This is a genomic window from Roseateles sp. (genome assembly GCF_031397715.1).
Taxonomy (GTDB): domain Bacteria; phylum Pseudomonadota; class Gammaproteobacteria; order Burkholderiales; family Burkholderiaceae_C; genus Paucibacter_A.
In genome coordinates, this window is the sequence record NZ_JANNMI010000199.1 from 1 (window position 1) to 55,268 (window position 55,268).

Here is a 55,268-nt window from a genome sequence, read left to right on the forward strand (position 1 = left end):
GCAGGGCGTGCAGTTCGAGACCTTCGCCACCCAGCGCATCCGCGGCGCCATGCTCGACGAGCTGCGCGGCAGCGACTGGATGAGCCGCGGTGACCGGCGCCAGCAGCGCGCGATCGAGACCGCGGTGCACAAGCTGGAACAGCGCTTCGGCCGCGCCCCCAGCGAAGGCGAAATCGCGCGCGAGATGGGCTTGTCCCTGGTCGACTACCAGGAGCTGCTGGGCAAGGTGCGCGGCACCCAGCTGATCTACCTGGAAGACATGAGCGGCGACGAAGGTGACGAGGACTTCCTCGACCGCCATGTCGCCGACAACAGCAATAACCCCTTACTCAAGCTGCAAGACCACCGCATGCGCGAAGCGCTGGTGGCCGCGATCAAGAACCTGCCGGAACGCGAGCAGTTCATGATGAGCATGTACTACGAGCACGATATGAATTTGAAGGAAATCGCGGTGGTGCTGAAGGTCACCGAGTCCCGCGTTTGCCAATTGCATAGCCAGGCGATCGCTCGTTTACGCGTCAAGCTGCGCGACTGGTAACTGATAAATTCAGCGGCTTATGAAGTTCAGGGACCGGGAGAATCAATGTCATTGATATGGTGGAAGCGCCGATCCGAACCTGCCGATCGACTTGAGCACGCGACGCCAGGTGCTTTGAATGCCTCGGCCAAGCCTGAGGCCGAGACCTTGATGGCGCTGATCCGCAAGGTCGCCCGTTCGGTCTCCAGTGTCGGCAAAGATGCCGCTGAAGTGCGCGGCGTGCTGGAAGACACCCAAAAAATCGTGGTCGCCCAATGCGAGGCGATGGGTGCGCTGTCAGGTGACTTGGCGCAGGTGCGCAGCGCACAGAAAGCCATCAGCCATTCGACCGAACAGTCGCGCAGCGCGGTCAGCCGGGCGGCCCATGCCTTGGAGGGGGTCGGCAACGAGGTCGGTGGCATTGTGCAGACGCTCAGGCAGGTGTCGGATGCCGCCTCAGAAATTACCAAGATCGCCCTGCAAACCCGCTTGGTTGCCTTCAACGCCTCGGTGGAGGCGGGCCGCGCCGGTGAGGCGGGCAAAGGCTTTGGCGTGGTGGCAGATGCCGTCAAGGCCTTGGCCGGCCAAGTCGAGAACTCGTCCAAGTCCATCATGGGCACGGTGGCGAATTTGGATGCCCGCATCGAGATCTTCAGCCGCGAATTGCGCAATGATCCAACGCAGGCCAAGAAAAGTCTGATCCACCAAGCCTTCGCCGATGTGCAGGCCGATGTGGGTCGGATCGCCGACTCGGCCAGCCAAAGCGCGCTGACGATTGACTCACTGTCCGGGCGCGCGGCCGAGCTGGAGCAGGAGGTCCAGCAGGCGATGATCAGCCTGGATGCGGCCTTTGCTTGCAGCGACCGCTTCCTGAAAATGTCCGAGCAGTTGATCGAGCAGATCGCCGGCTCGGGTGTCGAGGTCGATGACGCGCCGTTTATCCGTGCCGCGCAGGCCGCCGCACTTGAGATTTCGGCGCTGTTGGAGCAGGCCTTGAAGAGTGGGGCGATCAAGCCGGCGCAACTGTTTGACGACAACTACCGGCCGCTTGCCGGCACCAATCCGGCCCAGCATTTGACCGGCTTTGTCGACTTGGCCGACCGGCATTTCCCGGCGGTGCAGGAAAAGCTGCTCAGCTTCAGTGACAAGGTGGTCTATTGCATTGCCGTGGACCGCAACGGTTATGTGGCGGCCCACAACAAGAAATACTGCCAACCGCAACGCAGTGGCGATGTGGTCTGGAACACCGCCAACAGCCGCTACCGGCGCATCTTCAACGACCGCACCGGCCTCGCCTCGGCGCGCAACCAGCGGCCGTTTCTGTTGCAAACCTATCGGCGCGACATGGGTGGCGGGCGCTTTGTGTTGCTGAAGGAAGTGGCGGCGCCCATCGTCGTCAACGGCAAGCACTGGGGTGGGTTGCGGCTGGCCTTCAATTTCTAGTGCAGCCGCTCGGTCTGGGCGTTACTCAAGGCGCCACACAAGCCCGGTTTTTCCCCGTGTGCTTGGCCTCGTACAAAGCCAGATCGGCCCGGTCTAGCGCGGCTTCTAATGTTTCACCCAGCCGGTAATGGGTGACACCGGCCGAGAAGGTGACGAAGACGTCCTTGCCTTCGTGCATGAACAGGCTGGCCGACAAGGCCCGCTGTAGGCGCTGCAGCACCGCCTGCGCTTCGTCCAGCGGCGTCGCCGGCAGCATCAGCACAAACTCTTCGCCGCCGTAGCGGGCGACCAGATCACCGGGACGCAATTCCCTGGCGACGCGCTCCGCCAATGACTTCAAAGCAATGTCGCCGGCACCATGGCCCAGCGTGTCGTTCAAGCGTTTGAAGTTGTCGATATCCAGCAGGGCCAGCGCAATCTTGGCATTCTCATTGCCAGCGCCGGCCTCGTCGCCAACGCCGCGTTCCAGCTTGGCCTGTTCGGTCGCAAACGCCGCCAGCAGACCGCGCCGGTTGGCGATCTGCGTCAGCTGATCGGTCTGCACCTCGCTGGACATGCGGCGCAGCTCACCCTCCAACTCCTCGACCCTCTGCCCCATGCTGCTGGCCCGCTCATGCTCCAGACGCAATCGGTCTTGAGTCTGGCGAACCAGCGACTGCACGCTGCGGCTTTCTTCCACCATCTCGCGCACCACGCCGGCCAGGCTTTCCAGTGAGTCGGCTTTCTCTATCACTTCGGCATAGCGGCCGATGCTGTTTTGGAATCGATCGGTGTGTTGGCCCAGTTCACCCAGCTCGGCCAGCATTTGATGGATCAGTGACTTCAGCGAATCGCGCGCCCGGCTGCGTTCGTCGCGCAGCGCGCGCTGGCGCTCGCGGGTGGCGCCCAACATTTCGGTTACCGAGCGCACGCCGCGGCCGCTCAGGCCTTGCTCCAGCGTGTCATTCATCGCCTCGCATTGGCCGCGCGCCCAGGAGTCATCCTCGGCCAGATCGACCAGGCTGGCGCTGAGTTCGCGGCAGAGCTGGCCGAGTTCACCGAACATATGTTGGCGGTGGTCCAGCATGTGGCGGGCGCGCTGGCACAGCGCTTCGATCTGCTCGGCAGCCGCGGGCGTGGCGCCGCTGCGCCGCAGGTCGCGGTGAGCGGCGGCTAGCTCAGCCATCAAAGCGTCGGCATAGCCTTCCGGGCTCTTCAGCGCATGCTGCACCGTGTCATGCAACGATGCCCCGAGCGGCAGCCAAGAGTTCGGCGCGGCCATGACAGCTTGTTGCGGCGGCGTTGCCGCCGCGGCCGGGCCCGGCGCTCCGGCCTGATCCAGCTGGCTGGGCGCAAAGTCATCGGCCAAAAAGAACTGAGTGGGCGAGCCACCGTCGTCATCATTGGTGTCGACGCTGGCGTCGCTGGTGTCGGAATCCCAGCTGCTGACCAAAGCCCGCATGCGCTTGAGCAGGCGCTGTGTGTCGCTGCGGTTGCCCTCCAGCACACGCTGCAGGCCATCTTTCTTCTTGGCCATGGTCCACTGGCGGCCACCGCGTTCCAGCCCGCGTACCAGGCGTTCGATCACCTGCGCCGTCGCTTCCGCTTGCGCGGCCGGCCCCTCGGTCTGCTGCAAACTTTCAACCTGCCGGATCGCATCCGCCCAGCGCGCTTCGCGGATGCAAACCTGCAAATCCAGCCGGGTCTGGCTGTTGCTGACGCCCAAGGCCAAGAGCTTGGTCAGCAGGGTCTGAGTGGCTTCGGGCAGGGCGGCAGGGGCGGCCTCGGTGCCGGACTCGACCGCATAGGCGCGGGCGTAGTTTTCGGGGGTGGGCTCCAGCTGCGCCTGGCCCAACCGAACCAGCGCGGCTTTGGCGGTCTGCGCAGCGGGCACGCGAGCCGAGGCGGGTCGACGCTCATCCATCGCTAACTCCTATCGAATGCTTATCGAATACCGCCGGTCGGGCGGTGGGCGTCGGACGGGTTGAACTCCAGGCCGGCGCCGATGTCGGCATTGGCCCGAGCGATCCAGGGTGCCTTGCGCGGCAGCACGGTCTGCGCCAACCACAGCTCGACCTCTTCAGGTGGCAGCGGCTTGCTGAACAAAAAACCCTGCATCAGGCTGCAACCCAGGCGGTGCAAGACGTCCATCTGCCGCATGGTCTCGACGCCCTCGGCAATCACGCGCAGGCCCATCGCGCGGGCCAAGGCGATGATGGCGGTGACGACGGCCGAGCTTTGCGGCGTGATGCCGAGATCGCGCACAAAGCTACGGTCGATCTTGACTTCGGAGATCGGCAGCGTGGTCAGATAGGCCAGCGAGGAATAGCCGGTGCCGAAGTCGTCAATCGAAATCTCCACACCGACCTCGTTCAAACGATGCAGCGCGGGGATGACATTTTGCAAATCCTTCATCAAGCTGTTCTCGGTGATCTCCAGCTGGATCGCCCGGTGCGGCACGCCGTAAGCGCTGACGCATTGATGAATATGCTCGACCAGGTCGGAGCGCTCGAACATGCGGCTGGGCAGGTTGACGGCGATCGAGTCGGAGAAGCCGAAGTTCAGCTGCCAGACCTTGGCCTGCCTGGCGGCCTCTTTGAGCGCCCATTCGGACAGCGGCACGATCAAGCCGGTTTCTTCGGCCAGCGGAATGAAGTCGCCCGGCGGAATCAGCTTGCCATCGCGCTTCCAACGCATCAGCGCCTCGGCGCCCACCATGCGAGCGCCGCGCACATCGACCTTGGGCTGGTAATGCAGGACGATTTCGCCGCGCTCCAGCGCCTTGTGTAGCGCGCTCTCTAGCTCCAGCTTCGCGCGCCCGCGCCCGGCCAGCTGCGGGGTGTAGAGCGCCGAAGCATTGCGCCCTTGCGACTTCACCGCATACATGGCGACGTCGGAATTGCGCAGCAGGTCGGCCATGGTCTGGCCGTCGCGCGGATAGAGCGCGATGCCGATGCTGGCGGTCACAAAGCATTCCTGGCCGGACAGAAAAATCGGCTCCCGCAAGGCCTCCAGCACCCGATCGGCGACGCGTTCGGCATCGCTTTCATCGGCCACCTCGGGCAGCAGCGCCACAAACTCATCGCCGCCGAGCCGACCGACCGCCTCCAGCGTGCGGTGCGAGCGTCCGCCTATGGTCTCCAGCATGCCCTCCATCACTTGGTCGGAGTGCCTGACGCAAGCGCGCAGACGCCGCCCCACTTCCACCAGCAACTCATCGCCGGCGGCATGTCCGAGGGTGTCGTTGATGATCTTGAAACGATCGAGGTCGATCAGCAGCAAGCCCACCTCGTGGCCGCCGCGCCGTGCTTGCTCGATCGCCCGTTCAACCCGCCAGATCAGCTGGCGCCGATTGGGCAGGCCGGTCAAAGCATCAAAATGCGCGAGCTGGCGAATTCTGTCTTCGGCTTGCCGCCGGTCGGTGACGTCTTGCATCACCCCGGTATAGCCATTGGCATTGCCGAGCTCGTTGAATTCAGGCTCGGCCTCGATATGAACCACCCGCTGGCGGCCGTCCAGCAAAGTGACGGTCAGGTCGGTCACCAGCACCGAGTTGTGGGCCATCACGTCACGCAGCAGGCGCAGGAACAGGGCGCGTTCCTCATGCGGCACCATGCGCATCACGCCGATGAAGTCCAGGCCTTCGTGGGGGCCGCGGCTGAACACGCGCAAGGCTTCGGCGGCGAGCGTGAAGCCGCCACCGGCATGCCATTCGAAACTGCCCATCCGGGCCAAGTCCTGCGCACGCGCAAGCTTAGCCTTGCTGCGCTCCAACTCAATGCGGGTGCGCGAGGAGCGCAGCAGATAGCGCAGCCGTCCGGCCAGCAAGCTCCACTGCGTCGATTTGACGAAAAAATCGGTGGCGCCGACCTGGTAGGCATGGTTGATCGAGGCGTCGTCGTCGAGCCCGGTCAGCATCAGCACGGGGGTTGATTCGAAACCGGGCTTTTCGCGCAGCAGCTTGCAGGTTTCGAAGCCATCGAGCTCGGGCATCATCGCGTCCAGCACGATCATGTCGGGCGACATGGCCGCCATCAGGTTCAGCGCGTCCTTGCCGCTGCGCGCTTCGGTGATCTCAAAGCCGCGGCCGCGCAAGGCAGCCGCGGTCAGTAGCAGATTAACCTCGTCGTCATCGACAAGGAGCACTTTTGGCTGCTCTGGCAAATCGTCTTCTAGTTGAGGCGGGGCGGCGTTCATGGAATATGGGGGAGCATGCTCAGCAAAGCTTGCCTGACTTGGATCACTTGCGCCAGCATACCGTCTAGCAGGGGCTCCAGACCGTCAGTTTGCCCACTGCGAGCCATTGTTTCTATCTCGGCGCAGCGCTCGGCTAAAGCAAGCGCGCCCAGGCTGGCCGACGATGACTTCAAGGTGTGGGTGACATGGCGCACCAAGTTCAGATCCAGGTTGGCGCCGCGCGCATTCGCAAGCTCGGGCAGCAGCCGCTCCAGCGACTTCACATAGGCCGCGATGACTCGCTCCAGCAGCTTGTTGGCACCATTTGGGTCGAGTTCTTGCAGGCGTGCCAGCGCTTGCGCGTCGAGGCATTGGGCCAGTGGCGGGAGGGGGTCAGGTGTCGGTGTGGACGGCATGGGCTTCCATCTGGGCGGGGGCAATGGCTGGTGCGTCAAAACTGCTTATCTCCGCGGCATTGTCGTTGTTTGGCGCAGGCGGCGAATGGCCTTTGGCTTGGGGCTTGTTGCATTAGTTCTCAGCCTCTCAGTCCTGGTTCGGGTATCGGCCGCACCCGCTTGAACTTGAGCGCCGGTGGTTGAGGGGATTGTTGACGCCATCGGCAGGGCGCCAAAAAGGGGCCGGCGCGCGTCCCTACAATGGCTGGCTATGAATAGTCTCAGCGATGCACGCAATGGTCACCGCAGCCTGCCCGGCCGGGGCGTCGCGCTTTTGCTGGGGCTGAGTTTGCTGGCGGGGATTTTGTGCCTGCTGGCCTTGTTGCTGCTGTTGCAGCGAAGCGCCGACGGCGGCGGGTTGGCGCTGCTGCTGGCGGGGCTTTGCGCGGCCTTGGTCTTGTTGGTGGCCGCCGCGCTGGCTTGGCATGTCGGCGTGCGCCTGACGCGCCAACAGCTTTTTGGCGCGCTGCGTGAGTCGCGCCTGCAGGCGCAGATGCTGGCCCAATTGCAGCCGCATTCCCAGTGGGCGAGTGACGTCAACCATCGCTTGGTGCGCTGGCAGTCGCCGCAGGCATTGCTGGCCTCGCACTGGGTGGGTGCGGCCGCGTCGCAACTGCTGTGGGAACGATTTGAGATGCTGGACGGTGGCGGCGAGGCGCTGCGCCGCCAACTGGACAGCGGCGCCGCCAACTTTGATGTGCTGGTCGCACCGCGTGATGGGGGCAGCGCTCGCTGGCGTTTGCGCGGCATTGCCTGCGCGGACGAGCAGGGTTGTTTCAGTGGGTATCACGGCACCGCGGAAGCGCTTGCTGGCGCTTGCGCGCCGGCGCCGGTGGCTGCCGACTGGCGCTGGCTTGAGGCGTTGCCAGGGCCGGCCTGGATTTTGGCCGGTGACGAAGTCAATGATGACGCAAGGATCTTGGCACTGAACAGTCAAGCCAGTGCCTTGAGCTGCGCCGAAGCGTCGCTGGGCGGCAGTTGGGCCGACTGCCGGGGCCGGTTGCCGGAACCGGTGGCGGCGGCCTTGGCGGCCCAAAACGCGCGCAGCTTCGCGCATGATTGCAGCAGGTTTCAGCTGATGACCTTGTGGCCGCAACCCCCACTGAGCGGCGGGGTGCGGCGCGCCGAGGTCGCGGCGACTTTGCCGCAGACGCAGCAAATGGCGTACGAGCATGAGTCCTTCAGCTACACCGTCTCGCATGATTTGCGCGCGCCTTTGCGAGTGGTCGAGGGCTTCACCCGGATCTTGAAGGAAGACTACGGGCGCTTGCTGGACCGCATCGGCAACGATCACCTGGACCGAGTGATGGGGGCGGCGGCGCGCATGAACAGCATGATTGACTCACTGCTGTCGCTGGCGCAGTTGTCGGCCCAGCCCTTGGCACGCCAGCCGGTCAATTTGTCGCAGTTGGCCGGTTTTGTGGTGGAGGAGTTGGCGCGCGCCGCGCCCGAGCGCAATGTCAATGTGCATATCCAAGCCCATATGCTGGTGCAGGGCGACCCCACGCTCTTGCGCATGGTGCTGGAGAACCTGCTCGGCAATGCTTGGAAGTACAGCAGCAAATGCATGCAGCCGTTGATTCGTTTCGAAGCCCAGCAAGAGGGCGGTCAATGGATTTACCGCGTCAGCGACAACGGTGCCGGGTTTGATATGCGTTTTGCCGACCGCCTGTTCGGCGTTTTCCAGCGCCTGCACAGCGCCAGCGAGTTCCAAGGCACCGGCGTTGGGTTGGCCTCGGTGCGGCGCATCGTGCGCCGGCATGGCGGTGAAATTTGGGCCGAGGCCGTGGTCGGCGAGGGCGCGCAGTTTTACTTTACGTTGGCCGGCTGAGAGGCCCCGTCCTCAAAGCTTGGGCGCCAGAGCCAGCATCTCAACCGCTTCCACCAGCATCCTGGCCTGCAATTCCAGCTCCCGACCCTCGGCCGCGGCGAGCTTTTGCAGCCGCGCCAGCGCATCTTCGCGGGACAGCGAATAGCGGTGCATCAGCACCCCCACGGCGACCGGTGCCAACTCGTCCAGCACCGTTTTGGCCGGCTCCGGCAGCACCGGCGCGGCGACCTGAGTTTGCTTGCGGTTGGCAAAAGCGGCCTCCACCGCTGGCACGATCTGGTGAATGTCCAAGGGCTTGACCAGATAAGCCACCGCACCCAGTTCTTTGACCTTGGCGACGGTTGCTTCGTCGGCAAAGGCGGACAAAAACATAAAGGGGATGTGTAGGTACTCGCGCAAGTAGGCGGCGACATCAAAGCCGCTCAAGCCTTCCATGCGGATGTCCAGCAGGGCCAACTCGGGCCGGTGTTCGCGCGCCAGCAAAATAGCGTCGTCGCCGTTGTCGGCGTCGATGACCTCGAAACCGGCTTGTGCCAAACCATAGGTCAACGTCGCCAGCACCAGCCGGTCGTCGTCGACGACGAGAATCTTGCCTTTGTCCTTGCTCACCGTTGGAGTGCCCCCGCTGTGCTGCGTCTTGGCAGGCTGTGCGCCCACCTCGTTGGCAGCATTGTCACCCAAACCCTTGCAAGCCCAGACGTGCGCAAATTTTGCAAGCTCAGGGCTCACTCAAAAGGCTGACACTGGGTGCCAGCAACTCGACACGGCAGACGACAAAAGCGTCGCGCTGCTCCAAGGTCAGGATGGCGCTGCGGCGCGGCAGCAAGGCGCGCACCAAGCCGAGGCCCGACACCCCGCCGGGCACCTGGCTCAGGTTGAAGTCGGGCGGCAGCTGGCCCGGATTGATGATCTCCACCGCGACACTATCGGCCGCGCAAATCAAGCTGCAGGACACCACGCCGTCTTGGCTGTGCTTGATTGCATTGCTCAGCAACTCGTTCAAAGTCAATGCCACCGGGATCGATTCCGCCTCGGGCAACGCCCATTGATTGACCCGGTCTGCCGTCACGCCCTCGATATGCGTGGCGACCGTGCGCCCGGTCATCCTTTGTACCGAGCCAATGATGGCGTCCATCACTCTGCGGATGCGCAGTGGCCCGGAGCCGCCCACTTGCAGGCCGTAGACCTGTGCGATCGCATGCACCTGGCCGACCGCCTCGTTGATGACCGCGGCCACTTCCGGCCGGCGCGCGGCGATCTGTTGCAGCAGGCCGGCCACGCCCTGCAAATTATTCTTGATCCGGTGATGCACCTCGCGCACCAGCAATTCGCGCTGCGAGATGGCGGCTTGCAGCCGCGCTTCTTCGGCGGCGCGCTGTTCGGTGACGTCGCTGGCGACCAGCAAGAGCTGCTCGGGCGCGCCCACTTCGGACGATTCCGACCCCTCGCTGGTGCCGGCCAAGTGCAAGAAGCGCGCATCCCAGACGCGCATTTTTTCGCCACTGCCCAGCCTGTATTCGTGCTGCGTCACCGCACTCGCGTGCAGCGCGGCCAACATATCGCGGCGAATCAGCTCACCCTGCTCTTGGCCGAACAAATCTTCCGGGGTGGCGCCCATCAGCTCCGCCTCGGTGCGCCCGGCCAGTGCAGCCGCCGCTTGGTTGATCTGCTCGACTCGCAGCGTCTTGGCGTCATGCAAACTGATGGCCAAGGGTGCTGCTTCGATGATGCGGCTCAAGCTGGCCTGCGCTTGCTGGGTTTGCGCCTCGGCTTGGCGGCGCCGGTCGATGTCCAGCAAGGCGTAGGTCAGCTGCCGGCCGGTTTCGCGCACGCCGGTCACGACGGCATTGCCGACGACCCAGAACTCGCGCCCGTCGCGGGCCTTCAGTCGACACTCAAACGCTTCGGTCTGGCCCTCGGTCAACTCGTCCAGATATTGGCTTTGCCTGAAGGGGTGATCGGAGGCGGGCGTGGCGACGATGCTCATCGGCTGACCGGCGAACTCGCTCAGATCGCCGCCGAACATGCGCCGCGCCGAGCGGTTCATCCATTCGATGCCGCCGCGCCCGACCGTCACGATGCCCACCAGCACCGAGTCCAGCACCGCGCGCTCACGTTCGGTCTGCAGCATCAATGATTGCTGGGCACGCCAGCGGTCATCGACATTGACATAGGTGGCGATCAGCCCTTCGTCGGGTGCGCCCGGGCGCATCACGCGTTTGCTGACCTGTACCCACAGGAAGCTGCCGTCTTGGCGGCGCACGCGCCGCTCGCCGCGCCACAGCCCGTGCGTGCGCAAGGCGCTGGCTACCGACTCGCTTTGATTGTCAAAGTCCATCGAGTTGTCAAACAACGCTTGAGGGTCCAAGCCGCTCAGCTCGTGAATGCGGTAGCCGGTCAAGTGGGCCAGCGCCTCGTTGGCGCGGGTGACGCGGCCATTGCGCAAGATCGCAATGCCCACATCGGAGAGGCTGAACATCATTTCACGGTCCTGCACCAAGGCCTCCAGTTCGGCCTGCTGCGCCTTCAGGCGGCTGATGTCGCTGATGACGGCGATGCTTTCCTTGCTCGCGTTCGGTGCTTCGCTGGCGCCCGGCGGGGTGACTCGGCGTAGGCTCAAGGACAGCCAGCGGGGTTGCTTTTCCTCGCTGCCGACCTGCAAAAATTCCGCCTCAAAGGTCTGCTGAACTGCCAAGTTAGGCAGCGCGGCCAGTATCTGGCTTCCTAGCTCGGGCAAGGCCGCAAACAAGCTGCCGACCGACGCACCGGCCGCCTGCGGCTGGCTCAAGCCCAGCATATGTTCGAAGCCGCGGTTGCAACGCAGCAACTGGTCGCCGCGCAAATAGGCCAGGCCTAAGCTGGCGCTGTCCATGATGGTGGTCAGCTCGTGCAGCAATTGCTCGCTGCGGTCCTCGGCCTGCGCTTGCGCCGTCACGTCAAGCGTGACCACCGAAGTGGTGCGCTGGCCCGATTTCAGCTGACCCGGCTCAACCCGGGTCAGCAGCCAGCGCCGGCCCAGTTCGGGGTGGCGGACCGCATACCTGACCTCGATCCGGTCGCCTTTCTTGAGCGCCTTTTGCAGGCGCTCGAACTCGGGCAAGGAGGCCGGCTCGACGATGTCGCGGCCGACGCCTTGCAGGCTGGCCAGCGGATTGCGGGCGGCGCCGCCCGGACTGCTTGCGCCGACGGTGCTGCGGGGCGCGCGCGGGCGCAGCCAGCCGGCGTCTTGTTGGAAGGTGGCCAGGCCGACGCCGGCCGTGTCCATCAATGCATCCAGTTGCTGATGGGCCAGGTCGCGCTCTTGCTCAAAGGTGCGATCCTCCAGCAAGGCCAGAAAGCGCCGCGGCAGGCCACTGCTTTGACCACCACTTTGCATGCCGCTGAAGGCTTGCAGGCGGCCGAGCAACCAGAGCGTGCGCCCATTCGGCCCCAGCAGGCTGGCCTGTGTCAGCAGCGAGGCCTCGGGCTCGGTCAGCGCCAGCAAGGCCTCGGTCAAGGCGCCGCTGTGCCAGCCCAGCAGTTGCTGAATGGCCGGGTCGGCTTCATGCAAGGTGCTCGGCAACTGCAGGCACAGGGCCGCAAAGGCCGCGTTGTTCTTCAGCAGCAAGCCTTGGGTGTCAAACAAGACCATCGGCAGCGGGCAGAGCTTGAACCACTGCGTCAGCTCGGCATGCTCGCGCGCGCTCACTTCCAAGCTGCATTCTTGCTGCAGCGCCTCGGCTGACGACTCCGCGGCCGGCGCCTTGTTGCGGAGCTTGTCGTCGGGGCGTGCATGCAGCAGCCAGCGAGCGAGATCGCCGCCGTCCTTGGGGGTCAGGGCGAGCAAGCTGAGCCCGGCACGCTGGCCGCCGCCGAGCTTGATGCTGGGCGCGGGCGGGCCGCGCCGGCCTTCGCTGATGGCCCGGCTGGCCAGCCGCAGCCAGTCACCCAAACGCCCGCCATGACTGGTTTGCAGGCCATGCAGGCCCTTGGCTATGCTGGGCTGTGGCGCCTGTTCCAGCAGCGCCAAGGCGCTTGGATTCGCCTCCAAGAGCTCCAGTGACTCCCCGAGCAACATCAGTGGGTCGCTGATCAAAGCGAACAGGCCGCGCAGGGCGGCCGAGTCTTGGGGCAGGAGGGAGAGCTGTTCTGACATTGGGCTTGAGTTTACGGGCCAGCCGAGGCTGGGCGTACTCACTCCAATTGCGCGGCCTTGCTCAAGGCGCGCAGTACACACATATTGACTTCCTCCGCACCCAACATCAGCTGCTCGGTCGCACTGCGAAAGTCGTACAGCGAAGCGTCTTCAACCGCCCGCACCAACTCCAAATAGGGCTGCAAGGGACCCGCCTCGTCGACCAAGGCTTGGCGCACCCGTTCCGGCATCGGTATCGACTGCAAGAGCTTGCTGAACGGTTGTTTCAGCATATGGTCCAGCAAGGAGAACAGGCCGCAGATGAACATCTCGTCGCGCAACTCCGCGTCGCCGCTGTCGCGGGCCAGCTCTTCCATCAGCAGGCCGCGGCGCAGCGCTGCGAACATGATGGGGCGCATCGCGTGGTCTTTGCTCGCCGTCGTCAGCAGCAGGGCCAGCCAGCGCTTCATGCGGGCATAACCCAACAACATGATGGCGTGGCGGAACGAGGCCACCTCGACCGGCAAGCCAAACGCGGCCGAATTCAGATAGCGCAGCAGTTTGAAAGCCAGGCTGGGGTCGCGCTTGAGGGTTTGCTCCAGGCGCTCGACGTCTTCGCCCTGGTCGATGCGTGACATCAACTCGACGATGACCTGCAAATCGGCCTGATTTTCTGCCTTCGCCGGAGCCGCCGCTGCTGCTTCAAAAGCGCCTTGCATGGGCCAGCCAATCACGCCGCTGACGCCGCGCGCAAAGCTGGCGTCGATGGCAGCCGCGCTGCGCAGGCCGGACTGCAGCTTGGGCAGGCCGGGGTCGGTGTGGTTGGCGGTGCTGGCGCGGCTCTCGTCGTCCAGGTCCAGCACCACATACTTGAAGCAGGGCTTGATTTCGGCCGGCAAGGCCTGGCTGGGCAGGCCCTTCAGCAGCAAAGGCGTGGCACGTTTTTTGAGCGCCAGCAGCAGCTCGGAATGGGCGCTGTCGGTCGCCATAAAGGCCGGCACTTCAATCATCAAGTTGGCCGAGGGCTCGGTGCGCAGCAAGCTCTCCAGCAGGTCCTCGCTCAAGACATTGAGGATCACCTGAGCCCCGCCGGCGGGCCACACTTCGGCCACGGCGGCCAGCAATTCGGTGGCATCCAGCTTGGCGTCGGGGCGCAGCGGCATCACCGTCAGACGCGTGGCCGTGACCATGCGCTGGCGGTCGATCAAGGGGGTATAGCCCAGCGCAACAGCGCCCAGAATTTGATGGTTCATGGAGTCAGGTCAGGTGTTGATGTACTGGAACAGCGACATGCGCTGCACCATCGCGTAGGTCTTCAAAGCGGTGTCGTAACCGGTTTGCTGGTTTTGAAAATCGGAAATTCCCTGCACCATGTCCAGGTCCTCGGCGGCCGAGCGTTCGGCTTGGTTGTACTGCTTCAAGGCGGCCATGCGGCCTTCGGTGCCGTCCAGATTATTCAGCCGCTCACCCAGCTGGCTGCGGACATTTTGCAGATTGACCATCACCGCATCAATGTCACGCACCCGGCTGGAATTCGACTGGGTGATTTCGGGGCCTTTTCGGTCCGTGCTTTTGAGTTGAAGCACGGTTTGGTCGAGCACATCAAAGAGCTTGAGCGAATTGGTCGAAGGTGCGATGTCGTACTGGTCGCCATCGGCTCCCGGCCCCGATATCGTGACCGCCATACCTTCAAAGGTGATCGCCTTGCCGGCGACGTAAGCACCGGATTGAACCGACGCGCCGGTCTGTGTATCCAAAATGTCGTAGCTGGTGCCAGGGCTGCCGGTGATGTTGATCTGGTAGCCGTGGCCGGTGAGCAGCGCCGGATCGGTGACGCGACCCGCGTCGATCCACCCGGTGTTCGGGATGGGCTTGCCACTGACGTCCGGGCTGAATCGGTTGTCCAGCGCCTGGGTGATAAAGGTGCCATTGCCGCTGCGCGCTTGCTCAAAGGCCATGCGCCCGTCAACGGTCAACGGAAAGCTGTCGATATTGCCGGTTTGGATGCTGCCTGAAACGCCGTTGAAGCGCACGCCGCCGGCTTGGTCAAGAAACGGTGGGTCGCTGGAGCCTTGCCCAGAGAACAGAAAGCCGCCGGCACCGTCGCCGCGATTGGCAATCGCCAGCAACTGATCCCGCAAGCCAGCGATCTTGTTGCCCAGGCCTGCCCGTTCGGACGCGCTGTAACTGGCGTTGCCGGCGGACACCATGGTTTCGCGTATTTGTTGAAGCAACTCATTGGCGTCGCCCAAAGCAGCCTCGCCCAGCGTGGTGCTGTTGCGGCTGGCTTCCAGCGCACGTTGATTGGCATCCACCCGGCTGATGGTCGCCATTGCTCGCTCGGCGCGTGCCGCGCCGGTGGGATCGTCGCTGGCGTTGGCAATCTTCTTGCCCGAGGTCAGCTGAGTCTGCGCGTTCTGCATGTCTTGCTGCCGACGTTGCAAGGTGGCGATGCTGGCATCAAAAATATTGGCGGTGGACAAGCGCATGATCAATAACTCCTTGAATGACCTGATTCAGCGGGCTGCGATTCGCATCAGCTCATCAAAAATGGACTGGGCCGCCTGCAGCACCTTGGCGGCCGCTTGATAGCCCTGTTGGTACTGCATCAGGCGCGACGCTTCTTCGTCGATATTGACGCCGGCCTGGCCGGCCCGACTGGCTTCGGCATCGGCCGCCACGCTGACCGAGACGCCGGACAAATAAGTGGCACCCTGCACACGCGAACCAATCTCGCTCATCGAGGACGCATAGGCCTCATTGACCGTCGATCCCACCGCCAAGCTGCCGTCGGGTTGCAGGCGCTGCCCGATGAACTTCTCGGTCTGGATATTGAGGAAGGCCTTGGCGTTGCCGTTGTTGGTCGCCGTGTACTTGGTGACTTCGATCGAAACCATGTCGTTTTCGCGCGGCACGCCGTTCAGGGTCAATTCAAAACCGAGGTCAATGGCTGGCGTTGCGTTGGGCTGGTTGCCGATGCGTTGCCCGGCCGACCAGGTGCCGTTCAGCACCGAGCCATCGGCCAGCGTCAGCGCATAGGGTACGGAGCCGTCCTCCTTCAATGTGCCGTCGGGCTGCATGACCTTGCTGGGCGCGCCAAAGCTGATTGTCATCGGCGCCCCCGTCACTTCCACCTTGGAGCCGTCCGAGACCACCTTCAGCTGGTCGTTGACGGCGTACAACGAGTTGACGGTGATGGTTCCCGTGTTGTCAATATGGGTGGTGGCGCTGAGCGGCGAAGCGGCCGCAATGCCCGAGGTTTGATCCAGCACGCGGCGCATTTCGAGGGCTGCTTGTCCCACCGGCTCCAGCACGAAGGTATCACTGGCGCCCAGCGGAGCCCCGTTGAACTTGAATTCAAAGCCGTCAACGGTTTCCCCTTCGGCCACGCTTCGTGCGAGGTTGTCGCTCAAGCGGGTCAGCAAGTACTTGCCGGCACCCCCGTTGGGATCGGCCTGCAGTTTGTAGGCACTGGCCTGCAGCTGATTGGCATTGCTGATGGTCACTGCCGCGTCGGTCAGAAACTTGCCGCCGGCCTTGCCATTGGTGCTGGCCGGCAAGGCGCGCGGCGCACCGACAGCGAACAGATCCGCACCTTGCCCGGCCGGGTCTGACAGATCCAGGCCTAGTTTTTGCTGGCTGTTGACCCGGTAGGAGATGGCCGCAGACATTTGCCCCAACATATTGCGCGCATCTTGCAAATCCTTGTTCTGAAATCTCAGCAAGGCGGTCAATGATCCACCGGTCAGCACACTTTCATCCAACTGGCGGCTGTTGCCGGGCGTGCCAATGCTCAAGGCACCGCGTTTGTTGTCGTAGGAGTCAGGAGTGACCGACAAGGACTCTGCCTTGGCGCCCAGCACCAGACTCTGGCCGCCGCCGATAAAGACCCCGACCGAACCGTCAGAGGCAGTCAGGGTGGAGACCTGGACATACTCGCTCAAGTTGGAGATCAGCCGGTCGCGTTTGTCGAGCAAGTCATTGGGCATGTGGCCGGTGCCGACCGCCCCCGAAATTTCTCGATTGGCAAACGCAATTTGTTGCGCCAACTGGTTCACCACATCGACGTTGGTGCGCATATCGCTGATGACGCCGGCCTGCATTTCGCCCAGTTGCTGGCCGGCACTGGCGAAGCGCGAAGCCAACTCGGTGGCGCGGCCCATCACGACCTGCCGTGCCGACGGATCCGAAGGGCGGCTGGTGACATCGACCATGGCACTGAGAAACTGCCCGGCGGCGGCGCCCAGGCCGGTCTCCCCGGGCGGGAAGACCTTTTCCAGCTGCGACATTTTGTCCATGCTGGTGGAGTCCATATGGGCCGTCGCCTTGGAGTTCACGGCCCGGCTGGTCAGAAACTCGTTGTGAGCGCGTTCCACCGTTTGTACGTTGACGCCGCGGCCGAAGAAGCCGCCGCCGGTGAACTGACCGTTTGGCGTCGTCAAGATGACGGACTGGCGTGAATAGCCCGCTGTATTGGCATTCGCAATGTTTTGCCCGACCGCCTGGATCGCGGCCTGGTTGGCCATCATGGCCTGGATGCCAATCGACAGTAAAGATCCCATGCTCTGCGCTCCCTACCTCAGCCCGTCAGGCCAGGGCACGCTGTACGCGCACCGTGGTGTTGATGACGCGAGCCAGCTTGGCGGCGTACTCGGGGTCGGTGGCGTAGCCGGCTTTTTGCAGGCCGCGGGCGAAGCCCTCGGCGCTGCCGCTCTGGGCTTGGGCCATCACCTTGCTGTAGCGCTCGTTGCTGCCGATCAGCTTGGCGTAGTCCTTGAAGCCTTCTTCATAGCTGGCGTAGGCACGGAACTTGGCCATGACTTTTTGCGGCTTGCCGTCAATGAACTCGGTGGTCTGCACCTCGGCCACGCGGCCGGTCCAGCTGGACGTGGCCTTGATGCCGAAGACGTTGAAGGACGGTGTGCCGCCGGCGCCGGTGATTTCTCGTTTGCCCCAGCCCGACTCATGCGCGGCTTGCGCCAGCATGAAGCTGGCCGGGATGCCGGTTTGCGCCTCGGCTGCCTTGGCCGCACCGTCGTGCTTTTGAATGAAGCTCTGCACATGCGGCGCGATGCCTTTTTGGGCCATCGCCGGCAAGGGCTGCAGGGTTTTGTCGCCGGGCTTTTCACCGTCTTTCCCACTGATGCCCAGCTGGCGTTGCAAATGGCGCTCGATCGCGCCCGACAAGCCGCCGGGCAGGCCGGTCATCTTGCCGGCGAATTGGGTGTCCAGCATTTCGGTGCCGAGCTTGGTGGCCGAGTTCTCCATCATCTCGGAGGACATGGTGGCGGCGCGCATGCTTTTCATCACCTCTTGCATGAAGAGGGACTCGAACTGCTTGGCGGTTTCGCGGATGCTGGACTTGGGGTCGCGCACCGCCGAGCCGCGCAGGGATTCGATCGAGCGGAAATCGGTGCCACCCGAGTTCAGGGTGTTGAGAGACACGGCCATTTCAAATTACCTCCAGCTCGGCGTTCAAAGCGCCCGAACTCTTCATCGCTTGCAGGATGGCCAGCAGGTCTTGCGGTGTGGCGCCCAAGGAATTGAGCGCCTTCACCACATCGGCCAACTTGGCGCCGGCCGGCAGTTGGATCAAGTTGCCGGGTTCTTGTTTGATGGCGATGTCGGTCTTCTCGCTGACCACGGTTTGGCCGCCGGACAAGGCATTGGGCTGGCTGATCACCGGCGTTGAGCTGATCGTCACCGACAAGCTGCCATGCGCCACCGCGCAGGCCGCCAAGGTCACCGCCTGGTTGATCACCACCGAGCCGGTGCGCGCATTGATGATGATGCGGGCGGCCGGTTCGGACAGCTCCAGCGTCAGGTTTTCCATATCGGCCATGAAGTTGACGCGCTCGTCGGCGTCCATTGGGGCGCGCACGCGCACCACTCGGCCGTCCACCGCCTGAGCCACGCCGGCCCCCTTGGCCTTGTTGATGGCACGCGCCACGGCGCGGGCGGTGGTGAAGTCAATCGAATTCAAATCGAGCTGGATGAAGTCACTGATTTGCAGCGGCGTGGCGACACTGCGCTCGACCAAGGCCCCCGACGGGATGCGGCCGGCGCTGAGGTGATTGACCTGCACCTTGGAGCCGCCCGCCGCGGCGCCGGCGCCGGCGATGATCAAATTGCCCTGGGCCATCGCATAGACCTGACCATCGGCGCCGCGCAGGGGTGTCGAGATCAAGGTGCCGCCGCGCAAGCTTTTGGAGTTGCCGATCGAGGCGACGGTGATGTCGATTTGTTGGCCCGGCTGTGCGAAGGCCGGCAGCTGCGCCGTCACCATCACGGCGGCCACGTTCTTGGGCTGAATCGTCACGCCGGGCGGCAAGGTCACGCCGAACTGTTGCAGCATGGCCGCCAGGCTTTGGCCGGTGTACGGCGCCTGAGTGGTTTGGTCGCCGGTGCCGTCCAGGCCCACCACCAGCCCGTAGCCGGTCAGGGCATTGTTGCGCACCCCCTGGACGGAGGCGACCTCCTTGATGCGGGCCGCCTCGGCCGCATTGGGCCACCCGAGCAGGGCGCTGAGCAGGGCGCCGAGCAACAGCAGGGCCGAAAAGAGCGGGCCGTTGGCGCTGAAAATGGTGGTTTTTGAGGAGGTTTGCATGATGGTCGTGAAGGGGGACTTCTACGACCGATTTTGCGCAAACTTAAATCGGCGAAAGGTTCAAAAAGAAGCGGGAGAACCAGCCTATTCCGTGTATGTCGGAGGTGGCGCCGCGGCCCTTTTGCTCGATCCGCACATTGGCCACCGAGGCCGAGGCAATGATATTGCCCTGGGTGATCATGTGGGGGTCAACCTGGCCCGAGAAGCGCAGCACATCGACGTTGTGGTTGACACCGATCTGCTTCTCGCCGCTGATCAAGAGGTGGCCATTGGGCAGCACGGCGGTCACCACCGCGGTGATGCTGCCGGAGAAGTTGTTGGAGTTCTCGTTGCTGCCCTTGCCGGCGGCCGTGGTGGCCGAATTGCCGGCGGCCGAGGCGCGCGCAAAGGCATTCGGGCTGACGAAGGGGATGGCCGAAACCGCGGCGCTGAGGGTGCCGCTCTTGTTCAGGGCGCTGGTCGAGCTTTGGCTGGCGCTGATCTTCTCGACGATCTGCACGATCAAGGTGTCGCCGGCGATGCGTGCGCGGTGATCCTCGAACAGCGGCCGGTAGCTGGCCGCCTGGTAGATGGACCCGTTGCTGGGGCTGTGTTGCGGCAAGGACGGCAGCGTCACGACCGGGCCCGGCTGCAGCTCGACTTGCGGTTCGCGGTAGAGCGTGCCGCAGCCGGCAAGCGCCAAGGTCCAGGCCAGCGCGCAGGGCAGCGCGAGCCGCCGCATGAAAGAAAGCTTGTGGGTCATGGAAAGCCTCAAATCTGGGCGAGTTTTTGCAGCATCTGGTCCGAGGTCTGAATCGCCTTGGAGTTCATTTCATAGGCGCGCTGGGTCTGAATCATCGCCACCAGTTCTTCCACCACATTGACGTTGGAGGTTTCCACATAGCCTTGCTGCAGCATGCCCAGGCCATCGGAGGCCGGTGTGCCGTTCGTCGGGGTGCCGGAGGAGGCGGTTTCGGTGAAGAGGTTTTGGCCCTTGGGGTCCAGGCCGGCCGGATTGATGAAGTTGGCCAGCTGGACTTGACCCACGGTTTGCGGCGCCGGGTTGCCCGGCAGCGTGACGCTGACCGTGCCGTCATTGCCGACCGTCACGCTTTGGGCATTGTTCGGGATGGTGATGCCGGGCAGCAGCGTGAGGCCGTTGTTGTTGACGATCTGGCCGGCCGCGCTGAGTTGGAAGGAGCCGTCGCGGGTGTAGGCGGTGGTGCCGTCCGGCTGCTGAATCTGGAAGAAGCCATTGCCCTTGATGGCGATGTCCAGATTGTTGCTGGTCTGCTGCAGATTGCCCTGGGTGTAGATGCGCGCGGTGGCCACCGGGCGCACGCCCAGGCCGACCTGCAGGCCGGTCGGCAACTGGGTTTGCTCGGTGGTGTTGGCCCCGCTTTGGCGCAGGTTTTGATACATCAGGTCTTCGAAGATGGCGTGCGAGCGCTTGTAGCCATTGGTCGACACATTGGCCAGGTTCTGCGAGATGGTGTCCAGCTGGGTTTGCTGGGCTTCCATGCCGGTCTTGGCGATATAGAGGGAGCGAATCATGGTGGCTGTCCTTGAAGAACTGCGTTAGGTGGAGCCGAGCAATTTGGCCGACTGCTGGCCCTGCGTCTGGGCAATTTGCAGCAGCTTCATCTGCTGCTCGAACTGGCGGGCGGCGGCAATCATGCCGACCATGGTCTCGACCGGGCTGACATTGGAGCCCTCCAGCGCACCGTCTTGCACGCGTGCGTCCGCATTGGCGGCTAAGTCGCCTTCGGCGGCTCTGAACAGTCCATCCGGCCCGCGGGTCAGCGGCGCTTCGGGCGTGACGAGCTTGAGCTTGGCGACCGTGCTGGTTTTGCCTTTGCTGTCTTTGGCGCTGATGGTGCCGTCGCCGCCGATGGCCAGCTCGGTGTTCTGCGGCACCGTGATCGGGCCGCCGTCACCAATCACCTGCAGGCCATTGCGTGTCACCAGCAGGCCCTCCACATTGACGTCGAGCGAGCCGGCGCGGGTGTAGGCCTCGGTGCCGTCCAGCCCCTGCACGGCCAGCCAGGCGCTGTCCTTCATGGCCACGTCCAGATTGCGTCCGGTGGCTTGCACCGGCCCGCCGTTGGGGTTGTAGCCGGTGGTGGTTTCGAGCGCATAGGCACGCGTGCTGGCGCCGTCGCCATTCACCGGCACCGCCCGAAACGCCTGCAACTCGGCCCGAAAGCCGTTGGTCGAGACATTGGCCAGATTGTTGGCGAGCACGTCTTGGCGCTGCATCGCGGCCTTGGCGCCGGCCATCGAGAGGTAAATCATGCGGTCCATGGTGGGCCTCCTTCAGTCCGGCATTGATCTTGCAAATTCATCAACGCAGGTTGACGATGGTTTGCAGAACCTGGTCTTGCGTCTTGATGGTTTGCGCGCTGGCCTGGTAGGCGCGCTGCGCTGTCACCATATTGACCAGCTCAGCGGTCAGGTCGATATTGGATTCCTCCAGCGCGCCGGACTGGATGCGGCCCAAGTTGCCGTCCCCTGCGACGCCGACCACCGCCTCACCCGAGGTGAGGGTGCGCGCCCAGCGGTTGCCACCCAAGGGCTGCAAGCCCTGCGGGTTGATGAAGTTGGCCAGTTCGACCTGTCCGGCGGGCTTGGATTGGCCGTTCGAGTAGCGCGCCGTCACGACGCCGGTTCCCTCGACCACGATGCCGGTCAGCTGCGCCGGGGCGTAGCCGTTTTGGGTCAGATTCGTGACACCAAAGCTGGAGCCGTTTTCGCTCGCCCCCAATACATTCAGTGAGACTCCGAGGATCTCCAGGCTTGAGCCTGTCAGTGTAGAAGTGGCTGGAATTTGCATCGCCAGTTCCGCCGTGGGTGAGATGGGCTTGCCGCCCTTGGGGTCAAACTCAAGCGTGGTGTACGGCGAAATCATCCGGGCCACGGCCGGCGGAATGGCGGCCGGATCGGCCGGCGTCGTGAGGGTGGGATTGCCGGCTGAATCTTTGGTGAAGAACTCCCCGTTGGCGGTCGCGAAGACATTCCATTTGGTGGTTTCCAAGGGGTCTACGGTGGCGGTCGGTGGGTCGGCCAAGGGGCCGCTCTCAGGCTGAACTTTTTGGAAGTAAAAGGTCACCGCGACGTTTTGTCCCTTGGCGTCAAAGGCGGTCAGCGAGGTGGCGTTGTTATAGGTCTTGGCGTCTTTCAGGTTGATGCCGGGATCCACCGTCTTGCCGGTATAGATGGCGCGCGAGTCAAGATTGAACTCCATCTTCACTTCGGAGGTTGGCTTTGGCGCAATGCCGGCGGTTGGCAGGCGCAAGGTTTGCGCCAAACCGGGTTGAATCACGCCGGTGGCGTCGGCCGGGTAGCCCAGCAATTTGAAGCCTTCGCCGTTGACAATGAAGCCCTCTTGGCTGACCTTGAATTGCCCATTGCGTGAGTAAGACACGGGACTCTTGCCGTCGCCCACCTGGAAGAAACCACCGCCATTGATGGCCAGATCCATCGGGTTGTCGGTGGCGGTGATGTTGCCCTGCGTGAACTGTTGGGAGACCGTGCCCAGCGCCACGCCGATGCCGATGGGGCTGCCCCCGGCGCCGCTGAGCGCACCGGCATAGACCTCCTTGAATTCCGCCCGCGAGGACTTGGCGCCATAGGTGCCCGCGTTGGCGATATTGTTGCCAATCACATCAAGATTCTTGGCGGCGGCATTGAGGCCGGATAGACCTTGTTGAAAGCTCATGATGGTGCCTTGTTCTGGGGTGCGTTGGGAGTGAGATCAGTCGATCGTCTTGATGCTGGCGTAGTCGACCAGGCCGGCGTTTTGCAACTGCAGTTGCAGCTTTGATCCGCTGGTGTTGACGGCCAGCACCTTGTCCAGGCTGTAGGGCACGTTCGCGACTGCGGCGGCGCCGTTGCTGGCGGTGATGCGGAAGTTGTAGCTGGCAGCCGGGTCGTTCTTGTCGGCCGCCCACTCGAAGTTGTGTCGGCCAGAGCCCTGTGCGCCAAGCTGAACCGTGTCGACCACAGTGCCGGCCGGGCTGAGCACTTCGAGCTTGACGGCATCGGCCGGTGCGCCGAGCTCGAACACCCCTTTGCCGTTGCCTTGGTCCATCTGCAGGCGATTGCCCTCCACCGTGACATCCCGTCCAACCAGAGAAACGCTTTGCAGCGCCTGCATCTGGACAAATTGCGAGGACAAGGCCTTGATGCTGGTGTCCAGGGTGCTGACACCGGTGACCGTCTGAATCTGCGCCATCTGGCTGGTGACCTGCGCGTTGTCCATCGGGTTCATCGGGTCTTGATTCTTCATTTGAGCGATCAGCAGCTTCATGAACCGATCCTGCGTGTCGGCGGCATTTTTGCTGCCTTGGGATGCCAGCGTAGCGGTCGCTGAAGTGCCTGAGGTGTTGGTGACTGCGGCTGTGGCCATGATGAGCTTTCTGTGTCAGTCCTCAGGACTGACCAAGTTGCAGGGTTTTGAGCAGCAGGCTTTTTGCCGTGCTCATCACTTCGATATTGTTTTGATAGGAGCGTGAGGCCGAAATCATGTTGACCATTTCCTCGACCGTGTTGACATTGCTATAGGTCACATAGCCCTCGGCATCGGCTTTTGGGTGCTTGGGGTCATGGACACGGCGCCCCGGTGTCTGGTCTTCGCTGATGGTGCTGACGCGCACACCGGCACTGGCGGGGTCGTTGCCGGCACCGACCAAGGCGGTCTGAAACACCACCTGGCGCGCTTTGTAGGCCTGGCCGTCGGGCCCGGCCACGGTCTCGGCATTGGCCAGATTGCTGGCCACCACATTGAGGCGCTGGCTTTGCGCGCTGACCGCGCTGCCGGCGACATTGAAGATCTGGAACATTGACATGAGGGACTCCTGTTCTCAAGCTGATTCGCTGGCGTCAGGCTGAGTTATGCGACTTCATCGCATCCAGCGTCGTGCGCACCGAACCGCTGATGAAGCGCAGCGTCGCCTCGTACTTGACCGAGTTGTCGGCGAAGCTGGCGCGCTCGCGGTCCATGTCCACGGTGTTGCTATCAAGATTGGTTTGCGCCGCCATGGAAAATTGCTTCTGGCTTTCGCTGCGTGCGCCGGCCGGCGGCGCGATGTGGCCACTTTGGGTGGTTCTGAGGGCGCCGGCCTGTGCGTTGTCGGAGCTGGCCTCACGCAGGGCGCGGGCGAAGTCCATATCCTTGGCTTGGAAACCCGGCGTGTCGGCATTGGCAATATTGCTGGCCAGCAGGCGCTGCCGCTCCGACCGCAGCGTCAGGGCCTGGGTCTGGAAATTCAAAGCATCGGTCAGTCGGTTCAGCATGATGGGTACCTCGGGGTCGCGGCCGACTCAAACATCAAGAGCGGCGGTCAATTCCTTGCTGGCTGACGAAGGTCGGGCGAGAGGCGAGGGAATCGGCGATGTGAGCCAATTGTGTTGGTGGCTTGCAGAAAACATTAGCGGGATAAGCAATGGCTTTGCTGCGCATTTCGCAGCAAGGCAAATCGGAGCCTGGGACTAAAGTTCAGCCATGTTCCAGATTCGCCCACCCTCCCTGAAAAGCGCGCGCCGACTGGCCAGCCTTATGGGGCTGGGTGTGGCTTGCTTGAGTGGCATTGCGCTGGCTCAGGACGAGAGCATGCTGAATGCCGAGTTGACTTTGCAGGTGCAACAAGTAGCCCAAGCAGGCGCCCGGGTCGGCACGCCGGCGCAGGCCCGCGTTGAAGTGCAAATTGGCCGCCTTGATCCCAGGCTCAAGCTCGCTCCCTGCAAGCAGGTGCAACCTTACCTGCCGCCCGGCTTGCAAATGTGGGGTCGCAGCCGGATTGGACTGCGTTGTCTTGACGGCCTGGTGCGCTGGAACGTCAGCTTGCCGGTGACGGTCAAGGTCTATGCCCGCGCCTTGGTCGCTGCGGACGCTTTGCCCGCCGGGACGGTGCTGACTCAAGCTCTGCTCAGCACAGCCGAAATAGATATAGCGGCGCAAGCGGGTGCGGTATTCTCGGACGCCGGAGGGTTGGTCGGACGCACGCTCAGCCGCCCCTTGGCGGCCGGGGAAGCCGTGCGAAGCCAGAATTTGAAGGTGCGGCAATGGTTCGCCGCTGGTGAAACCGTGATGGTCCGGGCCGTAGGCTCGGGCTATTCGGTGGCCAGGGAAGGCCAAGCATTGACGGCGGGACTGGAGGGGCAAAGCGTCAAGGTCCGGTTTGAGAATGGCCGGGTGATTTCTGGCCGGGCGGTGGGTGACAGGCATGTGGAGATGCTGCTATGAATGCAACCAAGCTCTCGTTGTCGCCCGCGCACAAGCAGTCTCGTCGGCGCGGCTCGGTCGCCACGACGCCGGGGAGATTTTTTGTCAAATGTTCTAAAGTTTTCTCGTTGCCTGTCGATACACCGAAAAAGCCGCTCTGTTTTGAGAGAACGTCGAGCGGGTTTGAGCAAAACCTGGAAAGATTTGGGCTAGCCTCAAGTCTATGGAGAACAGCATGAAGATCGGTAACAGTCCTGAAGTCGCGTCGGCCCCAGTGGGGCTAGACAAACCCGCAGCGGCCCAAACGGGACGCGCGCCAGCCAATGGCACGAGCACGCCGGTCGGGGGCAAGAAGCCGCCAGAAGCCAGTGCCAAGCTGGAGTTGTCGACCAACGCCACCCAGCTGCTGCAAGGCGTGCCCGACGACGGCAGCTTTGACGCCGCCAAGGTCAGCCGTATTTCCCAGGCCATTACGGACGGCAAGTTCACCGTCAATGCCAATGTGATCGCGGAAAAGCTGATTGCCAACGCGCAGGAAATGCTCGGTCGAATGACGCCGCACTGAGTTGCGGATGTGGTCAGCGCTTGGCCAAAGCTTAGCCAAAACGAAGGCCTATTTTCTCCTGTACCTGAACGCTTAAACCGCGTTCTCAACGCCTTATGGCGGGGACTGTCATGCAAGCTTTGCCCACCTCAGATCCAAATGCCGCGGCGGTCAGCCAGCAGCTTGAACAGCCCTTGCTGGAGGTGGAGAGCTGCCTGAATTTGCTGGGCGACGCCCTGCTGCGCCGCGACACCGGCGCGATCGAGCAATATGCCGGCAAGCTGCACCAAGCCCTGGCGCAGGCCATCTCGCGTTTCAGTGACGCAGCCCGCAGCGGCGCCGTGCCCCCCAATTTACGGCACCGCCTGGCGCTGGCCGGTGGCCGTGTGGCGGCCCAGCGCGAGTCCCTCGCCAGGGCTACCGCCGCCCTAGACCGGGCCATTGATGTGTTGATGCCGGGGGAAAATACGGGTCTGTATTCGGCCTCCGGCAAGAATGAGCGCAAGGCCTTGGGCGGGTCGATTCAAGCCTGAGCCCGCGACATGCCCCTTGCTCAAAAAGCCACGCTAGCGATGCGTGGCTTTTTTGCTGACGCAGTCGAGATAGCGGTGACCATCGGGCGGCAAGCCGCTGCGCTGTGACGCCCAGATCATTTCACCCAGGCAATCCATGGCGACATGCTGGGCCTCATGCAGCGAATTGCGTTTGGCCGCCAGCAAGTCGATGGCTTGGCGAATGCCGTGAGGTTGATCGATCGATTGCTGTTCGCTGATGGTGAGGTGCATGGACAGATGTAAAAACGGATTGGCGCGGCCGTCTTCCACGCTGTAGACGGCGGCCAGCGCGGCGGCCTCGTCCGTCAGCTCGGCGTGATACTCCGGATGCTGTTCAATCCAATCGGCAGCAATCACCTCCATTGGGATCAGCGGCTGCTTGTCGCGCAGCTTGCGATAGGTGGCGCAAAAAAAGCGCCGTACGTCGAGTTGTGAGGGTGCAAACATGGCTTGATTGTCGCAGTGCCGGCCGCCTAGCGTGGCCGGCCTGGCCGTTGGGCCGCTACCATTGGCGGCCGTAGTGAAAATATCCAAGTGAGGAGCTGTCATGCCTGTGATCCTGATCGCCAATCCCAAGGGCGGGGTGGGCAAAAGCACGCTCGCGACCAATACCGCCGGCTATCTGGCCCGGCGCGGCCATGCGGTGATGTTGGGCGATGTGGATAAGCAGCAGTCGGCGCGCCGCTGGCTGAGCTTGCGTACGGCCGAGCTGCCCTTGATCCGGGGCTGGGAGCTGGACGCCGAGCAACAAACCGTCAAGCCGCCCAAGGGCGTCAGCCATGTGGTGATGGACAGCCCGGCCGGCCTCAGCGGCAAGAAATTGCGTGCGCTTTACAAATTGGCGGACAAGATTCTGATCCCGCTGCAGCCAAGTTTGTTTGACATCCAGGCGACCTTTGACTTTGTGCAGAAGCTGCAGGAGTTGCGCGCCGAAAATGAGGGTCGCGGCGCCGGCAAGGCCCCGCAGCTGGCCATCGTCGGCATGCGGGCCAAGGAGGGCACCCTGTCGGTGCAGCAGCTGCAGGACTTTCTGCCCGAGTTGGCAGTGCCGGTTTTGGGCCTGCTGCGTGACACGCAAAACTATGTGCAGCTGGCGGCGCGCGGCATGACGCTGTGGGATGTGGCGCCGAGTCGGGTCGAGCGCGATCTGGCTCAATGGCTGCCCGTCACCGCTTGGCTAGAGGCTGCCAATGCGTGAGTTTGAGCGACTGCTGGAGTTGACCGATCTGGTGGGTCAAGAGATCGGCTGCAGTGAGTGGATTCTGGTGGACCAGGCTCGCATTCAGCGCTTTGCCGATGCCAGTGATGACCAGCAATGGATACACACCGATCCGCAGCGAGCGGCCGCCGGCCCGTTTGGCACCTGCATCGCCCATGGGTTTTTGACGCTCAGCCTGATCCCGCGCTTCTTTGAAACCGCCTTCATGGTGCGCGAGAGCCGTCTGGGCCTGAACTACGGCCTCAACCGCGTGCGTTTTCCGGCGCCGGTGCCGGTGGACAGCCGGCTGCGCGGTCGCTTCAAGCTGCTTAAATGCGAGCCCGTCGACGGCGGCGTGCAGCTGTGCATCGAGGTCAGCGTCGAGCGTGAGGGCGCGGCCAAACCGGTCTGCGTCGCGGAATCGCTGACTCGGCAGTTTCGCTAGCCCTATCATTTGCGCCATATGAAGTTAAAAGTACATCGCCAAAGGGGGCGCCCATGAAAGTCTTGCTCATCGATGATCATCCGCTGATCTTGTCGGCATTGAAGACCGTCATTGAAGGCTTGGACGACAGCGTCGAGGTGATCGGCGTTGACAGCGCCGCGGCCGCGCGCCTGGAACTGGGCAAGCATGCCGACTTTGATCTGGTGCTGCTTGATTTGCAGCTCGGCGACGCCAGTGGTTTTGATGTGCTGGATGAGTTCCGCGGCGCCTATCCAGCTTTGCCGGTGGTGGTGATCTCGGCCTCCGACCGCGCCAGCGATGTGATTCGCGCGATCGACCAGGGCGCGATGGGGTTTGTGCCCAAACGTGCCGGCACCGAATTGCTGTCGCAGGCGCTGAAGCTGGTGATGGCCGGAGGCATCTACGTGCCGCCGATGAATTTGGGCGCGCCGGAAAGCCCAAGTTTGAGCGGCAAGGCCTCGACCAAGCAGGCCAAGCTGGTGCAGATCCAGCAGCAGGCGATGGCGTCCAATTACCAGGTGTCCACGGGGCTGGAAAGTCTGGCCTTGACGCCGCGCCAAACCGATGTGTTGGCCCTGCTCTTGCAAGGCAAGCCGAACAAGATCATTGCGCGTGAACTGGGCATCACGGTGGAGACGGTCAAGGACCATGTGGCCGCCGTGCTGAAGGCGCTCGGCGTGGGCTCTCGAACCCAGGCGGTCTTGGCGGTCGGCCAGATGGTGCAGCACCAGCCGGAAACGATGTTCTCAACCTGGCGCGGCGCCCCTACCAGCTGAATTGGGACTTACGCAAAACCGCCCCAGCGTCGTTATGACGCCTTGCCGTACAAGGCGTACTGTCTGCGGCGTCATGCCTAGCTGGAACAATTTTGCGTAAGTCCTATGAATGAAGTTCAGCTCGGCTTGTAGGCCAGCCTGACATAGATGGGCGCGAAGGCCTCGGCCTGGGTAATTTCCAGCAGCCGCTCGCGCGCCAGCTCCAGCATCGCGATGAAGGTCACCACCAGCACCGGCTGGCCGCGGCTGACATCGAACAGCTGCTGGAACTCCAAAAATCGCTCACCTTGCAGGCGCCGCAGCACGATGCTCATATGCTCGCGCACCGACAGCTGTTCGCGCGTGATCTTGTGGTGCTGATTGAGCTTGGCCCGGCGCAGGATGTCGGCCCAGGCGTCGCGCAAGTCGTTCGCATCCACGTCCGGAAAACGCGGCAGCAGCGATGGCTCGGTATGCACTTGGGCGAGCTGAAAATCGCGCCCCGCGACCGGCAAGGCGCCCAGCCGCGCGGCGGCCAACTTGATCTGCTCATATTCCAGCAGCCGGCGCACCAGCTCGGCGCGGGGATCCTCGGGTTCGGAGCCGTCGTCGGTCTTCTTGGGCGGCAGCAGCATGCGGGATTTGATCTCGATCAGCATCGCCGCCATCAGCAAATACTCGCTCGCCAACTCCAGATTGTGTTTGCGCAGCTGGTCCACGTAGCTCAAGTACTGGCGCGTCACATCGGCCAGCGGGATGTCCAGAATATTGAAATTCTGGCGCCGGATCAGGTAAATCAGCAGGTCCAGCGGGCCTTGAAAGGCTTCGAGAAAAAGCTCCAGCGCGTCCGGCGGGATGTACAGATCCAGCGGCATCTGGAACAGCGGTTCACCGTAGAGCCGCGCCACGGCGACCGCGTCCACGGTCTCGGGCAGACCCGGAACGGCCGGCGCCAAGGGGTCGAGCGCGGGCAGGCTGACGCTGGCGGGAGCGACACTCATGCACGCATTCAATCAAACAGTCAGTTGGTCGGGCGGCCTGAAAAACCAGCTACTTGGCGCTGGTCTGGTAGACGTAGGGCTGCTGGGGCACGCGAGCGGCACTGAACTCGGCTTGTTCGGCACGGTCCACCGGCTTTTCCCACAGCAGTGCTCGGCCGGCGCGTTGTTCCTGCTCCAGCGTCGGCTTCTTGGCCTTCAATTCATCGATGAAATTGCTGACTTCGGACTTGTAAGGCTTCCAGAACAATGGCATGGCGTTGGGTGTCAAAAGCAAGAAAGGCCTGAGTTTACAGGCGGGTCGGTACGCATCAAGTTTCAGCGCACCCGCATGCCGGGTTGCGCACCAGGGAAGGGTTCCAGCACAAAGATGCCGGGCTTGGCCTTCTCGTCGGCATGTGAGGCCGCCAGCACCATGCCTTCGCTGATGCCGAACTTCATCTTGCGCGGCGCCAGATTCGCCACCAGCACGGTCAACTTGCCTTCCAGCTGCTCGGGTTTGTAGGCACTCTTGATGCCGCTGAAGACATTCCTCAAGCGGCCTTCGCCGGCGTCCAGGGTCAGGCGCAAGAGCTTGTCTGAACCCTCGACGACCTCGGCCTTGACGATTTTGGCGATGCGCAGATCGACCTTGGAGAAGTCATCGATCTTGATTTCTGGCGCCAGTTCCTCGCCGCCGGGGACCACTTTGGGGGCTTCCGGCGCCTCGAACAAAGCGTCCAGCAACTTGGCATCGACGCGCTGCATCAGGTGTTGATAGGCGCCGATTTGGTGTGGGCCCATCGCACGCGCGGCGTCGGCGAACTGCAAAGGCTCGATGCGCAAGAAGGCCTCGACCTTGGCCGCCAGTTCGGGCAGTACCGGCTTCAAGTAAATCGTCAGCAGACGGAAGGCCTCGATGCAGACGCTGCAGACGTCGTGCAGCACGGCGTCCATGCCTTCCTGCTTGGCCAAATCCCAAGGCTTGTGCTGGTCCACATACTCGTTGACCCGGTCGGCCAGCAACATGATTTCGCGCAGCGCCTTGCCGAACTCGCGCTCCTCGTACAGCTCGGCAATTTTGTCGGCATGCGCGCGCAGCCCGTCCAGCAGCGTGCGGCCCTCGACGCCCAAGTCGCCGGACAAATGACCGTCAAAACGTTTGGTCAGGAAGCCGGCCGCGCGGCTGGCGATATTGATGTATTTGCCGACCAGATCGCTGTTGATGCGGGCGCAGAAGTCTTCCGGGTTGAAGTCGATGTCCTCGACCTTGGCGTTCAGCTTGGCCGCAATGTAGTAGCGCAGCCATTCGGCGTTCAGACCCAGGCCCAGATACTTCAAGGGGTCGAGGCCGGTGCCACGGCTCTTGCTCATCTTCTCGCCGTTGTTGACGGTCATGAAGCCGTGCACATAGACATGATTGGGCGTTTTGCGGCCGCTGAAGTGCAGCATCGCCGGCCAGAACAAGGTGTGGAAATAGGTGATGTCCTTACCGATGAAGTGGATCTGCTCCACCGTTTCGTCGGCCATATAGGCATCAAAGGCGTCGGAGTCGGCGCCGGTCTTGGCGAAGTAGTTCTTCAGCGAGGCCAGATAGCCGATCGGCGCGTCCAGCCAAACGTAGAAATACTTGCCCGGCGCGTCCGGGATCTCGATGCCGAAATAGGGCGCGTCGCGGCTGATGTCCCAGTCACCCAGGCCGCCCTTGCCGTCGGCATCTTTGGCAAACCATTCCTTGATCTTGTTAAAGACCTCGGGCTGCAGGCGCCCCGGCGTCTGCGTCCATTCTTCAAGGAAAGCGACGCAGCGTGGGTCGCTGAGCTTGAAGAAATAATGCTCGGAGCTCTTCATCACCGGCGTGGCACCGGACAGCACCGAGAACGGGTTCTTCACCTCGGTCGGCGTGTAGACCGCACCGCAGACCTCGCAGGAGTCGCCGTACTGGTCCTTGGCGCCGCATTTCGGGCATTCGCCCTTGATGAAGCGGTCGGGCAGGAACATCTGCTTTTCGGGGTCGAAGAACTGCTCGATGGTCTTCACATCGATCAGCTCATTGCGGCGCAGCGCAAGGTAGACGTCGCGGCTCAGTTCGTGGTTCTCGGGCCCATCGGTCGAGTGCCAGTTGTCGAAGCTGATGTGAAAGCCGTCGATATAGGCCTTGCGGCCGGCGGCGATATTGGCGACGAAGGCTTGCGATGTGATGCCGGCCTTTTCGGCCGCGATCATGATGGGTGCGCCATGCGCGTCGTCGGCGCAGACGAAATTCACCTGCTGGCCGCGCATGCGCTGGAAGCGCACCCAGATATCGGCCTGCGTCCATTCCATGATGTGGCCAATATGGCAGTTGCCATTGGCGTAGGGCAGGGCGGTCGTGACGAAGAGCTTACGGGTCATGGTGTCTTTGCGGGCCTGGCAGCAGATGCCGGCAGCAGTGCCGGGCAGGCCCGCATTTTAGGGCCAGCGCAAGCGGTGCCCTTCGGTCGCTGCGCTAAAACACCGGACCAAGCCTTTGCGGCCGGGCGTTCAAGGCCTGGCCAAGTCTCGCCGCGGCTTGCCGTTCAGGTGGCAGCGGGCGGTGTGTCCGGGCTGGCAGCGGGTTTGTCGGCGGCGTCGCCTTCAGGACTGTCACCGCCATCGACAGGCTGGCCGTCGCCGTCCACCTTGCCGCCGATCTTGCGCTGGCGCTTTTCTTCGACCTTGCGCTTCTTGGCCAATTCACGTTGGCGTTTTTCGTATGAGTAGTTGGGTGTGGCCAATGCCGTGCTCCTGCAAGAGTCCGCGAGACGCGGATTTGCCGTCACTGTAACCGCTACGGGCACCCGTGCCCTCACAGGGCGCTGCTCGTCAACGCCTTTTGCGGGACTGCGAGTTAGCGGCGAATACTCCATTTAAGTTGAGGCATGGTCCTTAAGTCTATGATTTTTAAAGCCTTCAAAGGCTATCCACCTTTGCTGTGGATAACTTTGTGGACAAGGGCGGTGGGGCGGCACCAAGCCCTTGAAACGCGGCGCTTGGGCTTAGCCTGCCTCATTTCGGAGCACCGGCCTGAGTTGTATATAAATCAATGACTTAGCTTGGTGCGGCGGGGGCGGCGTGCCTGCCTGCAAAATTCAAGCCACGGCCCTTGACCGCGGCTCAAAATGGGGATAAGTCAAGCTTGCACTGGCAGATGTCACGAAAATGGGTGACAAACCTCGCACAGGGGCGGCCGATTTTTCCACAGACGCTGTGGATATCCATGTGGGTTGGGCTGGCAAAGCGCGCATAAGTGCTTGATTGCTTTGGTGCTTTGTTGGCTTGCTTAAATTTGTTGCAAGCGGTTTTTCGGCTCTGGGGCCAACGCCTAGAGGCAGCTTCGTGCACCGCGGCTAAAATCGCGCCCTTTGCACAACAGCAGCACTCGATGTCTCAGGCACAACAAGATACACAGCAAGGTCGGACGGCATCAAAGATCGCCGATGTATTCGAGTTGAAGAGCGCCTCTTTGAGCCTGCTCTCCTTGGTTCTGAAGTCGGCGGATTTGCCGGCTTTGGCGGCGGCCCTGCACGAGCGGCTGGGCGATACGCCGCATGTGTTCAACCACGAGCCCCTGCTGATCGATTTGACGCAGCTTGCCCGTGCGAGCGCCGCACAGCACCACGGCGACGGCGACGGCGCCGAGCCCGCGCAATTGCGCCTAGACGACGAGGCTGAGGGCGAGCAGGCGCTTGACCTCGCCGTTTTGCTGTCGATGTTGCGGCAGTACAACATGCAGCCGGTGGCCGTGCTGGGCGCCAATGCGCTTGAGTTGGCGCAAGCATTGGCCTTGGGGCTCGCCGAATCGCCTCCGCTCGACCAGCCCCAGGGCAGTCGCCCGGCGCTGGCGGCTGCGGTGCAGATCCAAGAAGTCATCAAAGAGGTGCAGGTCGAGGTGCAGGTCGAAGTGATTCGCGAGGTGCTGGTGCCGGCCGAGGCCGCCAAGACCATGATCATCGACAAGCCCTTGCGCTCGGGCCAGCAGGTCTATGCCAAGGGTGGTGATCTGGTGGTGCTGGCCCTGGTCAACCACGGCGCCGAGGTGATCGCCGACGGCAGCATCCATGTCTACGCGCCGCTGCGCGGCAAGGCGATTGCTGGCGCCAAGGGCAATACCGAGGCACGTATTTTTGCCACCAGCATGGAGGCCGAGCTGATTGCCATCGCGGGCACCTACCGCACGACCGAGAACCCGCTGCCGGACAGCGTGTTTGGCAAGCCGGCGCAGATCCGCCTGGAAGGTGAAAAATTAATCATGGAGCCGCTCAAGTTTTGAAATGAATGCAATCGCGGCGCCGAATTCTTCGGCTGCTTTAAGAAATATCTATTTTTAGGAAATTGATTCGATGACAAAAATCGTCGTGGTGACTTCGGGCAAGGGCGGCGTGGGCAAAACCACCACCAGTGCCAGCTTCGCAACCGGCCTGGCCTTGCGCGGCCACAAAACCTGCGTGATCGACTTTGACGTCGGCCTGCGCAATCTGGACCTGATCATGGGTTGCGAGCGCCGTGTGGTCTATGACCTGATCAACGTCATCAATGACGAGATCAAGCTCAGCCAGGCGCTCATCAAGGACAAGCAGTTGGACAAGCTGTTCATCCTGGCCGCCTCGCAGACGCGCGACAAAGATGCGCTGTCGGTCGAGGGCGTGGAGCGGGTGCTGGAGGAGCTTAAAGCCATGGACTTCGAGTTCATCATCTGCGACTCGCCGGCCGGGATTGAGACCGGCGCCTTGATGGCCATGCATTTCGCCGATGAGGCCATCGTCGTGACCAACCCCGAGGTCTCGTCGGTGCGTGACTCCGACCGCATCCTGGGCATGCTCAATAGCAAGACCCGCCGCGCCATCGAGGGCAAGGAGCCCATCAAGGAGCATCTGCTGATCACCCGCTACAACCCGAGCCGGGTCGAGGGCGGCCATATGCTGTCGCTGGAGGATATTCACGAGATCCTGCGTACGCCGCTGATCGGTGTGATCCCGGAGTCCGAGATCGTGCTGCAGGCGTCCAACCAGGGCTCGCCGGCCATCCATATGCAGGGCAGCGATGTGTCCGAGGCCTACAAGGACGTGGTGCGCCGCTTCCTGGGCGAGGAGCGTCCAATGCGCTTTATCGAGGCGATCAAGCCGAGCTTGTTCAAGCGCCTGTTCGGCGGCAAGTGAGGAGGTTGAGATGGGATTTCTGAAATATTTTCTCGGTGAGAAAAAGACCACCGCCAATGTCGCCAAAGAGCGGCTGCAGCTGATCCTGGCGCATGAGCGCAATGGCCGCACCGCCAGCCCCGACTACCTGCCGCAGCTGAAGAACGAGCTGCTGCTGGTGATCTCCAAATACATGAAGATCGACCCGGAAGACATCAAGGTCAGCCTTGAGCATCAGGGTGATCTGGATGTGCTGGAGCTGAAGATCGAGTTGCCGGACGGGCGCTGATCGTCAACCGGGCAGACTGCGCGTTTGCCCACGAGATTTCTCGCGCAGCATGAACAAGTACAAGCTCTCCACCTTGGCGCGTGCCCAGGGTGTCTTGCGCAGAAACTTCAGGCTGGAGGCGACGCTGGGGTCGATCACAAAGGAGCGGATCTCGATCCGCTGGCCCAGCTCCTCCCAGCCGAAATAGTCGACCAGGGCGGTCACGATCGCTTCCAGCGTGAGGCCGTGCAGCGGGTCTTTGGATTTGCTAGTTTGTTCGGTCATTGATGGTCGAACTGCTGCCAGTTCTTGCCCTTGAATTGTGCGTAGTAGGCCTTGATGCGGACCATATCGGCGTCGATGTCGCCGGTCGGCACGAATACCGGCCCCAGGCCGCTGAGCTTGCGCGGGTAGTCCATATAAGCCATCACGATGGGCACCTGTGCGGAGTGGGCGATCCAGTAGAAGCCGGTCTTCCAGTAGCGCGTCTTGCTGCGCGTGCCCTCGGGCGGCACGATCAATTGGACCGGGAAGTCGGCAGCCTGCAGCGCCGCGGCCGAGGCAGCAACCAGATTGCTGGCCTGCTCCCGGTCCACCGAGATACCGCCCAGCCAGCGCATCAGGCCGCCAAAAGGCCAGCTGAAAATCTGGCTCTTGCCCATCCAGTACGGCGTCAGCCGCAAAGCAAAGGCCACCATCAGGGTGTAGGGGAGATCCCAGTTGCTGGTGTGCGGTGCGGCGATCAAGACAAACTTGGTCTGACCCGGTGGCAGGCTGCCGTCAATCGTCCAGCCCTTGAGCTTCAGAAAGGCCAGCGAGGCGGCGCGCAGCAGGCTGTTGACGCCGGGCGTGGTGAAAATAGTTCGGTGCATGGGGCGAGCCTGTTGACAAGCGGGCCAGCGAGTCTGACCCATCCCGGATTATCCCGTGCCCGCTGACGGTGCCAGGCCGGCGCTGCCCACTTTGGAGGCAATTCAATAAAGATTGATTTTTTTCAAGCACTTGGCGCAGGCGTACGCAGGCTGTGGGCGCAGCGCCCCAATCACGGGCGCTGCAAGAGCAGATCGCTGCGCGCCTGTGCGACGCAAGGCAAGATCCAACCGTCGGCCTTTTCTTCGGCGCTGAGGCCCGGCCATTCGATCAAATAGCTTATTTCGCCCTGCAGCAATTTGCAGCGGCAAGCCCGGCAAGTGCCGTTGCGGCAAGAACTGAGCAGGCCGCCATTGCCTGCCAATGAAGCGCGCAGCAGGGTCAGCTCTGGCGTGGCCCAGAAGCGGGTCGACTCGCCCGCCAGCGTGATTTGAAAACGTTTCGCCATGGCGGGCATCATCTCAGAACCGTCGGGCCAAGCCTGCAGGCGCTATGCTCTCGGCCCTTGCAGACTCCACAAGAGCTCGATTCCATGCAGCCATCCGCACGCGCCTTCTTTGATCAACTGAACCTTGCCTACAACGCGGTCCACAAGACCAAAGAGGATCTGTTCTGGGCCACCTATATGGCGACCAGCGACGACCAGGCCGGCTTTGCCGAGGCCGAGGGCGCCTACAAGGACTTCATCTCCGACCCGGCCAAGCTGAGCGCCACGCGCGCGCACATAGCCGCCTTGCAGGCCTTGCCGGCGGCCGAACAAGACGTAGCAGTTCTTCATGGTCTGAAGGGCTGGCTGGCGCTGTTCGAGGCCAATATCATCGACAACGACGCCGCCCGCGCCCTGATGGGCGAGATCATTCAGGCCGAGGCGGCGCTATTCGCTGCCAAGCGCGAGCTGCAGCCTACCCATATCAGCCAACGTGGTGAGCCAGAAGTTGCCTCGCTGTCGATGCTGGCCATCAATCTGGCCACCAATCCGGTCGAGGTCAGGCGCCGCAGCTCGTTTGCGGCCTTTCAAGAGATCGAGCATTGGGTTTTGGCGAATGGCTTTTTGGAGCTGGTCAAGTTGCGCAACCGCTTCGCGCGCGCGCTCGGCTTCGACAACTATTTCGAGCTGAAGCTGCGCAAGAACGAGCGCATGACGCCGGCGCAGCTGACCGCCATCCTGGACGACTTCATAGCCCGCACCGACGGCGCGCATGCGCGCACGCTGAGCCGTTTGCAAATCAGCCACGGCGCCGAAGCACTGGCGCCCTGGAATCTGCGTTTCTATTCCAGCGGCGATGTGGTGCGCCGACTCGACGAATACATGCCGTTCGGGCCGGCCTTGCGGCGCTGGATCGAGTCGTTCCGCCGCCTGGGCATTCAGTACCGCGGCGCCACCCTGCAGCTGGACCTGCTGGAGCGCAAGGGCAAGTACCAGAACGGCTTTTGCCACGGCCCCATCCCCAGCTATGTGAATGCGCAAGGGGCATGGGTGCCGGGCCAGATCAACTTCACTGCCGAGGCCAAGCCCGACCAGCTGGGCAGCGGTCTGCGCGCGATCAACACCTTGTTCCACGAGGGCGGCCACGCCGCGCATTTCGCCAATGTGACTCAGAACTCGCCCTGCTTTTCGCAGGAGTTCGCGCCGACCTCGATGGCCTATGCCGAGACGCAGTCAATGTTCTGCGACAGCCTGCTCGGCGACGCCGATTGGCTCAAACGTTATGCCAAAAACGCAGCCGGCGAGACCATCCCCGATCAGCTGATCCACGACCGCATCGCCAGCAGCCAGCCGATGCGCGCCTTTGACGAGCGCGCTATCGCCGTCGTGCCCTACTTCGAGGCGGCGCTGTATCAGCTGAGCGACGAGCAGCTGAGCGCCGAGGCGGTGTTGGCGCTGGCGCGGGCAACCGAGCTGCGGGTTCTGGGCGTGGCCAGCCCGCGGCCGATGCTGGCGATCCCGCATTTGCTGAACCAGGAGTCGGCGGCCAGCTATCAGGGCTATTTGCTCGCTCATATGGCGGTCTATCAAACCCGTGCTTTTTTCTTGCGCGAGCACGGGTTTTTGACCGATAACGTGGCCATCGGCCCACTGCTGGCCGAGCATTACTGGCAGCCGGGCAATAGCATCGACCATGATGCGACGCTGCGCAGCCTGACCGGCGAGGGTTTTTCGGCCCGCTATCTGGCCGAGGCCTGCAATCAGTCGGTCGATTCTTGCTGGGCCGAGGCGCAAGCCAGCCTGGCGGCCGCTGCAAGCAGAAGTTATGAGCAAGAGGGGCCGGCGGCGCTGGACGCGCAGATCCGCATCGTTCACGGCGCCGAGCTGCTGGCCGACAGCAGCGCCGGCGAAGACGCGATGTGCGCGCGCTTCGAGGCCTGGGTCAGCGAGCATTACCCCGAATCCCCGTCAGCGGCGGCGCAGCCTCAGTGACGCAGCTGAAGTACTTAGGCGGTTACCCGGCCGAGACGCTGCAACAGGTGCAGGCCTTGATCGACGCCGGGCGGCTCGGTGAGCTGCTGGCCAAGCGCTACCCGCTGGGCCACGCCGTGCGCAGCGACAAGGCCTTGTTCGACTACACGCAGGACTTGAAGCTGCGCTTTTTGCGCAATGCCGAGCCGCTCTCCAAGGTCTGTTTTGATGGCAAGCTGAAGGTCATCCAGCACGCTTTAGGCACGCATACGCGGGCCTCGCGCGTGCAGGGCAGCAAACTCAAGACCAAGCGCGAGATCCGCATCGCTGGCCTGTTCAAGGAGGCGCCGGCCGAGTTCCTGAAAATGATCGTCGTGCACGAGCTGGCGCATCTGAAGGAGCTGGATCACAACAAGGCCTTTTATCAGCTCTGTCAGCATATGGAGCCCAGCTACGGGCAGCTGGAGTTTGATCTGCGCTTGTATTTGACCCAGCAAGATTTGTTGGCCGAGGTGGCGGCGTGATGGGGTCGAGCGCCGGGCCGCCCCAAGCCGACCCGCATCCCCTCGGGGGATCGCCCGCCGTACCCGGTGGGCGAGGGGGCATCCTTCTGGCTCCGATGGAGGGCTTGCTCGACCACATGCTGCGCGATGTGCTGACGCGCGTCGGCGGCATTGACCGCTGCGTGTCCGAATTCATCCGCATCACCGACCGCTTGATGCCTAACCGCGTCTTCACCCGCATCGTGCCCGAGCTGCTGAACGGCGGGCTGACGCCGGCCGGCGTGCCGGTGCGCGCGCAATTGCTGGGGTCTGACCCCGTCTGTATGGCCGAGAACGCGGCCAAGTTGGCGGCGCTCAAGCCGGCCGGTATTGACCTGAATTTTGGTTGCCCGGCCAAGAGCGTCAATCGGCACCGGGGCGGCGCAGTGCTGTTGGATGAGCCCGAGTTGATTCTGCAAATCGTCGGCGCGGTGAAGCGCGCGATGCCCGTCGGCATGCCGCTGTCGGCCAAGATGCGGCTGGGCTATATGGACGATTCGCGCACGCTGGAATGCGCGCAGGCGATGGTGGCCGGCGGTGCCGAGGAGCTGGTGATTCATGCCCGCACCAAGGCCGACGGCTACAAGCCTCCCGCCTACTGGGACCGCATCAACGCGGTGCGGACAATGGTGGCGGTGCCGGTCGTGGCCAACGGCGAGGTCTGGAACGCCGCCGATGCGCAGGCCTGTTTGGATCAGTCCGGCTGCACGGCCCTGATGCTGGGCCGCGGCATGGTCGCCAATCCGGGCCTGGCGCTGGCGATCTGCGCGCCCGGCACGGCCGCTTTGAGCTGGCAAGCCATGCTGCCGCTGATGCAGCTGTTCTGGGGCCAGGTGATGATTCACATGCCGGCCAAGCACCAAGCCGGCCGGCTCAAACAGTGGTTGCACTATTTGCGCCGGCATTACCCGCAGGCCGAGGAGGCTTATCTGCGGGTGCGCACGATTAACTCGCCACTTGAGCTGCATCTGCAGCTGTTTGGCAGACCCGCGGAGGCCATGCCATGAAACCCACTAAAACCTTGTCGGGCCTGGGCGCGCTCAGCGGCCTGGTCTATTCCACCGAGACAGGGCGCACTTGCCCGGAATGCCGCCAGGCCAAGGCCGACTGCCGCTGTGGCCGGCCGGTCCCGCCTAAGGGCGACGGCGTCGTGCGGGTGTCGCGCGAGACCAAGGGTCGGGCCGGCAAGGGCGTCACCTTGGTCAAGGGCGTGCAATTGGACGAGGCCGGCTTGGTCGCGCTGGGCAAGGTCTTGAAGACCGCCTGCGGCTCCGGCGGCACGGTCAAGGACGGCGTGATCGAGGTGCAGGGCGACCATTGCGAGCGGGTGGTCGAGCTGCTGAAGAAGACGCAGCCGGGCTGGACGATCAAGCGGGCGGGGGGCTGAGGACGGTTCAAAACGAGAGTCGCCCGGAGAAATTGCCCGACACAGGCTGGTCAGCGGCCTGGACTTTGCGGCGTCATCATGTGCTTGATAGCAGTGGAGAACGGTAGTTGGGCTGTAGCCTGGAGTTCCTCTTGCAGCAGCGGCAGCCACTCGTCCTCGCTGAACTGATGTGACAGCTCGGCAAAGTACTCGGCGGTTTGTTTGTAGCCTACGAGTTCTGTGAATCGAATTTGCCTCAATGGCCCGTTGAGATTGAACAGACGAATAGTTTCAGCGGCACGGTGGTCGCTTTTGTCTGAGAGGCCATTTTTTGGGCTAACCGTGCCATCTGGCGAGAATAGAAGATAGTCCTCAGGGTCTTCCTCGTCTGGTTTTATCAGGTCGGCTGGCGCATATGGTTCAGCACAATCTTTGTGCCTGCCACAACTACAACTTCGGTTGCAGGAGCCAAATAGGTTTGACCAAACAAAAGTGACAGTGGGGTCGCGTCCCTTCTGGCGGAAGTGCTCGATGTGCCTGCGGTCTGGAGCAATCCGCGCTTCGCAGTATGCGCAACGGTCACCTTGCATCGCTAGCAGTTCGTCCCAGATCGAGTTTTTGTCGAATTGACTCACCTCTGACCAATTGTTCAACCCATGGCGATATCCGCGTAGGCAAGTCGGCGGTTCGCCTCGATGCAGCTTATGCATTCGGCGATTCACCAATGGATAGCGGAAGTTTTTGTTTGAATACTTGCAGTCGAATCATTCGGGCGCAATCTCGAATGACGGGATGTTCGGCGCCGAAATGGGCATCGAGTTTGGCCCTCAAAGCCCGACCTTCTTCGCTTTCATGTAGATTTTGCTGAATAAGCGCGTGATAGCTGGAAAGCTTGCGTGCCTCTGGAACATCAGGAACAGGATCGACTCCCATAATTTGAGCGAGGAGGTCCGCGCTTGAGACTCCGCGTGTTTGGATCTGAATCGGTTCAACGACTGTGGTCGTATGGTGCGATTCAGGGTCTGTGAACTGTCGCAGCTTCCGGATGCAGGCAGCGTCGACGCTGGTCAATACCTGTGGGCTGTGGGTGGTGACGATGAACTGCAGTTCCGGAAAGGCGGTCGTTAGGCACTGCATTACGACTTGTTGCCATTCTGGATGTAGGTGCAGTTCGACTTCGTCGATCAGCACAATGCCGGCGGTTTCCTTGGCAGCCCTATTACCCTTGTGTGGATTCAGTTTGGTAGCGCGAAAAGCGATGTCGGCAACCATGGCAATCATATTGCGAATGCCATCACTAAGCAGGGAAACAGGCAGTTCCCCATGCAATTCATGGTGTGCCACAAGTTCTTCACGGGCAAGTGAATAGGAAAGTTCGCCCCAGCCCGCAGGCGCAAGGCAGGTGTTGACGGCCTCAGCTACCGATTCAAGGTAATGGTCGAACTCTGTGGGCTCAAAGCGGCGACCGGTTTTGCTGGCTTCTAACTGCCCCTTGAATGCGTTGGTGCTCCAGTACCGAAACCAGGCCTCGAAGATTTTGTAACTGGAACCCGGATCTAGGCAGTCGGTATACCCAATCGTTCTAGAAGTTCGTGGTAGCTTGCCCTCCATCAGTTTCTTTTGTTGCCACAAGCGACTTGTGCCGTAGTAGGCCAGCAAGGGCAGCATGACGTCGGTTCCAGGCGTTCTAACTGCAACTTGCTGGCGTTTGCCGAAGTCGATCAGCTCCTTTGCATCTTTGATGGTGGTCTTTGCCTTGGTCGGGCCAGCTAGGCTGCGCCTCCATGTGGCATTGGAGGGTACTTCACCGAGTAGCTCAAGCAAAGTGCCGGGTATGTGCCCAGTGGCCTCTAAGCGAATACCTTTGGGTGCGAATTCCATTTCATTGCTGGCAGTATCCCGGACTGCGGTAAGTCGAATGTCGCTTGGCTTAAAGCTTTTCCCGATACTTTCATCAAACGCACCGACATACGGGCCGAAAGCGACTGCAATGGCGTCCAGAATCGATGTCTTGCCAGCTCCATTCGATGCGACGAGAACGGTTACCCGTGCGTGGAAGTCGAGATCAATTGCTTCAAAACAGCGATAGTCTCGCAGCCTTAATTTTTGTATGTTCAGGTTCGGCATAGGTTTTGTTGCTCGGTTTATATTCGCGTGCAATTTCAAATCTTATCTATTCGGCAGTAGAAGTGGACCTGTTTTACTTCGGCGAGCAGAGCATTCGTAATTGGAGACACGAATTGGTCAGGGTCCAGTTAGTGAAGGATCTTACGTGCATGACGTGAGAGGTGGAGATAGCAAACCGGCGAACGATGGCATGCGTCGGAGTCCTCGAAGGGCAGCGGAGGTGCCGCGGCAGTTCATTGCGCTGCAGCCTGGGATAATCAAGCCATGAACGCACCCCTGAACGACAAGCAATCCTTCGCTCAACTCCCCTTGAGCGCCGCCATGCAGGCCAATCTGGCCCAGCTCGGCTACACGCAAATGACCCCGATCCAGGCCGCCAGCCTGCCGCTGGCCCTGGCCGGCCAGGATCTGATCGCCCAAGCCCAGACCGGCAGCGGCAAGACCGCCGCCTTCGCGCTGGCCCTGCTGCACAAGCTCGACGCCGCCCGCTTTGACGTGCAGGCCCTGGTGCTGTGCCCGACCCGCGAGCTGGCCGATCAGGTGACGCAAGAGATCCGCCGGCTGGCGCGCGCCGCCGACAACATCAAGATCCTGACCCTCTGCGGCGGCTCGCCGATGAAGCCGCAAATGGACAGCTTGGGCTTTGGCTGCCATATCGCCGTTGGCACGCCGGGGCGGGTGATGGACCATCTGGAGCGCGGCAGCCTGAATCTGAGCGCGCTGAACACCCTGGTGCTGGATGAAGCCGACCGCATGCTGGATATGGGTTTCTTTGACGATATCGTCACCGTCGCCAAGCAAGCACCGAAGAAACGCCAAACCCTGCTGTTCTCGGCCACCTACCCCGAAGGCATCGCCAAGCTGAGCGCCCAGTTCATGCGCGAGCCCAAAGAAGTCAAGCTGAGCGCGTCGGCCGTGCAGGCGCCGACCAGCATTCGTCAGCTGGCCTTTGAGGTTAGGGAAGACGAGCGCCTGCATGCGGTGTCGCTGCTCTTGAACCATTTCCGCCCGGCCAGCACGATCGCGTTTTGCAATACCAAGGCGCAATGCCGGGATCTGGTCGAGGTCCTCTCGGGTCAAGGCTTTGTCGCGATGGCCTTGCATGGCGACCTGGAGCAGCGCGACCGGGATCAGGTCTTGATCCAGTTCGCCAACCGCAGCTGCTCGGTGCTGGTGGCCACCGATGTGGCCGCGCGCGGTCTGGATATTGCGCAGCTGGAATGTGTGATCAATGTCGAGGTGACGCCCGATATGGAGGTGCATACCCACCGCATCGGCCGCACCGGCCGGGCCGGCGCCGACGGCCTGGCCTTGAGCTTGGCCAGCCTGGACGAGATGGGCCGCATCGGCCGCATCGAGCAGATGCAGGGCTATGCCTTTGTCTGGCAGCAGCTGGACACGCTGATCCCGGCGCCCGGCAATGTGATGCAGCCGCCGATGGATACGCTGCAGATCCTGGGTGGGCGCAAGGAAAAAATCCGCCCCGGGGACATCTTGGGCGCCTTGACCGGCGAGGCCGGTTTCAAGTTCGAGCAGGTCGGCAAGATCAACATCACCGAGTTTCACAGCTATGTGGCGGTGGAGCGCAGCATCGCCCGCGAGGCCGTCAAAAGGTTGTCGGACGGCAAAATCAAGGGGCGCAAGGCCAAGGTGCGCCGTATGGCCGATCTGGCCGATTTAAGCGATTGATCTCGCCAAGGAGCCACCAGGTTTTCGTGACAAATTGGTGTCAGCGAAAGTCCTAGTCCACCGCAAGTGTTCATCCGACGTTATTTTGAGACGTATGCACATGGTCTTCCCCTCAGAAGGGGTCTAGTCTTCAGACAGGCAGAACTAGATCATGGTGACAGCTCAGGAGTAAACAAGATGGACACCCAATTTATGCAAAGCAGTAGCAGGCAAAACCCACCCGCACCCATGCCGCCGGACACCGAGCAGTTCGAGTTGCGTTTCCAATCGCTGTTCCACAGCGGCAAGGCCTTGGCCTTCCCCTGCGATGCACAGGGCGATGTATTGATGGACGTGCTCAGCGCCAGGGCGCTGGATAACTATCTGTTCGCCCGCGCCGTGGTCGGCCATGAATACGCGAACCCGGTCGTGCTGGTTCGCGAGGACTGAAGTTTTTTTGCCTACTTTGACCAGCCGTCCTTCAGCCCGGTGATCTTGTTGAAGACCGGCCTGTCGGTTTGGTGGTCAATGCGGTCGGCAACGAAATAGCCGTGCCGCTCGAATTGAAAGTTATCACCGGCCGCCACTTGCGCCAATGAGGGCTCCAAAAAGGCCGTGATCACGCGACGGCTCTGCGGATTGATGAAGCTCAAGAAGTCACCGTCCCCACTGTCTGGCTGCTCTACCGTGAACAAACGGTCATACAGCCGCACCTCGGCCTCAATCGCCTCATGCACGCTGACCCAGGTGATGGCACTCTTGACCTTGACCGCGTCGGCGCCCGGCGTGCCGCTCTTGGTGTCCGGCACCACGCTGGCCAGCACGGCGGTGATGTTGCCGCTGGCATCTTTCTCGCAGCCGGTGCACTCGATCACATAGCCGTATTTCAGCCTGGTCTTGTTGCCGGGGTAGAGGCGGTGATAGCCCTTCACCGGCACTTCCATGAAGTCGCCGGCCTCGATCCAGACCTCGTGGCCAAGACCGAATTCGCGCTGTCCCAGTTCCGGCAATTGCGGATGGGCCGGCGCGCTGCTGGTTTCAATATGCGCGTCGCTGCCGAACAGCTCAGCCCAGTTCGTCAACTTCAATTTAAGCGGATCCAGCACCGCGCAGGCGCGTGCCGCCTTGCCCTCCAGATCGGCGCGCAGGCAGCCGTCCAGCACCGAGTAATCGAGCCAGGCATTGCTTTTGGTCACGCCGGTGGCCTCGACCATATTGCGGATGCTGGCCGGCGTGTAGCCGCGCCGGCGCATGCCCACCAGAGTCGGTAGGCGCGGATCATCCCAGCCGTCCACATGGCCCTCGTCGACCAGTTGGCGCAGCTTGCGCTTGGAGGTGACGACATAAGTCAGGTTGAGGCGGCCGAATTCGTATTGTTTGGGCAGCGGATGGGCCAGCAAACCACCGTCGGCCAGATGGCCCAGCAGCCAGTCGTAGAACGGCCGCTGGTCTTCGAATTCGAGCGTGCACAGGCTGTGCGTGATGCGCTCCAGCGCGTCCTCGATCGGATGGGCGAAGGTGTACATCGGGTAGATGCACCAGGTGTCGCCGGTGTTGTGGTGGGTGGCGCGGCGGATGCGGTAGAGCGCCGGGTCGCGCAGATTGATGTTCGGCGCTGCCATATCGATCTTGGCGCGCAGCACCATCGCGCCGTCCGCGTGCTTGCCGTCGCGCATTTCTTGCAAGCGCAGCAAGTTGTCGGCCGGGCTGCGGCTGCGGAACGGGCTGTCGACGCCGGGGCGGCCGAAGTCACCGCGACTGAAGCGCATCTCCTCGGGCGTCTGCTCGTCCACATAGGCCAGGCCGGCCGTCACCAGATACTCGGCGGCGCGGTACATGAAGTCGAAATAGTTGCTGGCGAAGAACAGGTGGGATGTGCCGCCGGCGTTCCAATCCCAGCCCAACCAAGCGACCATCTCCTGGATCGCGTCGACATACTCCTGCTCTTCTTTTTCGGGGTTGGTGTCGTCGAAGCGCAGATGGCAGATGCCGGCGTAGTCACGCGCCAGGCCGAAGTTCAGGCAGATGCTCTTGGCGTGGCCGATATGCAGGTAGCCGTTCGGCTCAGGCGGAAAACGGGTGCGGATCCGCGCTGCATCCAGCGGGCCGGCGGCGTGATGGGCGGCGTCGCCAGGTGTGCCGGCGAAATGACGCTCAGGCTGCCCAGCCAGTGCCAAGTCGCGCTCGATGATGCTGCGCAGGAAGTTGTTGCTGAGGGCGGGCTTGGTGTCGGCAGTCGGATCGGACATCGGGTAGGGGCAGGGCAGCAGGGCTGCGCCGTCAAAGTGGCGGGTTTGCGCCGATTTTATCGGCTACATGCCCTTGAACAAATGCGTGTACATGCGGCTGACCGTCAGCCGGTCTTTGCTGCCGTGCAAGTAGAGTGTTAGTTTGCCGGATTCATCGCGCACTGCGCGATCAATCGCGTCGCAGCGCACGACCACGCTGCGGTGGACTTGCCAGAAGCGCGCGGCGTCTAGTTGCGGCAGCAACTCGCGCAGCGAGGTGCGCATCAAATGCTCTTTGTTGGGCGTCAGCACGCGCACATACTTGTCGGCCGCCTCGAAATAGAGCACTTCGTCAACCGGCAGCATCTGGATGGCGCTGCCCTGCGCGATTTGCAAGAGGCGCAGCGGTGCTTGAACTGAGGGCGGGGGTAGGGATGTGCCCAGCATCAAGCGCAGTTGCTCGACCGCTTGCGCGATTTTCTCCTCGGCCTTGCCTTCACTTTGACGCAAGGCCAGGGCCGTCTGCAAGCGTAGGCAAGTCTGCGCCAGTCGCTCGGGGCTGACCGGCTTGAGCACATAGTCGACGGCGGCGCGCTCAAACGCTTGCAGCGCGTATTGGTCATAGGCGCTGACGAAAACCAGCAAGGGAAAGGCCTTCTCGTGCGACCAGTCCTCGGCCAGCGCCTGCGCCTGCGCCGCTTCCAGGCCGCTCATGCCCGGCATGCGGATGTCGAGGAAGCAGATGTCGGGCTGCAGGCGCAGCGCGGCGTCCACGGCGGCTTGGCCATGCGGGGCGGTGGCGATGATCTGCAAGTCCGGCCACAGGCGCGCCAGTTCTTGGCGCAGGTTTTCAGCCAGCAGGGGCTCGTCTTCGGCAATCAGGGCTGTGATGTTCATGGCGTCTCGATCGGAATTTCCACCGTTACCAAGGTGCCACTGCCTGCAGCAGGGGCGATGTTCAGCGTGGCGGCGGGGCCGTACTGGGTGGCCAGGCGTTCGCGCACTTGGTGCAGGCCGAAACCACTGCCTGCTTGCGCCTCAGCGCTGCCGGCTTGGCTCAACCCGACACCGCTGTCGCTGACGGTGAGCTGCAGATGCCGGCCGACCCGGCGTGCCGTGACGCGCAGCTCACCGCCCTCAATGGCCGGCTCCAGGCCATGCTTGATGGCGTTCTCGACCAGCGGTTGCAGCAGCAGCGGCGCAATGCTCAGTTCGGCCAGTTCGGCCGGCAGATCCAAGACCGGCCGCAGCCTGGCACCCATGCGAATCTGCATCAAGCCCAGATAGTCATTCAGGCGGGCAAATTCCTCGCGCAGCGGATGGCTGCCGGACCGTGAGGCGTTCAGCGTGGCGCGCAAGAAGGCGATCAGCTGATCCAGCATCGCTTGCGCGCGCGACGGATCCAGGCCGATCAACACGCGCAGATTGGCCAGCGTGTTGAACAACATATGCGGCTCCAGCTGCGACTCCAGCAGGCGCAGCTTGTTCTCGGCGGCAAGGCGCTGGGCGGTCAGCAATTGGGCGTTGGCGCTGGCGATGTGGCTGCGGTTGACGAAATAAAAAGTCACCACCATGCCGGGCAGCAGCGAGATCAGCAAGATGCTGAGCAGGTTGCGCAGATCACCGGAGTGCAAGCTGGGGTTGCGCAGGCCCGAGATCAGGTTGCCGAGCTCATTGCCGATGGCCGCACCCAAGAACGTGCCCAGCACCAGGCTCAAGCTCATCAGCGGCCAGCCCGGCCATTCCAGCGGCGGCTCGGTCTTGGGTCGGCGCTGATTGAGCCAATAGGTCGACCCACAGCTGAGCAGCTGGATCATCGTGGAGCAAGCCGCGCTGATGCAAAAGGTGAAGAGCAGCACGATGCCCCAAGGCTGGCGGAACACCAGTAACTGGATCAGGCTGAATACTGCCGTGATGGCCAAGACGATCGCCAGCTGATTCAGCGCTCGTCTCAACAGGCCGAGTGGCAAGGGTTTGGCTGGGGGCGGATTGGATGTCATGTCAGGGAAATAGGGCCAGCGGTCATGATGGGCTGCGGCAGGCTGTGCGGACAGCGTCCTGCGACCAAATGCAGATTGGCGGCGCCAACGCCGGTGGGTGCGGCGCCAGCGTCACTGGTGCCTTCGGGCCTGCCCTCAGCGTCGCTTGGCTCCGCCGCCCAGCAGGCTGCCCAGCACGCCGCGCACGATTTCGCGCCCGACCGAGCTGCCCATGGTGCGCATCGCCGACTTGGCCGCCGTCTCGGCCAAGCCCGCATGATGGCCGCCGCGCGGGCCGGTTCTACCGAACAGCAGCTCCTTGAGGCCGCCCAGCATGCCGCCGTCGCTGTCGGCAGCCGTGGTTGCGGCGGGCGTCGCCGCAGAGGCCGCGCCGCCCTTGAGCTTCTCGAATGCCGACTCGCGGTCGACCAAGGCTTCATAGACGCCGGCCACCAACGAGTTTTTGATCAAGTCCTGGCGCTGTTCGGGCGTGATCGGCCCGATCTGGCTGCCCGGTGGCAGCACGAAGACGCGCTCGGTCACGCTGGGCCGGCCCTTCTCGTCCAAGAGGCTGACCAGTGCCTCGCCGACGCCCAACTCGGTAATGGCGGTGGCGATATCCAGACCCGGCTTGGCGCGCATGGTATCGGCCGCCGCCTTGACCGCTTTTTGGTCGCGCGGCGTGAAGGCGCGCAACGCGTGCTGGATGCGGTTGCCGAGCTGGCCCAGCACGGCGTCGGGAATATCCAGCGGGTTTTGCGTCACGAAATAGACCCCGACGCCCTTGGAGCGCACCAGGCGCACGACCAGCTCGATGCGTTCGACCAGCGCTTCCGGTGCGTCCTTGAAGAGCAGATGGGCCTCGTCGAAGAAGAACACCAGTTTGGGTTTGTCCAAGTCGCCAACCTCGGGCAGGGTCTCGAACAGCTCGGACAACATCCACAGCAGGAAGCTGGCGTACAGGCGCGGCGCGTTCATCAGCTTGTCGGCGGCCAGCACATTGATGACGCCCAGGCTGGAGGTCGGCGTCGCCGGGCCGCCCCAAGGCGCCGACGCGCCCCCTTGGGGGGCAGGAGCCGCAGGCGACGTGGGGGCCCAAGGTACGGTTTGCATGAAGTCGGCAATGTTCAGCATCGGTTCGCCGAAGAATTTGTCTCCGCCTTGGGCCTCGATCTGCAACAGCCCGCGCTGAATCGCGCCGACGCTGGCGGCCGAGACATTGCCGTACTGGGTGGTGAACTGCGCGGCGTTGTCGCCGACATGCTGCAGCATTGCGCGCAAATCCTTCATGTCGATCAACAAGAGGCCGGCGTCATCGGCGATCTTGAAGACCATCTGCAGCACGCCTTGCTGGGTCTCGTTCAGCGCCAACATGCGGGCCAGCAGCAGCGGGCCCATGTCAGAGATGGTGGCGCGCACCGGGTGGCCTTGCTCGCCGAACACATCCCATAAGGTGGTCGGGCAGGCCAGCGGGGCCGGGGCTTCGATGCCGCGCTCCTTGAGCGTCGCCAAGAGCTTAGGGGAAGGCGCGCCGGCCTGCGAAATGCCGGTCAAGTCGCCCTTCACATCGGCCATGAACACCGGCACGCCGATGCGGCTGAAATTCTCGGCCAGGGTCTGCAGGCTGATGGTCTTGCCGGTGCCGGTGGCACCGGTGATCAGGCCATGCCGATTTGCTAACGCTGGCAGCAGATGGCATTCAATTTGACCGTGGCTGGCCAGCAAAATCGGATCGGACATGAGGGCTCCAGAAAGCAAGGCTAAAGCGCTTTTGCGCTTCAGAGAAGACTCATATCGCGAAGCGATGTGATGTCGGAATTAAAGCGTTTTGCGCTTCAGAGAAGACTCATATCGCGAAGCGATGTGATGTCGGAACTAAAATTGCAGTCTATCCAACTAATGTGGGTCGCAATTTTGACGACCCAGCAGGAGCAAAAGCCACATGGCTGGTCATTCCAAATGGGCCAATATTCAGCATCGCAAAGGCCGCCAAGACGAAAAGCGCGGCAAGATCTGGACTCGCATCATCCGTGAAATCACCGTCGCCGCGCGCCTGGGCGGCGGCGACGTCAAAGAAAATCCGCGCCTGCGTTTGGCGGTTGAAAAGGCCCGCGGCGCGAACATGCCGGCCGACCGCATCAAGTACAACGTCGACAAGGCCACCGGCAATCTGGACGGCGTTCATTTCGACGAGATCCGCTATGAGGGCTACGGTATCGGCGGTGCGGCGGTGATCATCGACACGATGACGGACAACAAGGTGCGCACCGTTGCCGAGGTGCGGCATGTGTTCAGCAAATGCGGCGGCAATATGGGCACCGAGGGTGCCGTCGCCTTCCAGTTCAAGCATTGCGGCCAGCTGGTGTTTGCGCCCGGCAGCTCGGAAGACAAGATCATGGACGTGGCGCTGGAGGCCGGTGCCGAGGATGTCATCGCGGGCGACGACGGCGCGGTGGAGGTGCTGACGGCACCGGCCGACTTCGAGGCGGTCAGAGATGCACTCGAGGCCGCCGGCCTGAAGGCCGAGGTGGCCGAGGTGACGATGCGGGCCGAGAATACCGTCGAGTTGAGTGGTGACGACGCGACGCGTATGCAAAAGCTGCTGGACATGCTGGAAGACCTGGACGATGCGCAAGCCGTCTACTGCAACGCCAATATCAACGAATGAGTAAGAAGAAAGTCTGCGCATGAAGGTTTTGGTAATTGGCAACGGCGGCCGCGAACACGCGCTGGCCTGGAAGCTGGCACAAGCTGAGCGGGTCAGCCAGGTCTATGTGGCCCCCGGCAACGGCGGCACCGCGCGGGACCCCCGGCTGACGAATATCGCCATCACCGATGTGAAAGCGTTGGCCGACTTTGCCGTCGAGCAAAAGGTGGTGCTGACCGTGGTCGGCCCGGAGGCCTATCTCGCCGCCGGTGTCGTCGACGAGTTCCGCGCCCGTGGTCTGCGTATTTTTGGGCCCACCAAGGCCGCCGCGCAGCTGGAGTCGTCGAAGGCCTTTGCCAAAGACTTCATGAAGCGCCACAACATCCCTACGGCTGCTTACGAGGTCTTCAGCGATGTGGCATCAGCGCATGCTTATGCCGAAGCCCAAGGCGCTCCGATCGTCATCAAGGCCGACGGCCTGGCCGCCGGCAAGGGCGTGGTCGTGGCGATGAGTTTGGCCGAGGCGCATGAGGCGATCGACTGGATTCTGGAAGACAACAAGCTCGGCGTCGTGCACAACGAAGGCGGCGCGCGGGTCGTGATCGAGCAATTCCTGCAAGGTGAAGAAGCCAGCTTCATCGTCCTGTGTGACGGCAAGAACGTCGTTTCGCTGGCCACCAGCCAGGACCACAAACGCCTCAAAGACGGCGACGAAGGCCCGAACACGGGCGGCATGGGTGCGTATTCGCCGGCCCCGGTCGTCACGCCCAATGTGCATGCCAAGGCGATGCACGAGATCATCATGCCGACCATCCAGGGCATGGCGCGCGACGGCATCCCCTTCACCGGCTTTCTCTATGCCGGACTGATGATTGACGCGGCCGGCCAGCCCCACACGGTCGAGTTCAACACCCGCATGGGTGATCCCGAAACGCAACCCATCATGATGCGGCTGAAAAGCGATCTGCTCGAAGTGCTGCTGCACGCCACCGACGGCACGCTCGACCAGGTCGAGTTGCAGTGGGATCGGCGCGTCGCACTCGGCGTGGTGATGGCCGCCGGGGGCTACCCACTCAGCCCCCGCAAAGGTGACGCGATCAGCGGCTTGCCGACCGACGCGGAGGATCATATGGTCTTCCACGCCGGCACCGCTGAAGTAGCAGGGCAGCTGCAGACCTCGGGCGGGCGCGTGCTGTGCGTGACGGCCTTGGGTGAGTCGGTGCGCAAGGCGCAGGCGCTGGCCTATGAGAGCCTAGTCAATATCCAGTTCGAAGGCAAGCAGTACCGCCAGGACATTGGCTATCGGGCGGTGAAGCGTTGAACACGCAACGCGTACGTGACTATCTGCTTGATCTGCAGGCGCGCATCGTCGCGGCCTTGCAGGCGGCCGACGGCGGCGAATTCCTCAGCGACGGCTGGACCCGCGAGCCGGGTAGCCGCCTGGAGGGCGACGGCCTGTCGCGCCTGATCGAGGGTGGCGCGGTGTTCGAGCGCGGCGGCGTCAATTTTTCCCATGTGCGGGGTCGGGTCTTGCCACCCTCGGCGACACAGCATCGCCCCGAGTTGGCCGGTGCGCCGTTTGAGGCGATGGGTGTGTCCTTGGTGATGCATCCGCACAACCCCTTTGTGCCGACGGTGCACATGAATGTGCGCATGTTCGCGGCCTTCCCAGTCGATGCAGAACCCGTCGTGTGGTTTGGCGGCGGCATGGACCTGACGCCGTACTACGGCTTCGAGCGCGACGCGCAGCATTTCCACCGTACGTGTGAGGCGGCGCTGCTGCCGCATGGCGACGCGCTCTATGGCCGCTTCAAGCCCTGGTGCGATGAGTATTTCTATCTGAAGCACCGCGACGAGCCGCGCGGCATCGGCGGGATCTTTTTTGACGATTACTCGGAAGGCGGTTTCGAGGCCGCGTTTGCAATGCTGCGCTCGGTCGGCGATGCGTTTGTGCCGGCCTATCTGCCGATAGTCGAGCGCCGCCATGGCCTGGCCTATACCGAGCGCGAACGTGACTTCCAAGCCTATCGGCGCGGACGTTACGTCGAGTTCAATCTGGTGTTTGACCGTGGCACCCTTTTTGGCCTGCAATCGGGCGGCCGCACCGAGGCGATTCTGATGTCGATGCCGCCCATCGTAAAATGGCGCTATCAGTGGGCACCGGAGCCCGGCACGCAAGAGGCCAAGCTGTACAGCGATTTTCTGCGGCCACGCGATTGGGCGCATGAAGCAGCCACCCATCTATGGCTGTAGCAGGGCGGCGCACCGGCTTGTTCGGTGGCAGTTTTGATCCTCCTCATCTGGGACATTTGAGCCTGGCGCATTGCGCCTTGACTCAGCTGGGATTGGACCAATTGCTGTGGATGCCGGCCGGCAGGCCTTGGCAAAAAACCGGCCGAGGTTTGGCCGCACCCTTGCACCGGCGCGCCATGGCCGAGTTGATGGTGGCGGGCGAGCCGAGGTTTGCGCTTGACGACAGCGAGCTGGAACGCGATGGGGCCAGCTACACCATCGACACCGTGCGGGCACGCTTGGCTGCACACCCGGATGAGCAATTGTTCCTGGTGATAGGCCAGGATCAGTTCGAGCGCTTTCACACCTGGCGCGACTGGCGTGAGCTGCTCGGCCTGGTCACGCTGGCGGTTGCGGCCCGTGCGGGTCAAGAAGTTCAGGGTTCGGGCGAAGTCGGGGAAGCCCTTCAAGCCGAGTCCAACAAAATGCGGAAACTGGCGATGCCGGCGATGCAGGTTTCATCCACCCAAGTGCGCGAGCTGGCCTCGCGCAACGAGGATATCCGCCCCTTGGTGGGCGACGCGGTGGCGGGGTATATTGCCCAACACCGTCTTTACTGTGAGTAGGTACTGCATGGACATTCGTAAACTGCAACGCGCCATCGTCGATGGTTTGGAAGATGTGAAGGCCCAGAACATTCTGGTCTTCAACACCGAGCACCTGACCCCGCTGTTCGAGCGCGTGATCATCGCGTCCGGCACCAGCAACCGTCAGACCAAGGCCCTAGCTTCGGCCGTGCGGGTCACGGTCAAGGAGCGCGGCATGGATGTGTTGCGCTGCGAGGGCGAGGAAAACGGCGAATGGATCATCGTTGACTGCGGCGCCGCCGTCGTGCACGTGATGCAGCCCGCCATTCGCGACTACTACCACCTCGAAGAGTTGTGGGGCGAGAAGCCGGTCAAGATGACGCTGGGCGATGGCAAGACCCGCTTGGTCAAGGCCTCGGAAGAAGAGGACGAGGACGCACCCAAGAAGCCCGCCAAGAAGACAGCGGCCAAGAAGACGGTTGCGGCTTCCTTGCCGGGCAAGCCGGGCGTGGGCAAAAAGGTCGCCGCCAAGGCCGCCGCCGACAAGCCTGCCGTCAAGAAGCCAGCCGCCAAGAAGCCGGTGGATCGCTCGTCTACCAGCAGCCGCGAGGTCGATCACAAGACACCCGCCACCAGCACCTTGAAGGTCGGCGCCGCCAAACCAGCGGTGAAGAAGGCCGCCGTCAAGAAGGCCGCCGTCACCAAGACCGTCGGCGTCAAGCGAGCCGCAACTAAGCCTGCGGTGAAGGCCGCGGTCAAGAAGGCCGCCAGCAAGAAGAGCAGCGACGCCTGATCTGCTGAATGCGTTTGCTCTTGGTGGCCGTGGGCCAGCGCCAACCGGCCTGGGCCGAGACGGCCTATGAAGACTTCGCCAAGCGCTTTCCACCGGAAATGCGCCTGGAGTTGAAGGCGGTCAAGGCCGAAACACGCGGCAGCAAGACGGCCGAGCAATTGATGGCGGCGGAAGCGCTGCGCATCGAGGCCGCCTTGCCGCGCGGCGTGCGCCGGCTGATTCTGGACGAGCGCGGTGAGCGCCGCACCAGTATGCAGTTAGCCGAGCGGATGAAGTTGTGGATGGGCGATGGCCGCGATGTCGCCTTGATCATCGGCGGGCCGGATGGTTTGGCCCCGTCCTTGAAGGCCACTGCCGACGAGACGCTGCGTTTGTCTGACCTGACCTTGCCGCATGCCTTTGCTCGCGTGCTGCTGGCCGAGGGCTTGTACCGCGCTTGGACGGTGATGACCGGCCACCCCTATCACCGCGAATGAGGTCGGTCATAGACTTCATCTATCTGGCTTCGCAGAGCCCTCGTCGAAGTCAGTTGTTGACACAGCTTGGCGTGCGCCATGAATTGCTGCTGGCCGGTGCCGAGGAAGATGCC

56 protein-coding genes (1 of these 56 running past the window's edge) are annotated in these 55,268 nt (G+C 62.7%); 25 read left to right on the forward strand and 31 right to left on the reverse strand.

Annotation, left to right across the window (positions count from 1 at the left end; all coding sequences use genetic code 11):
* Positions 1-538 (forward strand): RNA polymerase sigma factor FliA (gene fliA, locus RMO57_RS08480; RefSeq protein ID WP_310385759.1); only part of this gene is annotated, 538 nt, incomplete at its 5' end.
* Between the two features lie 45 nt (positions 539-583).
* Positions 584-1,960 carry a methyl-accepting chemotaxis protein gene (locus RMO57_RS08485; protein WP_310385760.1) on the forward strand — a complete coding sequence of 459 codons (1,377 nt, stop codon included), beginning with the start codon at positions 584-586 and terminating at the stop codon, positions 1,958-1,960.
* 25 nt (positions 1,961-1,985) lie between these two features.
* On the opposite strand, the gene RMO57_RS08490 is transcribed toward RMO57_RS08485, so the two are convergent.
* Genes RMO57_RS08490 through RMO57_RS08500 form a run of 3 tightly spaced genes read right to left on the reverse strand, consistent with a single transcriptional unit; the run spans position 1,986 to position 6,531 of the window.
* Complete coding sequence (locus RMO57_RS08490) at positions 1,986-3,863, reverse strand: GGDEF domain-containing protein (RefSeq protein ID WP_310385761.1); 1,878 nt, start codon at positions 3,861-3,863, stop codon at positions 1,986-1,988.
* A 20-nt stretch (positions 3,864-3,883) separates the two neighbouring features.
* Complete coding sequence (locus tag RMO57_RS08495; protein ID WP_310385762.1) at positions 3,884-6,085, reverse strand: putative bifunctional diguanylate cyclase/phosphodiesterase; 2,202 nt, start codon at positions 6,083-6,085, stop codon at positions 3,884-3,886.
* Between the two features lie 47 nt (positions 6,086-6,132).
* On the reverse strand, positions 6,133-6,531 hold the full coding sequence (locus RMO57_RS08500; RefSeq protein WP_310385763.1) for an Hpt domain-containing protein: 399 nt from the start codon (positions 6,529-6,531) through the stop codon (positions 6,133-6,135).
* A 250-nt stretch (positions 6,532-6,781) separates the two neighbouring features.
* On the opposite strand from RMO57_RS08500, the gene RMO57_RS08505 reads away from it, so the two are divergent.
* Entirely contained in the window at positions 6,782-8,401 is a 1,620-nt protein-coding gene (locus RMO57_RS08505; RefSeq protein ID WP_310385764.1) for a sensor histidine kinase, read from the forward strand.
* Between the two features lie 12 nt (positions 8,402-8,413).
* Here RMO57_RS08505 and RMO57_RS08510 read toward each other — a convergent pair whose 3' ends face one another.
* The 14 genes from RMO57_RS08510 to flgB form a co-directional block, all read right to left on the reverse strand.
* A complete protein-coding gene (locus RMO57_RS08510) occupies positions 8,414-9,010 on the reverse strand; it encodes a response regulator (protein WP_310385765.1) in 597 nt (198 codons plus the stop codon).
* 109 nt (positions 9,011-9,119) lie between these two features.
* Positions 9,120-12,536, reverse strand: coding sequence for a PAS domain S-box protein (locus tag RMO57_RS08515; protein WP_310385766.1), 3,417 nt, complete (start codon positions 12,534-12,536; stop codon positions 9,120-9,122).
* Positions 12,537-12,574: 38 nt separating this feature from the next.
* Complete coding sequence (locus RMO57_RS08520) at positions 12,575-13,768, reverse strand: EAL and HDOD domain-containing protein (protein ID WP_310385767.1); 1,194 nt, start codon at positions 13,766-13,768, stop codon at positions 12,575-12,577.
* A 9-nt stretch (positions 13,769-13,777) separates the two neighbouring features.
* Positions 13,778-15,004, reverse strand: coding sequence for a flagellar hook-associated protein FlgL (gene flgL, locus RMO57_RS08525; RefSeq protein WP_310385768.1), 1,227 nt, complete (start codon positions 15,002-15,004; stop codon positions 13,778-13,780).
* A 27-nt stretch (positions 15,005-15,031) separates the two neighbouring features.
* Positions 15,032-17,077, reverse strand: a complete 2,046-nt coding sequence (gene flgK, locus RMO57_RS08530; protein WP_310385769.1) for a flagellar hook-associated protein FlgK — start codon at positions 17,075-17,077, stop codon at positions 15,032-15,034.
* Positions 17,078-17,102: 25 nt separating this feature from the next.
* On the reverse strand, positions 17,103-17,966 hold the full coding sequence (gene flgJ, locus RMO57_RS08535) for a flagellar assembly peptidoglycan hydrolase FlgJ (RefSeq protein WP_310385770.1): 864 nt from the start codon (positions 17,964-17,966) through the stop codon (positions 17,103-17,105).
* A gap of 1 nt (position 17,967) precedes the next feature.
* Positions 17,968-19,122: a flagellar basal body P-ring protein FlgI gene (locus RMO57_RS08540; protein ID WP_310385771.1), complete on the reverse strand. Its 1,155-nt coding sequence runs from the start codon at positions 19,120-19,122 to the stop codon at positions 17,968-17,970.
* Between the two features lie 43 nt (positions 19,123-19,165).
* The gene (locus tag RMO57_RS08545) at positions 19,166-19,864 is read right to left on the reverse strand and encodes a flagellar basal body L-ring protein FlgH (RefSeq protein ID WP_310385772.1); all 699 of its coding nucleotides are present in this window, start codon (positions 19,862-19,864) and stop codon (positions 19,166-19,168) included.
* 8 nt (positions 19,865-19,872) lie between these two features.
* Entirely contained in the window at positions 19,873-20,655 is a 783-nt protein-coding gene (gene flgG, locus RMO57_RS08550) for a flagellar basal-body rod protein FlgG (RefSeq protein WP_310385773.1), read from the reverse strand.
* 24 nt (positions 20,656-20,679) lie between these two features.
* The gene (gene flgF / locus RMO57_RS08555; protein ID WP_310385774.1) at positions 20,680-21,405 is read right to left on the reverse strand and encodes a flagellar basal-body rod protein FlgF; all 726 of its coding nucleotides are present in this window, start codon (positions 21,403-21,405) and stop codon (positions 20,680-20,682) included.
* Positions 21,406-21,445: 40 nt separating this feature from the next.
* Complete coding sequence (flgE, locus tag RMO57_RS08560; protein WP_310385775.1) at positions 21,446-22,819, reverse strand: flagellar hook protein FlgE; 1,374 nt, start codon at positions 22,817-22,819, stop codon at positions 21,446-21,448.
* Positions 22,820-22,855: 36 nt separating this feature from the next.
* Positions 22,856-23,509 carry a flagellar hook assembly protein FlgD gene (locus RMO57_RS08565; protein ID WP_310385776.1) on the reverse strand — a complete coding sequence of 218 codons (654 nt, stop codon included), beginning with the start codon at positions 23,507-23,509 and terminating at the stop codon, positions 22,856-22,858.
* Positions 23,510-23,531: 22 nt separating this feature from the next.
* Positions 23,532-23,948 (reverse strand): flagellar basal body rod protein FlgC, encoded by a 417-nt coding sequence (gene flgC, locus RMO57_RS08570; RefSeq protein ID WP_263569999.1) that lies wholly within the window; start codon positions 23,946-23,948, stop codon positions 23,532-23,534.
* A 34-nt stretch (positions 23,949-23,982) separates the two neighbouring features.
* Positions 23,983-24,396 (reverse strand): flagellar basal body rod protein FlgB, encoded by a 414-nt coding sequence (gene flgB, locus RMO57_RS08575; RefSeq protein WP_310385777.1) that lies wholly within the window; start codon positions 24,394-24,396, stop codon positions 23,983-23,985.
* A gap of 208 nt (positions 24,397-24,604) precedes the next feature.
* On the opposite strand from flgB, the gene flgA reads away from it, so the two are divergent.
* From flgA to RMO57_RS08590, 3 genes are all read left to right on the forward strand, one after another.
* Positions 24,605-25,345 (forward strand): flagellar basal body P-ring formation chaperone FlgA, encoded by a 741-nt coding sequence (gene flgA / locus RMO57_RS08580; protein WP_310385778.1) that lies wholly within the window; start codon positions 24,605-24,607, stop codon positions 25,343-25,345.
* 214 nt (positions 25,346-25,559) lie between these two features.
* Entirely contained in the window at positions 25,560-25,889 is a 330-nt protein-coding gene (gene flgM / locus RMO57_RS08585) for a flagellar biosynthesis anti-sigma factor FlgM (protein ID WP_310385779.1), read from the forward strand.
* A 110-nt stretch (positions 25,890-25,999) separates the two neighbouring features.
* Complete coding sequence (locus RMO57_RS08590) at positions 26,000-26,401, forward strand: hypothetical protein (protein ID WP_310385780.1); 402 nt, start codon at positions 26,000-26,002, stop codon at positions 26,399-26,401.
* Between the two features lie 33 nt (positions 26,402-26,434).
* Here RMO57_RS08590 and RMO57_RS08595 read toward each other — a convergent pair whose 3' ends face one another.
* Positions 26,435-26,869: a DUF1841 family protein gene (locus RMO57_RS08595; RefSeq protein WP_310385781.1), complete on the reverse strand. Its 435-nt coding sequence runs from the start codon at positions 26,867-26,869 to the stop codon at positions 26,435-26,437.
* Between the two features lie 100 nt (positions 26,870-26,969).
* Here RMO57_RS08595 and RMO57_RS08600 point away from each other — a divergent pair, with 100 nt between their 5' ends.
* The 3 genes from RMO57_RS08600 to RMO57_RS08610 are packed head-to-tail and all read left to right on the forward strand — an operon-like array spanning position 26,970 to position 28,862.
* Positions 26,970-27,620 (forward strand): ParA family protein, encoded by a 651-nt coding sequence (locus RMO57_RS08600; protein ID WP_310385782.1) that lies wholly within the window; start codon positions 26,970-26,972, stop codon positions 27,618-27,620.
* The gene (locus RMO57_RS08605; protein ID WP_310385783.1) at positions 27,613-28,065 is read left to right on the forward strand and encodes a MaoC family dehydratase; all 453 of its coding nucleotides are present in this window, start codon (positions 27,613-27,615) and stop codon (positions 28,063-28,065) included. Before RMO57_RS08600 ends, RMO57_RS08605 begins: the two co-directional genes overlap by 8 nt.
* Before the next feature lie 53 nt (positions 28,066-28,118).
* Positions 28,119-28,862, forward strand: coding sequence for a response regulator transcription factor (locus RMO57_RS08610; RefSeq protein ID WP_310385784.1), 744 nt, complete (start codon positions 28,119-28,121; stop codon positions 28,860-28,862).
* Between the two features lie 116 nt (positions 28,863-28,978).
* Here the strand turns inward: RMO57_RS08610 and RMO57_RS08615 are convergent, their stop codons facing one another.
* The 4 genes from RMO57_RS08615 to RMO57_RS08630 form a co-directional block, all read right to left on the reverse strand.
* Positions 28,979-29,842, reverse strand: a complete 864-nt coding sequence (locus RMO57_RS08615; protein ID WP_310385785.1) for a ScpA family protein — start codon at positions 29,840-29,842, stop codon at positions 28,979-28,981.
* 49 nt (positions 29,843-29,891) lie between these two features.
* Complete coding sequence (locus RMO57_RS08620) at positions 29,892-30,095, reverse strand: DUF3460 family protein (RefSeq protein WP_310385786.1); 204 nt, start codon at positions 30,093-30,095, stop codon at positions 29,892-29,894.
* 62 nt (positions 30,096-30,157) lie between these two features.
* Entirely contained in the window at positions 30,158-32,212 is a 2,055-nt protein-coding gene (gene metG / locus RMO57_RS08625) for a methionine--tRNA ligase (protein WP_310385787.1), read from the reverse strand.
* 164 nt (positions 32,213-32,376) lie between these two features.
* Entirely contained in the window at positions 32,377-32,574 is a 198-nt protein-coding gene (locus RMO57_RS08630) for a hypothetical protein (protein WP_310385788.1), read from the reverse strand.
* A gap of 647 nt (positions 32,575-33,221) precedes the next feature.
* On the opposite strand from RMO57_RS08630, the gene minC reads away from it, so the two are divergent.
* From minC to minE, 3 genes are all read left to right on the forward strand, one after another.
* Positions 33,222-34,109, forward strand: coding sequence for a septum site-determining protein MinC (gene minC / locus RMO57_RS08635; RefSeq protein WP_310385789.1), 888 nt, complete (start codon positions 33,222-33,224; stop codon positions 34,107-34,109).
* Between the two features lie 70 nt (positions 34,110-34,179).
* On the forward strand, positions 34,180-34,995 hold the full coding sequence (gene minD, locus RMO57_RS08640; protein ID WP_310385790.1) for a septum site-determining protein MinD: 816 nt from the start codon (positions 34,180-34,182) through the stop codon (positions 34,993-34,995).
* 10 nt (positions 34,996-35,005) lie between these two features.
* Positions 35,006-35,263 (forward strand): cell division topological specificity factor MinE, encoded by a 258-nt coding sequence (gene minE, locus RMO57_RS08645; RefSeq protein ID WP_310385791.1) that lies wholly within the window; start codon positions 35,006-35,008, stop codon positions 35,261-35,263.
* A 3-nt stretch (positions 35,264-35,266) separates the two neighbouring features.
* Here minE and RMO57_RS08650 read toward each other — a convergent pair whose 3' ends face one another.
* From RMO57_RS08650 to RMO57_RS08660, 3 genes are all read right to left on the reverse strand, one after another.
* Entirely contained in the window at positions 35,267-35,527 is a 261-nt protein-coding gene (locus RMO57_RS08650) for a VF530 family protein (protein WP_310385792.1), read from the reverse strand.
* Positions 35,524-36,114 (reverse strand): 1-acyl-sn-glycerol-3-phosphate acyltransferase, encoded by a 591-nt coding sequence (locus RMO57_RS08655; RefSeq protein WP_310385793.1) that lies wholly within the window; start codon positions 36,112-36,114, stop codon positions 35,524-35,526. Before RMO57_RS08655 ends, RMO57_RS08650 begins: the two co-directional genes overlap by 4 nt.
* 170 nt (positions 36,115-36,284) lie before the next feature.
* Positions 36,285-36,560, reverse strand: coding sequence for a 2Fe-2S iron-sulfur cluster-binding protein (locus RMO57_RS08660; protein WP_310385794.1), 276 nt, complete (start codon positions 36,558-36,560; stop codon positions 36,285-36,287).
* 84 nt (positions 36,561-36,644) lie between these two features.
* Between RMO57_RS08660 and RMO57_RS08665 the strand changes: the two genes are divergently transcribed.
* From RMO57_RS08665 to RMO57_RS08680, 4 genes are all read left to right on the forward strand, one after another.
* Positions 36,645-38,531 (forward strand): M3 family metallopeptidase, encoded by a 1,887-nt coding sequence (locus RMO57_RS08665; protein WP_310385795.1) that lies wholly within the window; start codon positions 36,645-36,647, stop codon positions 38,529-38,531.
* Positions 38,528-39,034: a M48 family metallopeptidase gene (locus RMO57_RS08670; protein WP_310385796.1), complete on the forward strand. Its 507-nt coding sequence runs from the start codon at positions 38,528-38,530 to the stop codon at positions 39,032-39,034. Before RMO57_RS08665 ends, RMO57_RS08670 begins: the two co-directional genes overlap by 4 nt.
* 95 nt (positions 39,035-39,129) lie before the next feature.
* Positions 39,130-40,059 carry a tRNA dihydrouridine synthase gene (locus RMO57_RS08675; protein ID WP_310385797.1) on the forward strand — a complete coding sequence of 310 codons (930 nt, stop codon included), beginning with the start codon at positions 39,130-39,132 and terminating at the stop codon, positions 40,057-40,059.
* Positions 40,056-40,439 carry a translation initiation factor Sui1 gene (locus RMO57_RS08680; RefSeq protein WP_310385798.1) on the forward strand — a complete coding sequence of 128 codons (384 nt, stop codon included), beginning with the start codon at positions 40,056-40,058 and terminating at the stop codon, positions 40,437-40,439. The genes RMO57_RS08675 and RMO57_RS08680 overlap by 4 nt, the downstream gene beginning before the upstream one ends.
* Positions 40,440-40,489: 50 nt before the next feature.
* Here RMO57_RS08680 and ptuB read toward each other — a convergent pair whose 3' ends face one another.
* Complete coding sequence (ptuB, locus tag RMO57_RS08685; protein WP_310385799.1) at positions 40,490-41,128, reverse strand: retron Ec78 anti-phage system effector HNH endonuclease PtuB; 639 nt, start codon at positions 41,126-41,128, stop codon at positions 40,490-40,492.
* Entirely contained in the window at positions 41,121-42,545 is a 1,425-nt protein-coding gene (locus tag RMO57_RS08690; RefSeq protein ID WP_310385800.1) for an AAA family ATPase, read from the reverse strand. The genes ptuB and RMO57_RS08690 overlap by 8 nt, the downstream gene beginning before the upstream one ends.
* Positions 42,546-42,809: 264 nt before the next feature.
* Between RMO57_RS08690 and dbpA the strand changes: the two genes are divergently transcribed.
* Both dbpA and RMO57_RS08700 read left to right on the forward strand, forming a co-directional pair.
* Positions 42,810-44,234 (forward strand): ATP-dependent RNA helicase DbpA, encoded by a 1,425-nt coding sequence (gene dbpA, locus RMO57_RS08695; RefSeq protein ID WP_310385801.1) that lies wholly within the window; start codon positions 42,810-42,812, stop codon positions 44,232-44,234.
* Positions 44,235-44,411: 177 nt separating this feature from the next.
* Positions 44,412-44,663, forward strand: a complete 252-nt coding sequence (locus RMO57_RS08700) for a hypothetical protein (RefSeq protein ID WP_414896394.1) — start codon at positions 44,412-44,414, stop codon at positions 44,661-44,663.
* An 11-nt stretch (positions 44,664-44,674) separates the two neighbouring features.
* Here the strand turns inward: RMO57_RS08700 and RMO57_RS08705 are convergent, their stop codons facing one another.
* The 4 genes from RMO57_RS08705 to RMO57_RS08720 all read right to left on the reverse strand — a co-directional run bounded on the left by RMO57_RS08705 (position 44,675) and on the right by RMO57_RS08720 (position 50,160).
* On the reverse strand, positions 44,675-46,462 hold the full coding sequence (locus RMO57_RS08705; protein ID WP_310385802.1) for a glutamine--tRNA ligase/YqeY domain fusion protein: 1,788 nt from the start codon (positions 46,460-46,462) through the stop codon (positions 44,675-44,677).
* 63 nt (positions 46,463-46,525) lie between these two features.
* Entirely contained in the window at positions 46,526-47,338 is an 813-nt protein-coding gene (locus tag RMO57_RS08710) for a LytTR family DNA-binding domain-containing protein (RefSeq protein WP_310385803.1), read from the reverse strand.
* Entirely contained in the window at positions 47,335-48,441 is a 1,107-nt protein-coding gene (locus tag RMO57_RS08715; protein WP_310385804.1) for a sensor histidine kinase, read from the reverse strand. The genes RMO57_RS08710 and RMO57_RS08715 overlap by 4 nt, the downstream gene beginning before the upstream one ends.
* Positions 48,442-48,576: 135 nt before the next feature.
* On the reverse strand, positions 48,577-50,160 hold the full coding sequence (locus RMO57_RS08720; protein WP_310385805.1) for a helicase HerA-like domain-containing protein: 1,584 nt from the start codon (positions 50,158-50,160) through the stop codon (positions 48,577-48,579).
* A 202-nt stretch (positions 50,161-50,362) separates the two neighbouring features.
* Between RMO57_RS08720 and RMO57_RS08725 the strand changes: the two genes are divergently transcribed.
* The 7 genes in view from RMO57_RS08725 to RMO57_RS08755 are tightly spaced (at most 19 nt apart) and all read left to right on the forward strand, a layout consistent with a single transcriptional unit that may run on beyond the window.
* Positions 50,363-51,088, forward strand: coding sequence for a YebC/PmpR family DNA-binding transcriptional regulator (locus tag RMO57_RS08725; RefSeq protein WP_310385806.1), 726 nt, complete (start codon positions 50,363-50,365; stop codon positions 51,086-51,088).
* A 19-nt stretch (positions 51,089-51,107) separates the two neighbouring features.
* On the forward strand, positions 51,108-52,388 hold the full coding sequence (gene purD / locus RMO57_RS08730) for a phosphoribosylamine--glycine ligase (RefSeq protein WP_310385807.1): 1,281 nt from the start codon (positions 51,108-51,110) through the stop codon (positions 52,386-52,388).
* Positions 52,385-53,320, forward strand: coding sequence for an oxygen-dependent coproporphyrinogen oxidase (hemF, locus tag RMO57_RS08735; protein WP_310385808.1), 936 nt, complete (start codon positions 52,385-52,387; stop codon positions 53,318-53,320). Before purD ends, hemF begins: the two co-directional genes overlap by 4 nt.
* Positions 53,311-53,925 carry a nicotinate-nucleotide adenylyltransferase gene (nadD, locus tag RMO57_RS08740; RefSeq protein ID WP_310385809.1) on the forward strand — a complete coding sequence of 205 codons (615 nt, stop codon included), beginning with the start codon at positions 53,311-53,313 and terminating at the stop codon, positions 53,923-53,925. Before hemF ends, nadD begins: the two co-directional genes overlap by 10 nt.
* Before the next feature lie 7 nt (positions 53,926-53,932).
* Entirely contained in the window at positions 53,933-54,679 is a 747-nt protein-coding gene (rsfS, locus tag RMO57_RS08745; RefSeq protein WP_310385810.1) for a ribosome silencing factor, read from the forward strand.
* An 8-nt stretch (positions 54,680-54,687) separates the two neighbouring features.
* The gene (gene rlmH / locus RMO57_RS08750) at positions 54,688-55,155 is read left to right on the forward strand and encodes a 23S rRNA (pseudouridine(1915)-N(3))-methyltransferase RlmH (protein WP_310385811.1); all 468 of its coding nucleotides are present in this window, start codon (positions 54,688-54,690) and stop codon (positions 55,153-55,155) included.
* On the forward strand, positions 55,152-55,268 hold the beginning of the coding sequence (locus tag RMO57_RS08755; protein ID WP_310385812.1) for a Maf family protein. 495 nt of this gene lie beyond the right edge of the window; the window shows 117 of its 612 coding nt (coding positions 1-117); it begins with the start codon at positions 55,152-55,154; its stop codon lies off the right edge, out of view. Before rlmH ends, RMO57_RS08755 begins: the two co-directional genes overlap by 4 nt.

Bases quoted from the DNA above. Each gene is read 5' to 3' on its own strand.
- RMO57_RS08485 (WP_310385760.1), top strand. From the start codon at position 584: ATGTCATTGATATGGTGGAAGCGCCGATCCGAACCTGCCGATCGACTT.
- RMO57_RS08490 (WP_310385761.1), bottom strand. From the start codon at position 3,863: ATGGATGAGCGTCGACCCGCCTCGGCTCGCGTGCCCGCTGCGCAGACC.
- RMO57_RS08500 (WP_310385763.1), bottom strand. From the start codon at position 6,531: ATGCCGTCCACACCGACACCTGACCCCCTCCCGCCACTGGCCCAATGC.
- RMO57_RS08505 (WP_310385764.1), top strand. From the start codon at position 6,782: ATGAATAGTCTCAGCGATGCACGCAATGGTCACCGCAGCCTGCCCGGC.
- RMO57_RS08515 (WP_310385766.1), bottom strand. From the start codon at position 12,536: ATGTCAGAACAGCTCTCCCTCCTGCCCCAAGACTCGGCCGCCCTGCGC.
- RMO57_RS08520 (WP_310385767.1), bottom strand. From the start codon at position 13,768: ATGAACCATCAAATTCTGGGCGCTGTTGCGCTGGGCTATACCCCCTTG.
- flgL (WP_310385768.1), bottom strand. From the start codon at position 15,004: ATGCGCTTGTCCACCGCCAATATTTTTGATGCCAGCATCGCCACCTTG.
- flgK (WP_310385769.1), bottom strand. From the start codon at position 17,077: ATGGGATCTTTACTGTCGATTGGCATCCAGGCCATGATGGCCAACCAG.
- flgJ (WP_310385770.1), bottom strand. From the start codon at position 17,966: ATGGCCGTGTCTCTCAACACCCTGAACTCGGGTGGCACCGATTTCCGC.
- RMO57_RS08540 (WP_310385771.1), bottom strand. From the start codon at position 19,122: ATGCAAACCTCCTCAAAAACCACCATTTTCAGCGCCAACGGCCCGCTC.
- RMO57_RS08545 (WP_310385772.1), bottom strand. From the start codon at position 19,864: ATGACCCACAAGCTTTCTTTCATGCGGCGGCTCGCGCTGCCCTGCGCG.
- flgG (WP_310385773.1), bottom strand. From the start codon at position 20,655: ATGATTCGCTCCCTCTATATCGCCAAGACCGGCATGGAAGCCCAGCAA.
- flgF (WP_310385774.1), bottom strand. From the start codon at position 21,405: ATGGACCGCATGATTTACCTCTCGATGGCCGGCGCCAAGGCCGCGATG.
- flgE (WP_310385775.1), bottom strand. From the start codon at position 22,819: ATGAGCTTTCAACAAGGTCTATCCGGCCTCAATGCCGCCGCCAAGAAT.
- RMO57_RS08565 (WP_310385776.1), bottom strand. From the start codon at position 23,509: ATGGCCACAGCCGCAGTCACCAACACCTCAGGCACTTCAGCGACCGCT.
- flgC (WP_263569999.1), bottom strand. From the start codon at position 23,948: ATGTCAATGTTCCAGATCTTCAATGTCGCCGGCAGCGCGGTCAGCGCG.
- flgB (WP_310385777.1), bottom strand. From the start codon at position 24,396: ATGCTGAACCGACTGACCGATGCTTTGAATTTCCAGACCCAGGCCCTG.
- flgA (WP_310385778.1), top strand. From the start codon at position 24,605: ATGTTCCAGATTCGCCCACCCTCCCTGAAAAGCGCGCGCCGACTGGCC.
- flgM (WP_310385779.1), top strand. From the start codon at position 25,560: ATGAAGATCGGTAACAGTCCTGAAGTCGCGTCGGCCCCAGTGGGGCTA.
- RMO57_RS08590 (WP_310385780.1), top strand. From the start codon at position 26,000: ATGCAAGCTTTGCCCACCTCAGATCCAAATGCCGCGGCGGTCAGCCAG.
- RMO57_RS08595 (WP_310385781.1), bottom strand. From the start codon at position 26,869: ATGTTTGCACCCTCACAACTCGACGTACGGCGCTTTTTTTGCGCCACC.
- RMO57_RS08600 (WP_310385782.1), top strand. From the start codon at position 26,970: ATGCCTGTGATCCTGATCGCCAATCCCAAGGGCGGGGTGGGCAAAAGC.
- RMO57_RS08605 (WP_310385783.1), top strand. From the start codon at position 27,613: ATGCGTGAGTTTGAGCGACTGCTGGAGTTGACCGATCTGGTGGGTCAA.
- RMO57_RS08610 (WP_310385784.1), top strand. From the start codon at position 28,119: ATGAAAGTCTTGCTCATCGATGATCATCCGCTGATCTTGTCGGCATTG.
- RMO57_RS08615 (WP_310385785.1), bottom strand. From the start codon at position 29,842: ATGAGTGTCGCTCCCGCCAGCGTCAGCCTGCCCGCGCTCGACCCCTTG.
- RMO57_RS08620 (WP_310385786.1), bottom strand. From the start codon at position 30,095: ATGCCATTGTTCTGGAAGCCTTACAAGTCCGAAGTCAGCAATTTCATC.
- metG (WP_310385787.1), bottom strand. From the start codon at position 32,212: ATGACCCGTAAGCTCTTCGTCACGACCGCCCTGCCCTACGCCAATGGC.
- minC (WP_310385789.1), top strand. From the start codon at position 33,222: ATGTCTCAGGCACAACAAGATACACAGCAAGGTCGGACGGCATCAAAG.
- minD (WP_310385790.1), top strand. From the start codon at position 34,180: ATGACAAAAATCGTCGTGGTGACTTCGGGCAAGGGCGGCGTGGGCAAA.
- minE (WP_310385791.1), top strand. From the start codon at position 35,006: ATGGGATTTCTGAAATATTTTCTCGGTGAGAAAAAGACCACCGCCAAT.
- RMO57_RS08650 (WP_310385792.1), bottom strand. From the start codon at position 35,527: ATGACCGAACAAACTAGCAAATCCAAAGACCCGCTGCACGGCCTCACG.
- RMO57_RS08655 (WP_310385793.1), bottom strand. From the start codon at position 36,114: ATGCACCGAACTATTTTCACCACGCCCGGCGTCAACAGCCTGCTGCGC.
- RMO57_RS08660 (WP_310385794.1), bottom strand. From the start codon at position 36,560: ATGGCGAAACGTTTTCAAATCACGCTGGCGGGCGAGTCGACCCGCTTC.
- RMO57_RS08665 (WP_310385795.1), top strand. From the start codon at position 36,645: ATGCAGCCATCCGCACGCGCCTTCTTTGATCAACTGAACCTTGCCTAC.
- RMO57_RS08675 (WP_310385797.1), top strand. From the start codon at position 39,130: ATGGAGGGCTTGCTCGACCACATGCTGCGCGATGTGCTGACGCGCGTC.
- RMO57_RS08680 (WP_310385798.1), top strand. From the start codon at position 40,056: ATGAAACCCACTAAAACCTTGTCGGGCCTGGGCGCGCTCAGCGGCCTG.
- ptuB (WP_310385799.1), bottom strand. From the start codon at position 41,128: ATGCATAAGCTGCATCGAGGCGAACCGCCGACTTGCCTACGCGGATAT.
- RMO57_RS08690 (WP_310385800.1), bottom strand. From the start codon at position 42,545: ATGCCGAACCTGAACATACAAAAATTAAGGCTGCGAGACTATCGCTGT.
- dbpA (WP_310385801.1), top strand. From the start codon at position 42,810: ATGAACGCACCCCTGAACGACAAGCAATCCTTCGCTCAACTCCCCTTG.
- RMO57_RS08700 (WP_414896394.1), top strand. From the start codon at position 44,412: ATGGACACCCAATTTATGCAAAGCAGTAGCAGGCAAAACCCACCCGCA.
- RMO57_RS08705 (WP_310385802.1), bottom strand. From the start codon at position 46,462: ATGTCCGATCCGACTGCCGACACCAAGCCCGCCCTCAGCAACAACTTC.
- RMO57_RS08710 (WP_310385803.1), bottom strand. From the start codon at position 47,338: ATGAACATCACAGCCCTGATTGCCGAAGACGAGCCCCTGCTGGCTGAA.
- RMO57_RS08715 (WP_310385804.1), bottom strand. From the start codon at position 48,441: ATGACATCCAATCCGCCCCCAGCCAAACCCTTGCCACTCGGCCTGTTG.
- RMO57_RS08720 (WP_310385805.1), bottom strand. From the start codon at position 50,160: ATGTCCGATCCGATTTTGCTGGCCAGCCACGGTCAAATTGAATGCCAT.
- RMO57_RS08725 (WP_310385806.1), top strand. From the start codon at position 50,363: ATGGCTGGTCATTCCAAATGGGCCAATATTCAGCATCGCAAAGGCCGC.
- purD (WP_310385807.1), top strand. From the start codon at position 51,108: ATGAAGGTTTTGGTAATTGGCAACGGCGGCCGCGAACACGCGCTGGCC.
- nadD (WP_310385809.1), top strand. From the start codon at position 53,311: ATGGCTGTAGCAGGGCGGCGCACCGGCTTGTTCGGTGGCAGTTTTGAT.
- rsfS (WP_310385810.1), top strand. From the start codon at position 53,933: ATGGACATTCGTAAACTGCAACGCGCCATCGTCGATGGTTTGGAAGAT.
- rlmH (WP_310385811.1), top strand. From the start codon at position 54,688: ATGCGTTTGCTCTTGGTGGCCGTGGGCCAGCGCCAACCGGCCTGGGCC.